This window comes from Kitasatospora sp. NPDC059160, from assembly GCF_042755465.1.
Taxonomy (GTDB): Bacteria; Actinomycetota; Actinomycetes; order Streptomycetales; family Streptomycetaceae; genus Kitasatospora.
This window is the reverse complement of record NZ_JBHZCN010000064.1, coordinates 1-55798: the sequence shown is the minus strand read 5'-3', so window position 1 is coordinate 55798 and position 55798 is coordinate 1. Positions and strand designations below refer to the sequence as shown.

The following is a 55798-nucleotide window of genomic DNA, read 5'->3' as shown; positions in this document are numbered from 1 at the left end:
GGTCCAGGGTGTCGTCGGCCAGCTCCGCCGGCATGGCCCGGGCCATGCCGGCCCTGGCCTCCTCCCGGCTCAGCTCGTGGAAGCGCACCGGCTCGCCCAGCGCGGCGGCCAGGGCCGCCGCCTGCCCGCGCGGGGTGATCACCTCCGGCCCGGTGAGCTCGTAGCGGCCGCCGCCGTGCCGCTCGTCCAGCAGGCAAGCCGCCGCCACCTCGGCGATGTCGGCCGGGTCGACGACCGGCACGCCGACGTCCCCGAAGGGCGCGGCGACCAGCCGGTCGGTGCGCACCGAGTCGGCCCACCAGAAGGCGTTGGAGGCGAAGCCGCCCGGCCGCAGGATGCTCCACTCCACGCCGGCGGCGCGCAGCTTGTCCTCCAGCGCGCGCAGCGCGATCCGGGTCCGGCCGAAGGGCCTGGTCACCACGCCCTGGCTGGACAGCAGGACGATCCGCCGGACGCCGGCGCCCACCGCGTCGGCGACCAGGTCGGCCGGGCCGGCCCCGGCGCCGTGCAGGTCTCCGGAGAGCAGCAGGAACAGCGCCTCCGCCCCGGCCAGTACCGGCTTGAGGGCACCCGGCTCGGCCAGGTCGGCCGTCACGTGGCGGACGCCGTCCGGCACCGCCGCCGCCCGCCGCGACACCGCCGTCACCTCCCGGCCCGCCTCGGCCAGCGCCTGGGTCAACGGCCGGCCGATGTTCCCGGTGGCTCCGGTCACCACGATCATGTTCTGCTCCCACTACTCGTCTGTTCGTCCTGCTCGGAGGTCGCTCCGATGCCCTCAACCTAGGAGCAGCGACTTACTTTTGGTAAGGACATACCTCGAAGTAAGCTCCACACATGAAGGAAGGCCCGCAGTACAGAGCGGCCGCACCGGGGGGCCGGTATGACGTGTTTCACACCGACTGCCCCGCGCGCACCGTCGTCGACCACGTGACCAGCCGATGGGGGATCTGGGTGCTGATCTCCCTGCGGAACAACGACCTGCGCTTCTACGAACTGCGCGAGAGCATCCAGGGCATCAGCGAGAAGATGCTCACCCAGACCCTGCGCGCCCTGGTCCAGGACGGCCTGGTCCGGCGGGAGGTCGCACCGACCACACCGCCCCAGGTCAGCTACGGGCTCACCGGGTTCGGCCGCGAACTGGGCGAGCCGCTCAAGGAACTGTTCGACCGGATCACCCGGCGACTCCCCCCGCTCGACGGCGGTTCGGCGCCCGACGGCGTATCAGTGCCCGACAGCGGCTCGTGGACGGCTCAGAGCCCGCTCGGCCAGTCGTAGCCGCTCGGCACCTTGACGGCGGCGTTCTCCGCGGCCGTGCCGTACACCAGGGCGATCTCGTCGTGGGCGTGCAGCACGATCGCCGCCGGGTCGCCGCCCACCGCCTTGCCGTCCACGTACGCGGTGAGCGCGTGGGTGGCGTCGGTGCGCAGCCCGCCCAGGTGGTCCGCGGAGGCGGAGACCTGCCACTCGGTCAGGAACTGGCCCAGGGTGAAGTCGGCGGCCACCGGCGACTCGATGTGGACGACCCCGCTGGTGTCGTGGGTGTGCAGCGGGCTGATCCGCTGGGCGCTCTCGTCGATGCCGACCAGCGCGGGGACGGTCACGGGCTGCCCGTCGGCGTAGACGTCCAGGTGGGTGTGGATGTGCAGGGCGGTACCCTCGGCGCCGAGCATCGGCAGGCCGGCCGCCTTGACGGCCGCCGCGGCGTCGGCGGGCGCGTCCCAGGGCGGCGGGGTGGTCCGGCCCTCGGCGGTGGTCCGGGGGTGCGCCGGGACGCCGGACGGCGCGGAGCTGCCCTGGTTGTCGGCGATCACGACGGCGATCACGCCGACCACCGCGAGCACCACCAGGACGACCAGACCGCTCACCAGCCACCGCCTGGTCCGCGCGTGCCGGACCTCCGCGGCCCGGAGCGCGGCCACCCGGCCCTTGCGCCCGGACGGCTCCGGGTTCTGCGCTGACATCGGTGCGGGCCTCCTCGATCGAGGCTGCTGTCCCTCTCAGCCTCGCAGAGTCCGCCCGGGCGGGCGCGCCGAGCCGGCCCCGGGCGCGGAGCCCGGCCTCGGAGCCCGCCGCGAAGGCCGCGGCCCCGGCTCCCCGCACGGGGGAACCGGGGCCGCGGTCGGCGCGGGCGCGCGGTCAGTGCTGGCCCGGGTAGCCCTGCTGGCCCGGGTACGGCACGTTCGGGACCTGCGGCGGGTACGGCTGGCCCTGCGGCGGCACCTGGGCGCCCGGCCGCGCCGGGTACGGCTGGGCCGGCGGGTAGGCCTGCGGCGGGTACGGCTGGCCCGGCTGCGCCGCCGGGTACGGCTGGTGCTGCGGCTGCTGCTGCGGCGGGTACGGCTGCGCCTGCGGCGCGCCGAAGCCCTGCTGCGGCTGCTGGTGCGGCGGCTGCTGCGGGATCATCTGCTGGCCGGGTGCGGCCTGGACGCCCATCGGGTACGCCGGCGGCGGGAAGCCCTGGTTCTGCGGCGTGTCGAAGGGCTGCGAGCTCGGGTCGATCGCCCCGGGCGGGAAGGCCGCGCTCAGCTGGTCCATCTCGGCCCGCCAGATGCGGTGGATGTTCAGGCGCACCGGGTTGGCGCTGCCCGGCATCTGGACGTACATCGAGCTCCAGATGCTCGCCCGCTTGACCCGGCTGACCGGGAAGGCCTGCCGCGGGAAGGCCGCGACCACGTCGCCGGGCCGGTTGTTCCAGCGGTTGGCCGAGTTGATCACCACGTGGCTGTTGGTGAGCGTCAGGAAGTAGTACCTGCGGGTCAGCACGATGATCAGGCCGACGAGCGGAATCTCACCGAGTGCGGCCGCGAGCCACGGGCTGGGCCCGCTCTCCGCGTGCACGCAGGCGATGAAGGTCTCGCCGGGCGGCGCCACCTGCGACAGCTTCTCGATGACCTGGGCCTTCTGCTTGGCCCGGAGGAATGCCATGGTCTTCTGTACCTCTTACCCCGTCTTGTCCGCCGACTCGGTGCGGCGGGAAATCGGCTGAGGTTAGCAGGTGGTGATGACACCTCGGACACCAGTGCCCCCGGGGCGGCCGGGGCCCCGCCGGGCAGATTCCCGGCGGGGCCGAGTCGGCACACGGAGCACCCGACGCCGGCCCGGGCGGCGGGCGTTCGGCGAGGTCGGGCGGCCGTCGGCGGGCTGACCGTCCGTCCGCCGGGCGACGCAGGACCTTCACAGGAAATCACGAAGCCCTCAGCCCGTGATGACGGTGAACCCCTCCGGGGCGCGCAGCCGGACGGCGCCGGTGTGGTCGGTCTCCACCTCGATCGGCAGCCCGGCCACCGTCAGCCCGCGGATCCGCAGCGACTCGTACCCGGCCGGGACGCTCCCGCGCACCCACAGCCGGCGCCCCGGAGCGTCCGCGGCGAGCCCGAGCAGCGCCTGCAGCACCAGGACGGCGGAGGCCGCGGCCCAGGCCTGCGGGCGGCAGGAGGCGGGGTACGGGACGGGGCGGTGGTAGCGCTCGCGCGGGTGGCCGCCGTACAGCTCGGGCAGCCGGTGGTCGAAGGCCGCGGCGGCGCGCAGCAGTCCGGCGGCCAGCGGCGCGGCGTCCTCGGGCCGGCCGGCCCGGGCCAGTCCGTGCACGGCGACGGCGGTGTCGTGCGGCCAGACCGAGCCGGTGTGGTAACCCAGCGGGTTGAAGCCGGCGGTGGCGGCGTCCAGGGTGCGCAGGCCGAAGCCGCTGTCCAGGCCGGGGGCGGTGAGGCGCTGCGCGACCAGCGCGCTCTCCTCGGCCGAGAGCAGGCCGGTGCCGAGCAGGTGGCCGAGGTTGGAGGCGACCGAGTCGACCGGCCGCTTGTCGCGGTCGAGGGCGACGACCGGGTGGCGGCCGTGCTCGTCCTCGGTCCAGAACCGGTCGCGGAAGCGCTCGCGCAGCCGCTCGGCCCACTGCCGCCAGCGCTCGGCGCCGGGACGGCCGAAGGCCTCCAGCAGGTCGGCGGACTTGACGGCGGCCTCGTGGGCGTAGGCCTGGACCTCGCTGAGGGCGATCGGGGCGGCGGCGATCCGGCCGTCACGGAACCGGATGCCGTCCGAGGAGTCCTTCCAGCCCTGGTTGGAGAGGCCGCGGCCGGTGCTGTCGACGTACTCCAGGAAGCCGTCGCCGTCCGCGTCGGCGTACCGCTCCAGCCAGTCGAGGGCGGCCTCGGCGTGCGGGAGCAGGTCCTCGACCTCCTCGGCGGGCAGGCCCCAGCGCCAGGCGTCGTGCAGCAGCAGGAGCCAGAGCGGGGTGGCGTCGGCGGTGCCGTAGTAGCTGGGCGGCAGGTGGGAGCCGGTGTCGAGGTGCTGCTCGGCGCGGCGGACCTCGTGCAGGATCTTGCCGGGCTGCTCCTCGGTGGCCGGGTCGACGGCCCGGCCCTGACGGCGGGCCAGGGTGCGCAGGGTGCCGGCGGCGAGGTCGGTGCCGAGCGGGAGCATCATCCGGGCCGCCCAGAGCGAGTCGCGGCCGAACAGGGTGAGGAACCAGGGCGCTCCGGCGCCGAGGAAGGTGTCGGCGGGGCGCAGCGGGTCGGTGAGCAGCAGGCCGCGCAGGTCGTGGTGGGAGCGGGTGAGCCAGTGGGCGAGGTGGTGGTCGCGGCCGGTGATCTCGGGGGTGCTCCAGGGGGTGGTGCGGGCGGCGGGGAAGAGGTCGCCGTCGCGGTGTTCGGCGGTGCACTCCAGGACGGCGTGCCAGCTCCGGCCGGGGGCGAGTTCGAGGTCGTAGCCGAGGGTGCCGGTGGCGGGGTCGAGGTGGTGGGGCGGAGGGGTGAGGGTGAGGGCGGCGGTGAGCGGGCCGTCCTGCCAGCGCAGGCCGTCGGCGCCGTGGGCGCGGGGCTCGACCGGGGTGCCGGGGCGGCCGGCCTTGACGGTGTCCATGGCGGCGAAGTCGCTCTCGGCGCGGATCTCCAGGCGCAGGCGGGCGGGGCGGGTGCCGGCGTTGTGGAGGGTGCAGTGCTCGACCAGGCGGCCGGGGTGGAGTTCGCGGCGGCGTTCCAGGGTGGTGGCGGGGTCGGCGGTCCCTTCGCCGAGGCCGCGCAGCACGGTGACGAAGACGGTCCGCCCGTCCGGGAGTTCGGCGGTGGCGATCGGGGCCTCGGGAACGCCGGGGGCACCGATCTCCAGGCGGGAGAGGATGCGGCGGTCGCCGTGGTAGAAGCCGTCGGCGCCCTCGCCGATGCGGCCGTCGGGGCGGGCGGCGCAGAAGCTGGGGGCGGCCACGGAGAGCCGGGCGTCGTGCAGGAACGGCTGGAGGTCGGTCGCGGGCATGGTCTCCTCGTTCTCGGTGCGGGGCTTGACAGTTGCTTCCACCCGGGCGCAACCTTTCTGTCATTGGAGCGTTCCAAGACATTAACTCCCCTGGTGGGGTTGATGGAACCCCCGCTTGGAACGCTCCAAGCCAAGCCCTGTGGCGACAGAACCTAGGATCACCGTCATGCATGCACACTCATCGCCCAGGAGCGGGCCCGGGTCCGCGGTGACCCTCGAAATGGTCGCCGCCCGGGCCGGCGTGGGCCGTCAGACGGTGTCCAACGCGATCAACTCGCCCGAGCTGCTGCGCCCGCAGACGCTGGAGCGGGTCCGGCGCGCCATCGACGAACTCGGCTACCGCCCGCACCGGGCCGCCCAGGCGCTCAAGACCAGGGCCAGCCGGCTGATCGGCTACGGCATCCGCTCCAGCAGTACCGGCGTCCCGACCCCGGTCCTGGACCAGTTCCTGCACTCGCTCTCCGAGGCCGCCGACCGGGCCGGCTACCGGGTGGTGCTGTTCGCCGTCGCCCCCGGGGACGACGAACTCACCAGCTACCAGCAGCTGCTGGACGAGCACGGCGCCGACGGCTTCGTGCTCAGCGGCACCGACCGCGGCGACCGCCGCCAGGGCTGGCTGCACGAACGCGGCGTCCCCTTCGTCGCCTTCGGCCGCACCTGGTCCGGCAAGGACGTCGGGGACTGGGTCGACGTGGACGGCGCCGCCGGCACCTCGGCGGCCGTCCGCCACCTGGCCGGGCTCGGCCACCGCCGGATCGGCTTCCTGGGCTGGCCCAAGGGCTCCGGGGTCGGCGACGACCGCGCCCGCGGCTGGCAGGGCGCGATGCGCGAACTGGGCCTGTCCACCCGGGGCCGCCGGGTGGAGAGCCCGGACGACCCGGAGCACGCGACCGAGGCCGCCGGGAAACTGCTGGCCGGCGGTGCGACCGCCGTCGTCGCCGCCAGCGACACCCTCGCGCTCGGCTGGTACCAGGCGTTGCGCCGGGCCGGCCGCACCCCCGGCCCGGAGGCCGCCGTGATCGGCTTCGACGACTCCCCGATCGCCCCACTGCTCTTCCCCTCGCTCTCCAGCCTCGCCCAGCCGCTCGACGCGGTCGGCCGGGTCTGCATGCAGTTGCTGCTGGAGCGCCTCGGCGACCGCGGGCGGCCCGTCGAACACGTGCTGCTGGAACCGGAGCTGGTGCTGCGCGACAGCGCGTAGCACCCGCGCCCTCCCCGCGCCCCTTCCCCGAAACCCCGCCACCGAGGCCCGCCGCCGAGGCCCGCCCGAAGCACCCGTCCCCCGAAGGCCGTCCACCACCCACCCCCCCCCCCGCAAGGAGACCCGCATGGCCACCTCCCGCACCCTCGCCGCGGCCGCCGTCTGCACGGCCGTCGCCCTCGGCGCCGTCACCGGCTGCTCCTCCTCGGGCGGATTCGGCGACACGTCGGCCAAGCAGTCCTCCGGCGCCGGCCAGAGCCTGACCGTCCTGATCGCCAGCTCCGGCGAGGCCGAGACCGCGGCGGTCAAGGCCGCCACCGCCGCCTGGGCGCAGCGGACCGGAAACACCGTCACCGTGCAGATCGCGAGCAACATCAACCAGCAGCTCGGCCAGGCCTTCGCCGGCGGCAACCCGCCGGACCTCTTCTACGTGAACTCCGACCAGTTCGCCAACTACGCCAAGGGCGGCTCGCTGTACGCCTACGGCGATCAGATAGCCGACGCCGCGGACTTCTCCGAGCAGCTGCGCAAGGCGTTCAGCCACGACGGCAGGCTCACCTGCCTGCCCAAGGACAGCTCCACGCTGGCCCTGGCCGTCAACACCACGCTGTGGCAGCAGGCCGGGCTCACCGAGGCCGACTACCCCACCACCTGGCAGCAACTCGCCGACGACGCCGCCAAGCTCACCAAGGACGGCGTGACCGGCCTGGTCACCGCCCCCGACTACCAGCGGCTGGGCGCCCTGTTCAAGCAGGCCGGCAGCTGGATCACCAACCCCGAGCAGACCGCGATGACCGCCGACGCCCCCGGCAACCGGCAGGCGCTGGAGTACGTCCAGGGCCTGTTGAAGGCCGGTTCGGCCAAGTACGTCGCCGAGGTGGACGCCGGCTGGGGCGGTGAGGCGCTCGGCAAGGGCAAGGCCGCGATGACGATCGAGGGCAACTGGCTCAAGGGCGCGATGGCCAAGGACTACCCGAACGTCCCGTACAAGGTGCTCCCGCTGCCCGCCGGGCCGGCCGGCCCCGGCACCCTGGCGTTCAGCAACTGCTGGGGCATCGCCGCCAAGAGCCGCCACCAGGCGGCGGGCGTCGACCTGGTCCGGCAGCTCACCTCCGGCGACCAGCAGCTGGAGTTCGCCAAGGCCTTCGGCGTGATGCCCTCGCGCACCAGCGCGCTCGCCGCCTACGCCGAGAAGTACCCGGAGTCCAAGGCCTGGGTGGACGGCGTCGCCCACGCCCAGCCGCCGGTCACCGTCCCCGGGTTCAACCAGGTGCTCACCCAGTTCAACACCGACCTCCAGTCGCTGCGCACGGCCGACCCGGCGGCAATCCTGGCCGCCCTCCAGCGCAACGGCGAGCAGGCCGTCAAGAATGCCCGCTGACCCCCGCCCCCGCGTCCGGCGCGGCGTGCGCGGCCTGCGCGAGGGGGCCTGGGGCTGGCTGTTCACCGCCCCCATGGTCCTGGTCCTCGGCCTCTTCATGGTGCTGCCGATCGCGATGGCGCTGTGGGTGAGCCTGCTGCACTGGGACGGCCAGTCCAACCCCTTCGACGGCACCGCGGACTTCGTGGGCCTGGACAACTACCGCCGGCTGTTCACCGTGGACGGCCTGGACCGCACCCTGTTCGCCACCTCGCTGCGCAACACCCTCTACTACGTGGTGCTGACGGTGCCGCTGCAGACCGTGCTGGCGCTGGCCCTGGCCCTCGCCGTCAACCAGCGGCTGCTGCGCGGCCGGGGCGCCCTGCGCACGGTGTTCTACTTCCCGTCCGTCACCAGCTCGATCGCCGTCTCGACGGTCTTCCTCTTCCTGTTCCAGGGCAGCGGCGCCGTCAACCGGATGCTGGGCTGGGTCGGCGTCGAGGGCCCCAACTGGTTCGCCGACCCGCGCGGGCTGGTCTGGCTGGTGCTGGGGTGGTTCGGCGTGGACCAGCCCGCGCCGACAACCGGCGGCCCGCTCGGGCTGGCCTGGTCGGAGTGGTTCGCCGGGCCCTCGGTCGCGATGTGCACCCTGATCCTGATGGCCGTCTGGACCACCTCCGGCACCTTCATGCTGATCTTCCTGGCCGCCCTCCAGGACGTCCCGCGCGAACTGGAGGAGGCCGCCGCCCTGGACGGCGCCGGCCGGCGCCAACTGCTGCGCCACGTCACCCTTCCCGCGCTGCGGCCGGTGCTGTTCCTGGTGCTGACGCTGGGGCTGATCTCCACCTGGCAGGTCTTCGACCAGGTGTACGTGATGGGCAAGGGCGCGCCCGGCAACACCACCCTCACCCCCGCCTACCTCTCCTACTCCTCCGGCTTCGACAACGCCGACTACGGGCAGGGCGCCGCCATCGCGTTCGTCCTGCTCGGCCTGGTCCTGCTGCTCACCGCCGTGCAGCGGTGGGCCCTGCGGGAGCGGGACGGCGCCCGGGGGCCCCGCCCGAAGGGAGTCCGCCGTGCGGCGCGCTGACCACCGGACGGGACCGGAACGTCCCGTGCTCGCCCGCTTCCCCCGGCCGCTGCGCCTGCTCGGGTACGCCGCGCTGCTCGCCTTCGCGCTGCTCTACCTGCTGCCGTTCCTCCTGCAGTTAGCGAACAGCTTCAAGACCGACCCGGACGCGGCCGCCCACCCGATGACGCTGCTCCCGGACGGCGGCACCCTCGACTCCTACCGCCGGCTGTTCGGGCTCGCGCACGGCGTGGAGAACGTGCCGTTCCTCGGCTGGCTGGGCAACAGCGTGCTGGTGACCGTCCTGGTCACGGCCGGGCGGGTGCTGTTCGACTCGATGGCGGGCTACGCCCTGGCCCGGATCGCCTTCCCCGGCCGCCGGCTGCTGTACGGCTTCGTGCTGGCGGTGATGGCGGTGCCCGGTGTGGTGCTGCTGATCCCGAAGTTCCTGGTGCTCAAGAGCTTCGGGATGTTCGACACCTACGGCGGGATGGTGCTGCCGCTGCTGGTCGACGCCGCCGGGATCTTCATCATGCGGCAGTTCTTCGTCTCGGTGCCGCGCGAGATCGAGGAGGCGGCGCGGATCGACGGCGCCGGGACGTTCCGGATCTTCTGGTCGGTGGTGCTGCCGATGTCCCGGCCCTCGCTGATCACCCTGACCGTGCTCTCCTTCCAGGGCTCCTGGAACGAGTTCACCCATTTCCTGGTCTCCACCCAGTCCAGTGGGCACGACACCCTGACGACGGGTCTGGCGCACTTCGTCTCCGGCGGCCTCGGTTCCGGGACGCAGTACCCGCTCAAGCTGGCGGCGGCACTGGTCTCCACCGTGCCGGTGGCGGTGCTGTTCTTCTGCTTCCAGCGCCATTTCGTCCGGGGTGCCAACTCCGGCTCGTCGAAGGGATGAAATCCGGCCAAAAGGTATCGATATCGGCCCGATCAGTTAAAGCCGGGGTCAAATAATCGCGTGCCTCCTTGCTGATAATGTGATCACCTGTGTATGCGCTGCGGCGTTCTTCACCGCAGGGGAGGGAATGGCCTGACCCGTTTCACTCAGGCCCCGTCAGACCAGGAGTTCCACCATCAACACCGCCATCCGCACGGCCGCCCGCGGTGCGCTGCCCGTCGCCGTCACCGCCTCCGTCCTCGCCGCCGGCCTCACCGCCTGCGGCACCGCCGAGCAGCTCTCGGCCGGCCAGAAGGTGTCGAAGGCCTTCGGCAAGGTCGGTGACGGCAAGTCCGCCGGTTTCACGCTCTCCGTGGACGCCACCCCCGAGCAGATCGTCGCCTTCACCAAGGCCACCGGCGACGAGGCGATCGACGAGCAGAGCGCGAAGGGCCTGTCCGGCCTCTCGGTCTCCGTCGCGGTCGCGGCCGACAAGCCGCTCAAGGAGGTCGACGCCTTCAAGAACACCGGGGCGGGCGACCAGAAGAACCAGCAGGACATCACGCTCGACAAGTCGGTGCGGATCTCCTACCTGATCGCGGACAAGAAGGGCACCCCGCTCCTGGAGTACCGCCAGGTCGACGCCAAGGGCTTCCTGCACCTCGACATGAAGAGCGTGCTCAAGCTCACCGGCCAGGACCCGGCCGAGGTCGACACCGTCGCCAAGGACCTCTCCCCCGACATGGCCCCCGCCAAGAGCCTGCTGACCGGCAAGTGGGTCTCGCTCGACCTCCAGCAGCTCGCGGACGAGGCCAAGAAGGAGGACGGCGCCAAGGGCGGCAAGCCGGAGGCCGTGCCCTCGGTCGACCCGGCCGCCGGCAAGGAGCTCCTCAACTCGCTCAAGGACGTGTTCAACCGGACCGTCACCTTCGAGGACAAGGGCAAGAAGGACGGCACCGAGCACATCTGGATGAGCGCCCCGGCCCGCCAGGCCGTGGACGAGCTGTACAAGGCCGTCAAGCCGCTCTCCGCCAAGTTCCCGCAGCAGTTCAAGAAGTTCCCGACCGAGGCCCCGACCGACGTCCCGGACCGCAAGGTCGGCGTCGACCTCTACCTCAAGGACGGCGCGCTCAACTCGGCCACCTTCGACCTCGCGCAGCTGGAGAAGAAGGTCGACCCGGGCGTCAACTTCCCGGTGAAGCTCGCCTTCAACCAGGACGCGCCGAAGGTCGAGGCCCCGGCCGATGCCACCAGGATGACCAGCGAGGACCTGGTGAAGACCTTCCTCGTGCTGGCCTCCGGCGGCGAGGACCCGAGCGCCGAGGGCGACGCCACCGGCGTCCCGCCGTTCACCACCGAGGCCGCGCCGCTGACCGACGCCCAGCTCAAGTCGCTGGCCGCGCTCGGCATCCCGGAGGCCCAGGCCAAGGCGTTCAACAAGATGGGCCTCGGCTTCGAGGACATCAAGGCCATGGCCGAGGAGAAGTGACCCGCTCCTGAGGGGCACCGTCCTGGCCGTCCCCACGGACGCCCCTGACACGCACTCCTGACCGGCGCCTCCGACGCACCGACCGGCCGGCCGCTCCCGCGGTCGGCCGGTCGCGTCCGTTCAGCCGCGCTTGCGCGGGCCCGTCCTGGCCCGAGGCCGAGCCGTCGCGGCCTCGGGCTCGCCCAGGCTCGCGGCCCGGACGGCCTCCATGGCGGCCACCTCGTTCGGCACCCGGGTACGGGCGCCCAGGCCGAGGATGCCGCCCTCCTCGTTGGCGTCCGCGACCACGGTCGCGATCTCCCACAGGAGCTCCCGGTACCCGGCGAGCTCGTCCGGCGCCCGCTCGGCCACGATCCGGGTGGCCGAGCGGATCGTCTCCAGCGCGGGCCCGCGGTACTCGGCGTAGCGGGTGTCGGGCCGCAGCCCGGTGTCGAAGGTCGAGGCCGCCGCCAACTCCCGGACGAAGCGCCGCGGATGGGTGCTGCTCGCCTCGCGCAGCAGCTTGACGATCGCTATCACCTCCTCCGGGTCCGCGACGCCCTCGGCGAGCGCGACCAGGACGCCGGAGGCCATCAGGGCCCGGCCGAGGGTGGCCCACTCCTCGGGGGTGAAGTCCAACTCCCCCGCGCCGTCGGCGACCCGGCCGATCCGGATCACCTGGAAGCCGACCTCGGCGAGCACGGCGGGGATCAGCCGCACCGACTCCACCGTCCGGCCCCGGGCCCGGTCCGACAGCTCCTCCCAGGGCAGGAACGCCGCCCGGCCGTCCCGCTGGCCGGGGAGCAGCGCCTCCGGTTCGGCGCCCGTGCCGTAGCGGTGCTCGTGCTCGTGCTCCAGCCGGGCCAGCACCTCGGCCTCCTCCTCGGTGAAGTCCTCGAAGCCGCCGACGGCGTCCGGGGCGACCCGCTCGGAGGTGGGCACCATCAGGCAGCCGACCGCGGCGAGGCGCTCGCCGAGCTGGCGGGCCTGGCGCCGGTTGGCCGTGCGCAGTTCCTCGGGCAGGTCCTCCCAGGGCAGCAGGGCCGGGCGGCTGCCCGCCTCCTCGCCGTCCTCGACCGCCGCCGCCACCCGGCTGCGGTGGATGGCCCGGGCCAGCTGCCGGGTGACCTGGGCGTCGGTGTAGTCGGCCAGGCTCTCGATCACCCTCCCCTGCGCCTCCAGCCGGGCCTTCATCCGGCCGCACTCGTGCAGCACGGCCTCGGCGTCCAGCAGGGTCTGCTCGGCGCGGCGGTCGCCGGCCTTGCCCAGCACGTCCTGCCCGACCATGATCACGATCATGAAGACCAGCTGGGCCAGGGTGGACAGGAAGCTCATGAAGGCGAACGGGTACGGGTCGAAGGTCTGCACCCCGAGCTGGGACAGGCCGATCCACAGCACCTGGGTCACGGCGGCGAGGTAGAACGCCCACATGCTGCCCAGCCGCCCGGTCAGCCAGGCGGCGATCCGCCCGTTGGTCCCGGCGGCCTGGTCCAGGGCCTGCGGCGGCGGCTGCACCCGGTGCCGCTGGATCCACGGGTGCCCGCTGGTCTCCAGCAGGCTCACCCCGCGCCCGAGCGCCCGGTCGTGCCGGTCCAGGTGCGCCTGGAGGTCGGCGACCTTGGCGAAGATCGCCTCGGCGTTCTCGTAGGTCTGCACCGCCCGGCGGTCGGCGGCCTGGCCCAGCACCCGCTGGCCGACCAGGATCGCCAGGCAGAGCACCAGTTGGACGACGTTGTCCAGGAACAGCAGGAAGCCGAAGGGGTAGGGGTCGATCGAGTGCAGCGGCCCCCAGGTCGCCAGCGCCATCCAGCCGGCGACCAGCACCAGGGTCACGTACAGGGCGGGCATCGAGCCCACGGCCCGGGTCAGCGCGGCCGCGATCGCGCCGTTCAGCCCGACCTGTTCGTCCGCCACCGTCACCGGCTGCTGCCGCGGCTGGTCGATCGCCGTACCGGCTTCCGTCACGCCCGCTCCTCACGGTCGAACTCCGGCGCCCGCCGCCGGTGTCGTGCCCATGATGGCAGCGGCCGGGGCGGCCGGAGGCTTTCCGGGGCAGGATCTTAACGCTCCGTCAACACCCTTCCGGTGCAGGCCGTGCAGCTCGACCCGGCCGTGCCGCAGGTGGTTGCGGTGGCCGTCGGCGAACTCCAGCCGCAGGCTGCGGTCCGCGGGGGTGTCCACCACGACGGCGCTCTCCACCGCGCCGTAGGAGGATTCCCGGTACACCCACACCCGGTCGCCGATGTGGAACTCCGGGGTCTCGGAGACGATCACCGCTCTCACCTGCCTTCGCCGACGTGCCCACCCGGCTGTACGGAGCGCGGTGGGTCGGGTACTCAGCGGGCGCGCAGCTGCTTCGGGGCGGTGGGGGTCGGCAGCCCGGTCGGCTGCCCGGCCCCGTCCACCGCGGTGCCGTCGGTGAAGCGGGAGCACTCGGCGCCCGCGCCGACGGTGAGGGTCCGGGCCACCGGGTCGTAGCGGAGCGAGGCGCCCTCGGCGAGGGCGCCCGGGCCGTCCGCGGGCGGTGCCAGGCTCAGGCTGGGGACGGGCGCGGACTCGTCCGCCGAGACGACCGTCCAGCCCTGGGCGGTCAGGGTCCGCCGGGCGCGCCCCAGGGCCTCCGTCCCCTGGGTGGCGCCGACCCCGGCGAGGGTGAAGCGGGCGGCGAGCACGGCCGTGCGGGGCTGGTCGGCGCCGCCGTCGTTCATGCTCTCCAGGAGGTGCTCCAGGCCGCGGGCGTGGCAGACGCCCTGGACCTTGGCGGAGATCCCGTCGTCGCCGACCGGCACCGGGGCCAGCGCCACACCGGGCGGCAGGGCGAGGGCGTCGTAGACGGCCTGGGTCCGGGCGTCCAGGTGCGCGGCGACGGCGGCCGGGTCGGCCACCGGGTACGGCTCCCCCGACCACACCCGCGGGACCTCCTCCGCGACCGTCACGGCGCCGCGGTAGCCGACCGTGCCGAGCACCGCCGCTCCCGCGACCGTCGTCACCAGTGCCACCCGCACCGCCCTGCGGCCGCCCCGGCCGTCCGTCCCCGCGCGCTTCGTCATGATCACCATCGTGCCCGCCGGGCCGGGCCGCCGCCTGAGTACCCGTACTCAGACGGCGGGCCGGAGGTGCTCAGACGTGGCCGGAGGTGCTCAGGCGTGGCCGGAGGTGCTCAGGCGTGGGCGGCGGCGCACTCCGGGTGGCCCCAGCTGCTGCCGACCTTGGTGATCTTGTCGCCCTTGGCGTACGGGCGGCTGCACGGGCAGGTGCCGGGGAAGCGAGCGTTCAGGGTGCGCGAGCCGCCGCCGGTGCGCTTGGCGGCACCGGCTCCGGTGCCGGAGCCACCGGAGGCGGAGGCGGTGCGCGGCTTCGCGGCCCGGGGCGCCTTGACCGCCGCGGCCGGGTCGGGCACCGGCAGGTCGGCGGCCGTTCCGGCGGCGGCCTGCTGGGTGCGGGCGGCGTCGCTGGCCGCCTTGTCGGCGATGGCGTTCAGCGGGTCGCCGTCCACCTGGTGGGCGGGGACGTAGACGAAGGTGACGTCCCGGCCCTCCAGCAACTCGTCGATCCGCTGGATCAGCTCGCGGTTGGCCACCGGCTTGCCCGCCGCCGTCTTCCAGCCGTTGCGCTTCCAGCCCTTGAGCCACTTGGTGACCGAGTCGCGGGTGTAGGTGCTGTCGAGCCGGACCTCCAGCGGCACGGCCGGGTCGGTGGCGGACAGCAGCTGTTGAAGCGCCGTCAGCTCGCCGATGTTGTTGGTGCTGTGCCCGAGCGGCCCCGCCTCCCAACGCTGGGGCGCCCCGGTGGCGTCCGCGACCACGTAGGCCCAGGCCGCCGGGCCGGGGTTGCCCTTGGCTGCTCCGTCACACGCTGCAATGACTCGTTCGACCATGCCCCGATCATGCCTGGTCAGGCGCCCCGGAGCCAAAGCGGGTCAGCTGCGCAGCAGGGGCAGCAGTAGCGCGGCGGACCAGCTGAAATTGGTGGAGTTGCGGCCGCGGCCGGTCAGCGGGTCGTAGTTCTCCCGGACCGGCCCGTCGCCGCTCAGCCCCTCGGCGGCGGTGAGCAGCCGCTCGACGGCCCGGCGGGCGTCCTGGTCCCAGCCGTACCGGCGCAGCCCCTCGATCGCGAAGTAGCTCTGGTCGAGCCAGGCCAGGCCGCGCCAGTAGCCGGCCGGGTCGAAGGACGGCGAGCTGCGGGCGACGGTCGGGAAGGGCATCGGGGTGCCGAACTCCGCCGGGTCGAGCAGCCGGGCCCGCACGGTGCGGGCCTGGGCCGGGTCGGCGGTGCCGGACCAGAGCGGGATCGCGCCCTCGATGCCGCGGCCGCGGGCGGTGAGCCGGGCGCCGGTGGCGAGGTCGGTGTCGTGGAACCAGCCGGTGGCCGGGTCGTACATGGTGGCGCGGATCGCGGCGTCGATCCGCTCGGCCCGGCCGCGCAGCCGCTCCGCCGTGGGGCGGTCGCCGAGTTCGGCGGCGATCAGGGCCAGGTGGCGGTGGTCGGCGGCCAGGTAGGCGTTGAGGTCGACGGAGCGCTGGGTGAGCGACCAGCCGACCGGCTCGCCCTTCGGACCGTGGTTGGCCACGACGGTGGCGGCGTCGAAGCGCGGGGCGTTGTCCATGCCGGACTCCCAGGCCGCGGCCTGGCGGCAGTCCTCGGGCGCGGCGTTGGCCGGGTCGAGGGTGGCGCCGTACTCGCACAGGCCCTCGCCGAGGTGGTCCCGGGTGCGGTACCACCAGTCCTGGTAGGCGGTGAGCTTGGGCAGCAGCTCGCGCAGGAAGGCCCGGTCGCCGGAGCGGCGGTAGACCTCCCAGACGGCCCAGGCGGCCAGCGGGGGCTTGGAGTTGCGTTCGTTCCAGTTGCCGCCGCCGGTGGACGGGTCGTTGTAGAAGACGCAGTCCGGGACCATCCCGGCGTCCTGCGGGCGGTCCGGCGCGCCGGGCCCGGTCTGGTGGTCGAAGACGGCGCGGATCTGGTCGGCGGCGAGGCCGGGGGCGAACAGCGCGGTGCCGACGGCCTGCTTCCAGGTGTCCCAGGCCCAGACCCCGCTGAACCACTTGTCGGACAGCGAGGGGGTGACGGCGTCGTGCCGGATCCGCCCGGCGGGGCTGCGCCAGTTGGTGACCAGCGTCTGCACGCACTTGACGGCGGTGCGGCGGCGGGCGGCCGGGACGCCGTCGGTGGCGCGGGCGAGGTAGCCGGCCCAGCGGGCCCGTCCGGTGGCGGCGGTCCGCTCGGGTGCGCGCAGCGCGGCCTCGGCCTCCCGGACGGCGCGGGCGCGGTCCTCGGCGGTGAAGGTGTAGCTCTCGGTCCAGTCCAGGGTGCGGCTCGCGCCGGGCGGCAGCCTTACCAGGTCGGCGAGTTCGGTGCGGTGGCGGTCGCCGTCCACGGTGACCCGGACGGGCTGGGCGTGGCGGACGGCGAAGCTCTCGGTGCCGTCGGTGAGGTACTCCCAGGTCCGGCGGACCCTGGCGAAGGCCACCTCGACGCCGCGCTCGGCGGCGAGCAGTCGCGGGGCGTCGTGCTGGGGGCCGTCGGCGGGACGCAGCAGGGTGCCCGTCCAGGCGACGGCCAGGGTGCGTGCGGTGCGTCCGGTGTTGGCCAGACGGGCGCGGAGCAGGGCGGTGCGGTTGCCGGCGAAGCGCAGTTCGAGGGTGAGGGCGAGGCCGTCGGCGAGGGCGTAGCGCTGGCGGAGCAGTCCGGGCAGGGCGGTGAGGGTCGGGGCGCCGCCCGCGGCGAGGTCCAGCGGCCTTCCCTGCTCGGCGAGTTGGAGTCGGGTGAGGCCGTCGCTGAGCCACCAGGGGTACTCCTGGGCGAGGTGCAGCGGGCCGGTGAAGCCGCCGAGCGGGTCGGTCGGGCGGGGCAGGGCGTAGGCGTGCCAGGCGCCGAGGTCGGCGAAGACGGTGATCGGGTTGTTGTCGCCGGGGTAGGCCTGGGCGGGTGTGCCGTGCAGGTCGAGGACGTCGGCGTAGCGCTCGGCGTCGAGCCCCTCGTCCGCGTGGGCGGCCGGGGCCGCCGGGGCGGCCAGGGTGCCGGCCGTGGCGAGCGCGGAGGCGGCCAGGAAGTGGCGGCGGGTCAGCGGGTTCACGGGCGCTCCTCGGGGGCGGGCAGGCGGAGGACGGCGGCGCCCAGCGGCGCGAGGGTGAGGGTGGTGCCGGTGGCGGAGCCGGTGTGCAGATCGGTGCCGGTGAGCAGGTCGGTGCCGGTGAGCAGGTCGGTGCCGGTCAGCAGGTCGGTACCGGGCCGGGCGAGCGGCACCCGGGCCTCGGCGGGGCCGTGGTTGAGCAGGAAGAGGTAGGCGGTGCCGTCGGCGGCGCGACGGCGGGTGACCTCCACGCCCTCGGGCAGGCCAGGTAGTTCGGGGCCCGCGCCGGACTCCGTCAGCGCCAGGTCGAGCACGGGGCCGGTGTCCGGGCCGAGGTGGCAGCTCAGGTACCAGGCGCTGCCGGTGCCGTGGCGGTGGCGGGTGACGGCGGGCCGGCCGGCGAGTTCGCCGGAGGTGTAGCGGGCGACGGTCTCGGCGCCCTCGGGTTCGATCCACTCGCTCCAGTGCTCGGCGCGCAGCTCGGGGTGCGGTTCGGCGTCCCGGTCCGTCCCGTCCAGCCGTACGGTGGTGGCCTCGCCGTCCGGGATCGGCCAGTGCTCGTCCACGACCAGGCCGAGCAGTGCGCGCAGCGGGCCGGGGTGGCCGCCGGGGTGGATGTGGTCGTGCCGGTCGGTGATGCCGCTGAACGGGCCGCAGACCAGGTGGCCGCCGCCGTGGACGTAGCCGGTGAGGCGTTCGGCGGTGGCGGTGTCGAGCAGGTACAGGTTGGGGGCGAGCAGCAGCCGGTAGCCCTCGTACCCGGCGGTGGGCGGGAGGAAGTCGACGGTGACACCGCGCTCGTACAGCGCCGCGTACCAGGGGCGGAGCAGGTCGGGCCAGCGCATCCGGGCGGAGGGGTGGTCGTCCAGTTCCAGGGCCCACCAGCTGTCCCAGTCGAGCAGCACGCCGACCTGCCCGCGGATCCGGCTGCCCGCGACCTCGCCGAGCCGGCGCAGTTCGGCGCCGAGGGCGACGGTCCGCTGCCAGCCGCGGCCGGCCGTGCCCCGGTGCGGGAGCATCGCGCTGTGGAACTTCTCGGCCCCGGCCACCGAGGCGCGCCACTGGAAGTGCAGCACCCCGTCGGCGCCGCGGGCCAGCGCCTGGAGCGACCAGAGGCGGTAGAGGTCGGGGCGTTTGGGGACGTTCACCGGGCGCCAGCTGACGGCGGAGGGGGCCTGTTCCATCAGCAGCCAGGGCCGGCCGGCCTTGAGGGAGCGCATCAGGTCGTAGTTCATGGCGGCGTTCACGTGGGCGCGCGGGTCGGCCGGGTCGGGGTAGGCGTCGTCGGAGACGAAGTCCTCGTACCGGCTCCACTCCCAGTAGTCGAGGGCCTTGAGCATCGACATGAAGTTGGTGGTGACCGGCACCCCGGGCGAGACTTCGTCGAGCACGGCCTTCTCGGCGCGGTGCAGGGCGAGCAGGGCGTCCGAGCAGAACCGGCGCCAGTCCAGCAGCTGGGTCGGGTTGACCGGACCGGGCGCGGTGCGCGGCGGCTCGACCTGGTCGAAGGAGTTGTACCGCTGGGACCAGAAGGCGGTGCCCCAGGAGCGGTTCAACTCCTCGACGGTGCCGTGCCGTTGGCGCAGCCAGCGGCGGAAGTCGGCGGCGGACCCGGCGCAGAAGCACTCCTGGACGTGGTCGCCGTACTCGTTGTGGACGTGCCACAGGGCGAGCGCCGGGTGGCCGTGGTAGCGCTCGGCGAGCTTCCGGGTGAGCCGGACGGCGGCCGCGCGGTAGGCCGGGGAGGACGGGCAGTAGTGCTGGCGCGAGCCGAACTCCAGCCGGACGCCGTCGGCGGTGACGGGCAGCAGGTCGGGGTGGGCGCGCACCAGCCAGGCGGGCGGGGAGGCGGTGGCGGTGGCCAGGTCGACGGCGATGCCGTGCCGGTGGACCAGGTCGAGCAGCCGGTCCAGCCAGCCGAAGTCCCAACGGTGGGCGTCGGGTTGGAGCCGGGCCCAGGAGAACACGCCGACGGTGACCAGGTTGACCCCGGCCTCGGCCATCAGCTCGACGTCCTGGGCCCACACCTCCTCGGGCCACTGCTCGGGGTTCCAGTCCCCGCCGTACAGCAGGCCGGGCACGCGGGTGAGTCGGTCCATCGGCGCGTCATCCTTTCAGGGCTCCGCCGAGCAGGCCGGCCACGAACTGCCGCTGAAAGAGCAGGAAGAGCACCATCAGCGGGAGGGTGGCCAGGAAGGAGCCCAGCATCAGGCCGGAGTAGTCGACGTGGGTCAGCCCGGTCAGGGTGTTGAGCGCGACCGGCACGGTGTACCTGTCCTGGGTGTTGAGCATCAGCAGCGGCCAGATGAAGCTGTTCCACTGGCCCATGAAGGTGAAGATGACGAGTGCCCCCAACTGCGGCCGCACGCACGGCAGGACGACCCGGTAGAAGGTGCGCAGCTCGCCGGAGCCGTCGATCCGGGCCGACTCCAGCAGTTCGTCGGGGAAGCCAAGGAAGCTCTGGCGCATCAGCAGGATGCCGAAGGAGTTGGCGAGGAAGGGCAGGACGACGGCCTGGTAGCTGTCGATCCAGCCGAGGCTGGCCATCATCTGGAACAGCGGGACCAGCAGCACCTGGAGCGGGATCATCATGGTGGCCAGCACCAGGCCGAGCAGCAGACCGCGGCCGCGGAAGCGGTACTTGGCCAGGCCGTAGCCGCACATCGCGGACAGCAGCGAGCTGAGCAGGGTGTGGACGACGGCGATGCCGAGGCTGTTGAGCAGCACCCGGCCGAAGCCGATGCTCTGCTGGAGGTGCACCAGGTTGTTCAGCAGCTCGCCGCCGGGCAGGAACGGCGGTGGGGAGTGGAAGAGTTCGGAGCTGCTGTGGGTGGCGGCGATCAGCATCCAGGCGAAGGGCAGCAGGCTGGCGACGGCGCCGAGGCCGAGCAGGGCGAGGACGGCGGCGCGGCCCAGGAGTCCGGCCCTCGTCGGTGTTCCGGCCTTCGACGGCGAGCCGGCTCTCATCGGCGGCGTTCCGGCCTCCATCGGCGATCTGGCCTTCATCGGCGGCGTTCCCTTCCGTAGAGCCGGAACTGGAGCAGCGAGACCGCCGCGATGATCAGCACGACCACCCAGGCGATGGCCGCCGCGTAGCCGAAGTCGAGCTGCTGGAAGCCGACCTTGTAGAGGTAGACCACCGGGGTGAGGGTCGCGTCGCCGGGGCCGCCGCGGGTCAGCACGTAGTTCTCGTCGAAGAGTTGGAGGGTGCCGATGGTGGAGGTGATGACGCAGAACAGCACCACCGGCCGCAGCTGCGGCAGCACCACCCCGGTGTAGGTGCGCACGGTGCCGGCGCCGTCGAGGGCGGCGGCCTCGTACTGGTCGCGGCCGATCGCCTGGAGTCCGGCCAGCAGGATGACGGCGTTGTAGCCGGTCCACCGCCAGGTGACCGAGCCGATCAGCGAGATCCGCGCCCAGGTGGGCGAGTTGAGCCAGTCGACCGGTCCGGCACCGAGCGCCTGGAGGGCCTGGTTGGCGAGGCCGCCGTCGGTGCGCAGCAGCACCTGGAAGACCACGGCGTAGGCGACCAGGGTGGTGATCGCGGGCAGGAAGAAGACCGCCCGCCAGCCGGAGCGGAAGCGCAGCCAGGACTGGTTGAGCAGGACGGCGAGCACCAGGGCGAGGCCGATCATCACCGGCACCTGGACGGCGAGGATGAGGCCGGTGTTGACCAGGGAGTGCAGGAAGGCCGGGTCGTCCAGCAGCCGGCGGTACTGGTCGAGCCCGACGAAGACGTCCACGCCGTCGCGGCGGGCGGTGAGGCTCTGGTAGAGGCTGGCGCCCAGCGGGTAGGCGAAGAAGAGGGCGAACAGGACGGCGGTGGGGCCGGCGAACAGCCAGGCGGCGGTGCGCGGGGAGCGTCGTCGGCGGGCCGGGGCGGTGCGGGCGGCGGGCTTGCGCAGGACGGCCGGGAGGCTGCTGGTCATCGCGCCCGCCTACGGGGTGACCGTGGCGCGGCCGGTCGCGGTGGCGATCTGGCGGGCGGCGGAGCGCAGCACGGTGCCCGGGTCGGCGCCGTTGTGCAGCACCTGGTTGACGGCGGTGGTGACGATGTCGCCGGCCTTGGAGTCGTCGGCGGTGCGCTCGACGGTGGGGATGGTGCGGGCCAGGTCGGCGAACAGCTTCATGGCGGGCTGGCCGCCGTAGTAGGGGGAGGGCTGCTGGAAGTACGGGTCGTCCAGGGCGGGGAGGAAGGCCGGGAAGAGGCCCTCGTGCTGCATCATCGAGGCCTGGTTGGCCTTGTCGGCGAGCAGGAAGGAGAGGAACGCCCAGGCCGTCTCGGGGTTCCCGCTCTGCGCGGGGATGCACAGGGTGGATCCGCCGCTGTTGGAGGTGCGGGGGCCGCCGGCGGTGAAGGCGGGCAGCGGGACGACGCCGAACTTGCCGGACAGGTCGGCCATGTCGGCGGTGAGGGTGCCGTCCCACCAGGCGGCGGTGGGGGTGGTGGCGGCCTTGCCGTCGTGGGTGCCGGAGACCAGGCCGTCCCAGCCGTTCTCGAAGTCGACCAGGTCGCGGTCGACCAGCTGCTTCAGCAGGGTGAGCGCCCGTTCGGCGGCGGGGGTGGCGACGGCGACCTTGCCGTCGACGAACCAGGACTGGCCCTGCTGCTGGAGGAGTTGGGCGAACAGGCTGTCCTGTTTGGAGTCCAGGATGAGCAGCTTCCTGCCCGTGGCGTTCTTGAGGGTCGTCCCGGCGGTGAGGTAGTCGTCCCAGGTGGCGAGGGTGGCGGGGTCGATCCCGGCCTGGTGGAAGTGGTCGCGGCGGTAGAAGAGGGCGCACGGTCCGCTGTCCCAGGGCAGCGCGAGGACCCGGCCCTTGGCGTCCGTCACGGTGCGCCATGCGGCCTCGGCGTACTGGGACTTGAGGCCTTCGGCCCGGCTACTGAGGTCGACCAGGGCGTTCGGGAAGTTGCCGATGTAGCTGGGGATCCGGCTGCCCTCGACGGTGAGGACGTCGGGCAGTCCGCTGCCGGCGCCGAGCCCGACCGTGATCTTGTCGTAGGCGTTGTCGTAGCCGATGTCGACCACCTCGACGGTGCTGCCGGGGTGGGCCTGTTCGAAGGCCTTGCCGAGCCGTTGCATGGCCTTGGCGGCGACGTCCCAGGACCAGATGGTGACCTTCCCGCCGACGGTGGCACCAGGGCCGCCGGTGAGCTTCCGGGCATCCGGGCCGCCCGCCCCGCCGGTGGCGCAGCCGGTGGCTCCGGCCGCCAGCAGGGCGCCGCCCGCGAGTCCGGCGCCGAGGAACCGGCGGCGGCCCAGGGCGGGGCCGGACTCCCGCTGCTCACAGGCGAGTTGGAGGGGTTTTCTGTGCCGGGTTTCTGCGGACATCTTGCCTCCCGACTGATGAATGCCGAATGCTGTATACAGAACTCAGCATGCACAGTGCCGTCAAGGCCTGTGACTGAAATCGCGGAAGGTACCAGGATGACCGCACGCGTTCCCCGGACCCACCCGTACGTCCCCAACTCCGCCCCCGAGGTGCGCGCCGCGATGCTCGCGGAGATCGGCGCCCGGGACGTCGAGGAGTTCTACGCCGACATCCCCGCCGAACTCCGGCTCGGCCGCCCGCTGCGGCTGCCGGCACCGTTCGACTCCGAGGCCCGGCTGGTCGCCCACCTGGAGGAGCTGCTCGCCCGCAACACCCCCGTGCCGCCCGGCCGTTCCTTCCTCGGGGCCGGCTGCTACCGGCACCACGTGCCCGCCGTGGTCGACGAGATCGTCAACCGCAGCGAGTTCCTCACCGCCTACGCCGGGGAGCCCTACGAGGACCACGGGCGCTTCCAGGCGCTCTGGGAGTACCAGTCCCTGATGGCCGAACTGCTGGCCGTCGAGGTGGTCAACGTGCCGACGTACGACGGCTTCCAGGCCGCCGCCACGGCCCTGCGGATGGCCGGCCGGGCCACCGGGCGGCGACGGCTGCTGCTGGTCGGCGACATCGACCCGGACCTGCTGTCCCGGATCCACGACTACGTCCGGGGCGTGCACCCGGTCGAGCCGGTGCCCGCCGAACCGAAGGCCGTCCGGGCCGCGCTCGCGACCGGCGACTGCGCCGCCGTGTTCGCGCAGCTGACCGACTTCTCCGGCCGGGTCGACCCCCGGCTCCCCGAGTACGTCGAACTCGCGCACACGGCAGGCGCGTTGGCGGTGGTGCAGGCCAACCCGATCAGCCTCGGCGTACTCGCCCCGCCCGCCGACCTCGGCGCCGACCTCACCTGCGGCGACCTCCAGCCGCTCGGCATCCACCCGAGCTTCGGCGGCGGCAACGCGGGCTTCATCGGCTCGGCCGACGACCAGCGCCTGGTGGCCGAGTACCCGAGCCGGCTGTTCGGCCTCGCCCCGACCGAGGTGCCCGGCGAGTACGGCTTCGGCGACGTCGCGTACGAGCGCACCTCCTTCGCGCTGCGCGAGGAGGGCAAGGAGTGGGTCGGCACCGCCGCCGCCCTGCACGGCATCGCCGCCGGGGCCTACCTCGCCCTGATGGGCCCGCACGGCATGCGCGAGCTCGGGGAGACCGTCCTCGCCAACACCGCCTACGCCCGGCAGCGCCTCGCCGGGGTGCCCGGGGTGGAGCTCGCCGAGCCGGAGGCGGTGCACTTCGCCGACTTCACCGTGCGCTACACCGGCGGGCCCGGCGCCGCCGCCGTCGCCGACGCGCTGCTCGCCCGCGGCCTGCACGGCGGCACCCCGGCCGGACCGCGCGAGGGCCGGTACTGCGTCACCGAGCTGCACACCCAGGCCGACATCGACCACCTCGCCGACGCGCTCGCGGAGATCACGAAGTGACGGGAGATCGTGAAGTGACCGACCATCGGACTGCCACGGCCGCCGAAGCGCGGATCGCCGCCAAACCCCCGCTGCGCCGCTTCCACCAGGCCCGCTGGGACGAGAAGCTGATCTTCGAGCTCGGCACCCCCGGCGAACGCGGCGTGCTCCCCCCGCTGCCCGAACCCGGCGTCACCGCCGCCGTCGGCGACCCGGCCGCCCGGCTGCCCGCCGCGCTGCGCCGCACCACCCCGGCCGCCCTGCCCGAACTCGGCCAGCAGCAGGTGCTCCGGCACTACCTGCGGCTCTCCCAGGAGAACCTGGGCGCCGACCTCAACGTGGACGTCGGCCAGGGCACCTGCACCATGAAGTACAGCCCCAAGGTCAACGACGGCTTCGTCCGCGACCCCCGGATCGCCGCCCTGCACCCCGCCCAGGACGCCTCCACCGTCCAGGGCGTCCTCGAACTCGCCCACCGCCTGGAGCAGTTGCTCAAGGAGATCTCCGGCATGGACCGGGTCAGCCTGCAACCGGGCGCCGGCAGCGCCGCGATCTGGACCAACGTCTCGGTGATCCGCGCCCACCACGCCGCCCGCGGCGAGGCGCAGCAGCGCGACGAGATCATCACCACCGCCTTCTCCCACCCCTCCAACGCCGCCTGCGCCAAGACCGCCGGCTACCGGGTGATCACCCTGCACCCGGACGCCGACGGCTACCCCGACATCGCGGCGCTGCGCGCCGCCGTCGGCCCGCGCACCGCCGCGCTGCTGATCACCAACCCCGAGGACACCGGCATCTACAACCCGCGGATCGCCGAGTTCGTCCGGATCGTGCACGCGGCCGGCGGCCTGTGCGCCTACGACCAGGCCAACGCCAACGGCATCCTGGGCATCACCCGCGCCCGCGAGGCCGGGTTCGACCTGTGCCACTTCAACCTGCACAAGACCTTCTCCACCCCGCACGCCTGCGGCGGACCGGCGGCCGGCGCCTGCGCGGTCACCGCCGAACTGGCGCCCTACCTGCCCTCCCCCACCGTGGAGTTCGACGGCGAGCGCTACCGGCTGGAGACCGACCGGCCGGAGTCGATCGGCAAGATCCGCCCCTACCTCGGCGTCGTCCCCAACCTGGTGCGCGCCTACGCCTGGATCATGTCGCTCGGCGCCGAGGGCCTGCGCACGGTCGCCGAGACCGCCGTGCTCAACAACAACTACCTGCTGCACCGGGTGAAGCGGATCCGCGGCGTCTCCGTCCCGTACGCCGAGGGCCGGCCGCGGGTCGAGCAGGTCCGGTACAGCTGGCAGCGGCTCAACGAGGACACCGGCCTGCACAGCGAGGACCTCGGCCACCGCGCCGCCGACTTCGGCACCCACTACTGGACCAGCCACCACCCGTACGTCGTCCCCGAGCCGATGACCCTGGAGCCCACCGAGTCCTACTCCCGCGCCGACCTGGACGAGTACGCGGCGATCCTGGCCGAGGTCGCCCGGGAGGCCTACGAGGACCCGGAGACGGTCCGGACCGCGCCACACCACTCCACCGTGCACCGGATCCGGCACGAGCCGCTGGACGACCCGGCGGTCTGGTCGGTCAGCTGGCGCGCCTACCGCCGCAAGGTCCTCGGCGAACAGCCTCCGGGCGAGCAACCGCGGGGCGAACAGCCGTGACGGCAACCCCGGTCGGGCTGGTGGTCAACCCGGTCGCCGGACTCGGCGGCCGGGTCGGCCTCAAGGGCAGCGACGGCCCCGAGGTCCAGCGGCGCGCGCTGGCGCTCGGGGCCCGCCCGGAGGCGCTGCGCCGAGCGGAGCTGACGGTCCGCCAACTCGCCGGCGTCCGCCTGCTCACCGTCGCGGGAGCGATGGGCGAGGACGCCGTCACCGGCCGGCCGGCCCGCGTGGTGCACCGGCCCGGTCCCGCGCCCACCACCGCCGCGGACACCCGGGCGGCCGTCCGCGCCCTGGTCGCGGCCGGCGCCGGGCTGCTGCTGTTCTGCGGCGGCGACGGCACCGCCCGGGACGTCCTGGACGCGCTCGGGCCGGACGCCGACGGGGTGCCCGTACTCGGCATCCCGGCCGGGGTGAAGATGCACTCCGCCGTCTTCGCCGTCCACCCGCACGCCGCCGCCGAGGTGGTCACCGCCTGGGCCCGCGGCGCCGTCCGCCTGGAAGCCGCCGAGGTGGTGGACCGGGATGAGGCGGCGCTGCGGGCGGGCCTGGTCCGCACCCGGCTGTACGGCCGGCTGACCGTCCCGGTGCTGCCCGCCCGCGTCCAGCAGCGCAAGACCGGCAGCGGCCTCCCCGCCCCGTCCACGATCGGCGGGATCGCCGCCGAGGTCGCCGAACGGGTCGGGCCCGGCGGCCTGCTGGTGCTCGGCCCCGGCACCACCACCCACGCCGTCGCCACCGCCCTCGGCGCCCCCGACACCAGCCTCACCGGCGTCGACCTGCTCCGCCTGCACGCCGACGCACCGCCTGCCGTCCTGCGTCGGGACGCCCGCGCCGACCAGCTGTGCGACCTGCCCGGCGCCCCCTGGATCGCCCTCTCCCCCATCGGCGGCCAGGGCTTCCTGCTCGGCCGCGGCAACCGGCAGCTCACCCCCGACCTGCTGCGCGCGGCCGGCCGGGACCGGCTGCTGGTCCTCGCCACCGAGGCCAAACTGGCGGCCCTGGCCGGCCGCCCGCTGCTGCTGGACACCGGTGAACCGGAGCTGGACCACGCCCTCGCCGGGCACGTCCGGGTGATCACCGGCCACCGCTCCGGCGCCGTCTACCGCCTGTCCGCCTGAACCCCGTCCGCCTGGCGCCCGTCCACCCGTCCACCTTTCCCCCCGCCCGCGAAGGAGTTCCCCATGATCGACCTGCACGGCAAGCGCGCCCTCGTCACCGGCGCCGCCTCCGGCATCGGCCTGGCCACCGCCGCCCTGCTCGCCGAACTCGGCGCGGCCGTCGTCCTCGCCGACCTCGACGCCGACCGCGGCGAGCGGGCGGCCAAGGAGACCGGCGGCACCTTCGTCCGCTGCGACGTCTCCCGGCGCGCGGACTGCGAGCGGGCCGTCCGCACCGCCGTCGACCACCACGGCGGCGTGGACGTGCTGTTCAACAACGCGGGCATCATCCGCCGGTCCACCGTCACCGAGATCACGGACGAGGACTGGGACCTGGTGATGGCCGTCAACGTCCGCTCGATCATGCTGCTCAGCGGACTCGTCGTCCCGCTGATGGCCGCGAACGGCGGCGGCAGCATCATCAACACCGGCTCCGGCTGGGGCATCAAGGGCGGCGGCCGGGCCGTCTCCTACTGCGCCTCCAAGGGCGCCGTGGTCAACATGACCCGGGCGATGGCCATCGACCACGGCCCGGACAACATCCGGGTCAACTGCGTCTGCCCCGGCGACACCAACACCGGCATGCTCGCCGAGGAGGCCCGCCAGCTCGGCGAGAGCGCCGCCGCGTTCTACGCCGACGCCGCCGACCGCCCGCTCGGCCGGATCGGCCAGCCCGGGGACATCGCCCGCACCGTCGCCTTCCTGGCCAGCGACGCCGCCGCCTTCGTCAGCGGCGCCGTCATCGCCGTGGACGGCGCCGGAACCGCCTGACCGGCCACGCCGTCCGGCCCGGCGGGGGCCGGACGGCGGCCGGTACTCTACGGGACGAACGAGGAAGGGAAGCCCGATGGCGATCGAGCGGCGTCCGCTGCGCGAGCAGGTGAAGGACGAACTGCTGGAACAGCTCGGCCGCGGCCGGTTCACCCCCGGCGAGTCGATCAACGAGGTCCAGCTCGCCGAGGAACTGGGCGTCAGCAGGACCCCCCTGCGCGAGGCGCTGATCAGCCTGGAGCGCGAGGGCATCATCACCAGCGAGCGCGGCAAGGGCTTCCGCTTCGCACCCACCGGCAAGCAGGAGTTCCTCGACCTCACGGCCATCGTGATCGCCCTGGAGTCGCTCGCCCTGCGCACCTCCGACCCGGCCCACCTGTCCGCGATCGCCCCCAGGCTCCTCGCCGAGGCCCGCGCCTTCTCCGCCCCCCAGGCCCCGCACGGCACCATAGAGCGCCACGACGACGCCTGGCACGCCCTGTTGCTCTCCGGCTGCGCCAACACCCGGCTGCGCGACATGATCGACTCGCTGAAACTGACCCTGCACCGCTACGAGCGGGTCGTGGTCGGCGACGACGAGATCCTCCGCCGCGCCGCCGAGGAGCACGAGCGCATCGCCCAGTGCCTCCTCGACGGCGACCTCGACCAGGCCGTCGTCGCCCTGGAGGCCAACTGGACCAGCGGCATGGCCCGCATCCTCGAACGCCTCCCCCCGGTCGGCGCCCGCTGAGGCATCCCCCCACCCCCCGCCGCAGAGCTCCCGCTCGACCAGCCCGGCGCCACGCCCTACGCCCCTGGCCGGAGCCCGCCCGCGACCTCCGGCCGATTGCCACTCGTCCCACCCGGCGCAGCATGATGGCGCCCATGTGGGGCAAGTGGATCAACTGCCGGGTCCGGCCCGGCGCACGCGCGGACTTCGCCGCCGGACAGCGCCGCTGGTCGGCGATCGCGGACCAGCCCGGGCTGCTCGGGCAACTGGGCGGCTGGGACGGCACCGGCCGCCGGGCCCTGCTGTACGCCCTCTGGGCGGACCGGGCCGGGTACGACCGCTTCCTGCGCGAGCGCCACGACGCGATCGCCACCGAGGCCGCCCAGCAGGGCAGTTGGGAATCGATCCGGGTCGCCGCCGGCCCCGTCGTCCAGGCCTTCCCCGGCACGGCCCCCACCCTCCCGGACGCCCTCCGGCACGCCACCGTGCTGCGCGCCGCCGACTGCCGCCTCCACCCGGGCCGCGCCGAGCACTTCCTCGCCGTCCAACGCGACGTCTGGGCCCCCGGCATGGCCGCGGCCGGCGGCCTCCTCGCGGGCACCGTCACCCGCCTCGCCGCCGACCGCTACCTGGTCACCACCCTCTGGACCTCCCCCGAGGCCCACACCGCCTACACCACCCACGCCTTCCCCGCCCTGCGCGCCCGCGCGGACGTCCCCGTCGATGTCGCCACCCTGACCGGCCACGTCGTACCGCTGGAACCCAGCTGGCACGTCGGGTGGGCGGGATCGTCCGTCGGCTCCCTCACCGGAGTTCGACGGTGACGCCGTACTCGCGCAGGAGGTTCACGGTCAGCTCGAAGTAGGACAGACCGCCGCAATGGTGCAGGACGTGTCCGGCGAGGGCGTCGCGGGCGATGTCGGCGTGGTGCCAGACGAGGGTGAACGGGGGCACGACGGAGAACCCGCCGGCCAGGCAGTCCGTCATCGCGTCCAGGTCCCTGCCGTAGTTGGCGCCGGGGCCGAGCAGGGCTTCGCCGAGCGCCAGGAGCAAGCCGGCCCGGTCGGTGACGTGCTGTCCGTCCAGGTGGTACGTCCCGCCGGAGAGGCCCTCCGGCCCGTACGGGCCTCCGTGGGTGAGGTCCAGCCACGCGGACCGGCCCTCGGCGTCGAACCGCGCCCACTGGCCGGGCCGCGTGGGAACACCGTCGGACCAGACCTCCCGGACCGCGCGGGCGGCCAGGGTGGGGCGGTCGTCGCCGGGGTCGGTGACGGTGACGTCGATCAGGGCTCCGCCGAGAACGGACGGGCGTGCCTCGACAATATCCAGGTCGAGGCGGTGCCTGGTCATCGTCCGGCCGTGGCGGTCGATGCACCGGAGCGTGATCGGGTCGCCCTGCTGCGGAAGGGGACGGCGCAGCAGGGCCAGGAGCGGTGCGGCGGGTTCGCAGCCGATCAGCTGCACGGGCCGGGTGGGTCGCCGCGGGCGCGGGGTGAGCAGGCCGTCGATGGAACGGCAACCGCCCGACGGGCTGTCCCCCCGGATCGAGGGGAACCACAGGTCGAACCGCGGACTCGAAGGCAGCCGCCTGCCGCCCCAGAAGTCGTCCTCCCTGACGCCAGTGCCCACGACGATGTCCACGCACCCGGGATCGCCCGGCGTGGGCCACTGGGCCAGGACGGCCGTGCCCTCCAGGTCCCAGAAGCGGGCCGGCCCGTCGTTCGAGGGGTCCTCAGGCTCGATCGAGAGCATTCCGTCCCCCAGCAGCCGCACCGGTTCGGCGCCGGCCGCCACGGCCTGGACCAGCAGGCTCCCGCGCGGGCAGCCGCGCAGCGTCAGGACCTCTCGCGGCAGCGGCAGCGGGTCCGTGAACAGGCCCTCGACCTCCGCGCACCGCCCCCACAGCACGCCCTCCCCCTCACCGTCGATGTCCTCCCGCACCAGGAGGTACCGGACCGGGAAGTCCCGCTCCCACCCCGCGTGTTCCTCGGACCGCACGCTTCTCCCCCGCTACCCGGCCGTCTCGGCGCGCCAACCCTACGGCTCGCCGACGCCGACGCCCGCCGAATATCGCGCGCCCGGAACAACCCTCCTCGCCGGTCCTGCCGTAACCGGCCCGACGACCCCATGGCTCAGCTCACCACCGGCACACCCTCCGGCCGGCCCGCGAGCAGCGCGGCGACGTGGTCGGCGCAGCGCAGTGCGGCCTCCGTCATGGCGCTCCTGGTCATCCCGGCGACGTGCGGGGTGAGCAGGGCGTTGGGCAGCCCGGAGAGCGGTGAGGCGAAGGCGGCGTGCTCGTGGGCGAAGGTGTCCACGGCGGCCGCCGCCAGTGGGTGGGCCGGGTCGCGGAGGGCGTCGGCGAGGGCCTGCTCGTCGACGATGCCGCCGCGGGCGGTGTTGAGCAGGATCGAACCGGGCCGCATGCGGGCCAGTTCGGCGCGGCCGATCAGCCCCCGGGTGTCCGGGGTGAGCGGCACGTGCAGGGAGACCACGTCGCTGGTGGCGAGCAGGGCGTCCAGGCCCGCTACCGACCGCACGGTGGCGAGGGCCGGGTGCCGGGTGAGGGCCTGGACGTTCAGGCCCAGCGCCGTGGCCCGCTCGGCCAGGACCCGTCCGATCCGGCCCAGCCCGACGATGCCCAGGGTCAGCTCCGACAGCCCGACCGCGGGCGCGCCGGGCGAGGTCCAACGGCCCTGCTGTGCGGCCTCGTTGTACGGCACCAGGTTCCTGGTCAGGGCGAGCAGCTGGGCCAGCGCGAACTCGGCGACGGCGTTCGCGTTCGAGCCGGGCGTATGGGTGACCGTGACCCCGAACCGGGCGGCGGCGGCCAGGTCGACGTGGTCCGTGCCCGCCCCCGCCCGTCCGACCACCCGCAGCCGGTGCGCCACCCCGGTCTGCGTCGCCGCCGCGAGGAGCGCGGAGCCCAGCGGCACGCCCGCCCGGGACTTGAGCGCGTGGAAGCCCAGCCCACCGCGCGTCAGCTCGGCGCGCAGCGCCGCCTCGTCGAACAGGTCGACGTCGGTGAACTCCACCCGCCCCGCCCACCGGGCCGTGACCCCCGCAGGATCCGCCACCCGCCGCAGGTTCAACGTGACGGCCAGACCGTGCCCGACCAGGCGCTCCAGCTCCCGGTCGAGCAACTCCCCCGGCGCCGCGTCCAGCACCAGCAGCCGCTTCGGCCCCACGGCCACCACCCCCTCACGCCCCTGTCTGCCAGCAGTGTGCGGGCGCCCCCGATCGTGCCAGGTGCCACTGACACCCCCGCGCCTCCCCGAGTTCCACAGCTCTCCCGCCACCGACCTCCACATGCGGCCCGCCCCGGTAAAGGGCTCTCCCCCGGCACCGCCCGCCCGCTGTCTGACCTGGCAGGATCTGCCGCCATGACGCACCACGAGACGCCCGCGCCGGCCGCCGGCCACTCGCACCGGCGGGGTGGCCGGGCCGGCGGTCGCCGGACTCCGCGCGGGAAGAACGACGTGCCGTGGCCCCGGCGGCCGGTGCTGACGGCGTTGTGGATCCCGGCCGCCGCCGCGCTGCTCCCCGTCGGCGGGGCGCTCGGCGCGTTCGGGCCGTGGTTCATCCTGCCCTCGCTGGCCCTGGCCCTGACCGGTGGGGCGGGCCTGGTCTACGCCGTGCTGTCCCTGGGGCAGTCCGCGGTGGTGCGGGGCCCGGCGCTGGCGCTGCTGCTCGCCCCGCTGATCGCCGTCCCGCTGATGAGCCTGAACACCACCCAGGCCACCGTGCTCTCCCTGCGGGGCACCGCGCACCCGGGCACCGTCACGGGCGTCACGGTGCACCACGGCAAGGGCACCAGCTACTCCTGCACCGTGCGCTACGACGACGCCCCGGCGCGCAGCCGGTCCGTGTCCTGCGGGTCGTTCGACGCGGCGGGCGAGCGGGTGAGCGTCACCGAGGATCCGGACGGCCTGGTGGACCCGGAGTTCACCGCAGCCGCCGAGAACCCCCGGTTCGACTTCGCCATGGTGGGCCTCGCCGACCTGTCCCTGCTGCTCATCGCCGGTGTCGCAGCCGGCGTGGGTGCGCTGGTCCACCTGCTGCGGGGGCGGCGAAATCCCGTTGCGCCGGCGGCGGGGTGACGACCATGATCCGTGAATGGAGCTGACGGAGCTGACGGAGACGGCCGAGCCGGAGATCGACCTGGGCGAGGTGCTGCTGCGCCGTTTCCGCGGCGAGGCGGACTTCCCCGAGCTCTTCCGGGTCATCGAGGAGTCGGTGGAGCACCTGCGGCCCTGGATGCCGTGGGTCGCGGAGCACAGCGAGGCCAAGACCGCCGAGTTCCTGGCCGAGCGGCCGGGGAAGTGGGAGAGCGGCCAGGACTTCACCTACGCGATCCTGCTGGACGGCGCGATCGTCGGCGCCTGCGGGCTCTTCCGGCGCGCGGACACCGCCGACCACGGCCGGGAGATCGGCTACTGGCTGCACCCGTCCGCCACCGGCCGCGGCATCGCCACCCGTACCGCCCGGGCGCTGGCCGACCAGGCCTTCCGGCTCCCCGGCGTGGACTTCGTCGAGATCGTGCACGACCCGGCCAACCTCGCCAGCGGCGCCGTCCCGGCCCGCCTCGGCTTCACCGAGCACGCCCGCCGCCCGGCGAAGGCGATCGCCCCCGCCGAGACCGGCGAGGAGCAGATCTGGCGGCTCCACCGCAGCTGACCGACCGGCCCTGCGGCCGGCGAGGGCCCGGCGGCCCGCAGCCGTGGGGGAATGCGTGCGGACCGCCGGGCGGCGCCGGTCGGACGGGACGATCCGGCCCGGCGCCGTGGGAACGAACGCGACCGGAGACTCACGCCTCCGTGCGGAGCGCCCCATTTCGAACCCCGCAGACCGGCCGCATACCCTCTGCTGCGACCTTGCGCGTTCGTTCCCACGCCCAGGAGACTCGGCGTCGGCGCGACGGATAACACTTTTCTCCCCGGCCCCTCCGGCGCCCTTGATCGTCTACCCTCGGCTCCGACCCCCGACCCCCGACCGCCGGGCCCCGCACCCCCGCCCCCGTACCCCCGCCCCCGTACCCCCGCCCCTCGGCGGCGACGACGAGAAAGCCGAGCCCCACCGTGCCGAACGCCCCCGTGATCCGCAGCGACGCCCCCGGCTCCTTCGCCTGGGGCGTCTTCCACGAGCGCCACCCCGAGCTGGTCCGCCGGGTCCTCGGCGCCCTGCCGTACGGCCCGGACCAGCGGGCGGCCGTGGAACGGCTGCTCACCGAGAGCACCAGCGGCGTCCTGGAGCCGCCGGCCGCGGACGGCCCGGACGCCGCCCGCTGGCTGGCGTGGGGCGAGGGGCTGTGGGGCAGGCCGTGGGGCGAGGCGCCGTTCCTGTGGGCGGAGAGCTGGTTCTACCACCGGCTGCTCGACGCCACCGGGTACTTCGGGCCCGGCGCCTGGCAGGGCGTCGACCCGTTCGCCCCGTTCAAGGACGCCGAACTGGCCGGACCGGCCGTCGACGAGGAACTGGCCGCGCTCGACGGGCTCGACGCCCTGCCGGAGCCGCGCCGGACGGACGCGCTGCTGCGGTCCGCGCTGTGGGGCAACCGCGCCGACCTCAGTTTCCAGCTCACCGCCGAGCCGGGCAGCGGCCCGGCCGACGCCGACCTGCTCGCCGACGACAGCGCGCTGCTGCGGGCCGAGTTGCAGCGGGCCGGCGGCCGGCGGGTCTGCGTCATCGCGGACAACGCGGGCCGGGAACTGCTGCCGGACCTCGTCCTGATCGACCACCTGCTGAGCACCGGCCCGGTCGCCGAGGTCGTCCTCCACGTGAAGCCGCAGCCGTACTTCGTCTCGGACGCGACCACGGCCGACGCCCTCGCCGCGGTCGAGCGCCTGCGCACCGCGCCGTCACCGGCGGCCGGGGCCGTCGGCCGCCGCCTGTGGCGGGCGTTGGAGAGCGGCGCGCTCACGATCCGCACCCACCCGTTCTTCTGCGCCCCGCTCCCGTACCACGACCTGCCGGACGACCTGCGGTCCGAACTCGCGGGCGCCGCGCTGACGATCCTCAAGGGCGACCTCAACTACCGCCGCCTGGTGGGCGACCGCGACTGGCCGCCGACCACCCCGTTCCGCACGGCGGCCGAGCACTTCCCCTCGCCCGTCGCCGCCCTGCGCACCTTGAAGTCGGACGTGGTCGTCGGCCTCGCCCCCACCACCGTCGCCCAGCTCGACGCCACCGGCGCCCCGTGGCGCACCACCGGCCGCCACGCCGTCATCCAGGTCCGCACGCACCGGTAGCCGGGGCTCCCACGCCGGCGCGGCACCGGTTCCGGGCCCGGGTCTTCGCCCCGGTACGGTGTGACCGACCGTCACCCGAGCCCGTCAGCACGTCAGCCCGTCCGTACGCCAACACATCAGTACGTCAGTACGTCCGTACGTCAGCACCGAAGGAGCCGACCCCCATGGCCGAGCAGCACACCACCGCCGGCCGGGGCCGCGCCCATGACCTGGTGTCGGCCGCGCTGGAGCGCGCCGCCGCCGTCGGGCACCTCAACGCCTTCATCACGCTCGACGCCGAGGGGGCGCTCGCGCAGGCCGCCCGCAGCGACGAACGCCGTGCCGCCCGGGTCGGCGGCCCGGCTCCGTGGTCCCTGGTCGTCAAGGACAACACCCACGTCGCCGGCCTGCCCAACACCGCGGGCACCCCGGCGCTCACCGGCTTTGTGCCCGCCGCCGACGCGCCCGTGGTGGCGGCGCTGCGGTCGGCCGGGGCGATTGTGCTGGGCAAGACGAACATGCACGAGCTCTCCCTGGGCGCCACCTCGTGCAACCACACCTTCGGCGCGGTCGGCAACGCCACCGACCCGGCCCTGTTCGCGGGCGGCAGCAGCGGCGGTACGGCCGTCGCGGTGGCGGCGGGCGTGGCGGAGGCCGGGCTCGGCACCGACACCGGCGGGTCGGTCACCATCCCGGCCGCGCTCAACGGCGTCTACGGCCTGCGGCCCAGCGCCGGGCGCTACTCCTCGGCGGGGGTCACCCCGCTGTCCACCACCCGGGACACCCCCGGCCTGATGGCCCGTACCCTGGAGCGCCTCACCACGCTCGACGCCCTGGTCACCGGAGCCCCCGCCAGTCCGCCCGCCCCGCCCGCCCTCGCCGACCCGGTGCGCCCGCTGCGGCTCGGCCTGCCGAGGCAGGTGTTCACCGAGGACCTGGAGGACCCGGTCCGTACGGCCTGGGAGCAGGCCGTCGACCGCCTCACCTCCGCGCGGACCGAGTGGGTGCCGGTGGACACGGCGCACCTGGTCGAGTACGACGACCGGATCGGATTCCCGCTGGTCTTCGGCGAGTTCGCCACCGCCCTGGGCCGCTATCTGGCGGAGCACGGCGCGGGGCTCGGCCCGGCCGAACTGATCGCCGCGGTCGGCGACCCGGACATGGCGGCGCTGCTCGGGGCCGCCGCCCTGCCCGGCTCTCCCGGGTACCCGGGAGAGGCCGGTCTGCGCGGTGCGCTCGCCACCCGCAGCACCCTCCAGGAGGCCTACGCCGAGCTGTTCACCGCGCACGGCCTGGACGCGCTGCTGAGCCCGACCGTCCCGGTGTGCGCCCGGCCGCTGCGCCGGTACGAGGACAGCCTCCCGCTCAACGGCCGGGACGTGCCCACCTTCCAGACCCTGATCCGCAACACCTCCCCGGCGGCCACCTCGGGCCTGCCCTCGGTGACGATCCCGCTCCCGGTCAGCGGCTCCGCCCCGGTCGGCGTCCAGCTCATCGGGCCCCGGCTGGCCGACCGTGAGCTGCTCGCCACGGCCGCCCGGGTCGACGCCGTCCTCCGGTGCCGGTGAGCACGGCGCGCTGAGCCGAACCGCGTCGCACGGCGGGGTTCGCACGCCGGGTCCGTACCTCCGACGCCGTCTCAGGACGTCTGTACCGGAACCGTCCGCGGTCCGCATACTTCCGGTCAGCGCCCGTCAGGAGCAGCTCGTCCCGTGCCGCTCCCGGAGGCGCCACCCCCAGGGCCCGCCCCCAGGAGGAAGACCATGCGCAGGACCGCCGCCCGCATCCCCGGGACCACCGCACTGCTCGCCCTGCTGACCGCCACCGCCCTCACCGCCCCCTCCCCCGGCGCCGCCGCCGCGACCGCGACCGCGACAGCGCTCACTCGCACCGCCGCCGGGGCCGAGCGGCTCGCCGCGGTCAGCGAGGCCGTCCTGAACGCCGAGGTGGACGGGACGGCCTGGTACGTCGACCGGGCCGGCGGCCGGGTCGTGGTGACCGCCGACAGCACCGTCTCCCCGGCCGCGCTCACCGAACTCGTGCGCGCCGTCGGCCCCGACGCGCCCGCCCTGACCGTCCAGCGCGTCCCCGGACGGTTCACCCCGCTGCTGGCCGCCGGCGACGCCGTCTACGGCGGCCGCTACCGCTGCTCGCTCGGCTTCAACGTGGCCGACGGCGGCGCCCACTACTTCCTCACCGCCGGGCACTGCGGGAACGTCGCCGCCACCTGGTACGCGGACGGCGCCCACCGCACCGCGATCGGCCCGACCCTCGCCTCCACCTTCCCCGGCCACGACTACGCGCTGGTCCGCTACGACAACGAAGCGCTCGACCACCCCGGCGGGTTCACCTCCGCCCCCGACGCGTACGTGGGCGAGGCGGTCACCCGCACCGGGTCGACCTCCGGCACCCACACCGGCACGGTCACCGGCCTCGACGCCACCGTCCGCTACACCGGCGGCGGGACGGTCCGCGGCCTGATCCAGACCGACGTCTGCGCCGAGCCGGGTGACTCCGGCGGCCCGCTGTACGAGGGCGACAAGGCGCTCGGTCTGACCTCCGGCGGCAGCGGGGACTGCACCACCGGCGGGACGACCTTCTTCCAGCCGGTGAACGCGGCCCTCGCCGCGTACGACGTCAGCGTCTACTGACGCCGGTGCACTGAGCCTCCCACTGACGCGTTCCACCGACGCACCGGCCGGACGGCCGTCCCGCGCCGAACGGGCCCTCAGCCCGCGTACACGTCCTCGACGAAGCGGCCTGCCTCGACCAGGCCCTGCAGCCAGTCCTGCGCCTGCCGCTCGTCCGCCCCCGGCGTGCGCTCCCGGTAGAGCGCCCGGAAGGCCTCCCGCACGCCGGGCGCCATCCGGGCGCCGTCGCCGCACACGTACACCTCGGCCCCGGCGGCGAGCAGCTCCCAGACCTCCGACGCCTCGGCCGCGATGCGGTCCTGGACGAAGCGCCGCCCGTCCTGCGGCCGCTCGCTGAACGCGGGCCGCATCGAGACGGCGCCGGCCCGCTCGGCCTCCTCCAGCTCGGCCCGGTGCAGGTAGTCCGCGTCCGGGGCGTCGCAGCCGAAGTACAGCAGCGCCGGGGCCAGTTCGGCCCCCGTCCCGAGCAGCGCGCGGCGGTCGGCGACGGCGCCGCGGAAGGGCGCCAGGCCGGTGCCGGCCGCGATCATGACCACGGGGGTGCGGTGGCCGATCCGGAACGCCTCCCGGCAGGGCCGGACCCGGGCCAGCACGGTGTCGCCGACGGCCAGCCGGGCGAGGTGGCCGGAGCCGGTGCCCCGGAAGGTGCCCCGGCCCGAGCGGGCGGGCGCGTCGAGCACCGAGACCATCAGGTCGACCTCGTCCCCGTCGACCGACGGCGAGGAGGAGATCGAGTAGTGCCGCGGCCGGATCGCCGGCAGCAGGTCCAGCAGCACCGGCCAGCTCAGCGCCTCCCGCAGGGCCGGGTGGTCCTCGACCAGGTCGAGCAGCGTGCGCGGGTCGTCCGCGGGCAGCGCCCGCAGCGCGGCCTGCTCGGGCGGGCAGGGGTTGAGCCCGGCCAGCACCGCGCGCTGTTCGGCGGTGGGGCGGTCCTGGAGCTCGACGTGGTGGGTGAGCAGTTCCCGTACGGTCAGCGGGCGGTCGACGGCGGGGCCGGTGCGCCGGTGGGCGACGATCCCGAGCACGGTGTCGAGCTCGGCGCCGAACAGCGCGGCGGCGCGTTCGACCAGGGCGGGGTCGTTGGCCGGGAGCACGGTCAGGTGGTCGGCGGTCCGGTAGTCGGTGCCGTCCGGCAGGGCGAGCCGGACCAGTCGCTTGACCCGGTGGTAGCCGGGGTCGGTCAGGCTGTCGACGGCGGTGACGGTCAGCTCGCTCATGCCGTGCCGGGTGGCGAGCGCGTGCAGCGGGCCACCGACCAGCTCGGTCACGGTGAACCCGGCCTCCTCCCGGGGCGGGGCCACCGCCTCGGCGTCGCCGTGGCGGGCCAGCAGCAGCTCGACGAGTGCCTCGGTGAACTCCCCGACCGTCCCGGCCAGGTCACCGGAGGCGTCGGCCTCGGCACGGGCGAGCAGCCGGGTGCCGCCGAGGGCGCCGAGGCGCTCGTCGATCAGGGTGGGGACGCGCTGGTAGGTGGCGGCGTAGGTCCGGTCGCCGATGCCGAGCACCGCGTACTCGACGCCCTCGGCCGCGCCGTCCGGGGCCTCGCCCAGTCGGCGGACGAACTCGGCGGCGTCGTCGGTGGGTTGGCCGTTGTAGGAGGCGGCGGTGATCACCACCGGCCGGTCGGTGGGCAGCCCGTCGGCGTAGGCGTCGAGCGGCGCGACCACGGTGTCGCAGCCGAGTTCGGCCGCCGTGTCGGCGAGTTGGCGGCTGAACTCGCGACTGGCACCGTAGTTGGAGCCGTGCAGGAACAGCAGGCCGGTGCCCTGGCGGACCCGCGCGGCGCGTTCCGCCGCGGGCGCGGCGCCGACCGGCCTGGCCGCCTGCGCGGTGGCGGCGGCACCGGCGAGCGGCGCGGGGGTGCGCGGGGCGAGGGCGAGGGTGAAGTCGTCGGGCTTGATGGTGAGCGTCTGCTTGAGGGTCAGCCGGTAGTCGGCGTGGTCGATCAGCCGGTAGCGGTGGACCAGCATGCCCAGCAGCATGGTCGCCTCGTGCAGCGCGAACTGCCGCCCGATGCAGGCGCGTTCGCCGGTGCCGAAGGGCTTGAAGGCGTGCGGCGAGCGGGCCGCCTCGCGCTCGGGGTCGAAGCGGGAGGGGTCGAACAGCTCCGGGTTGTCGCCCCAGGCCGGGTCGCGGTGCAGCATCGGGGTCAGCACGAAGATCGGCGTCCCCGGGCGGACCGGGATCCGCCCGCCGAGCCGGGTCTCCGCGCGCGCCTCCCGGCTGAACTGGGGCGCCGTGGGCCACAGTCGGAGCGCCTCGTTGAGCACCTGCCGGGTGTACCGCAGCCGGCCGACGTCCTCGTAGGAGGGCTCCGGGTCGGCCAGGTCGCCCCAGAGCGCGTCCACCTCCTCCTGGACCAGCCGGAGTTCGGACGGGTGCTTGGCCAGGTAGTGCAGCGCGAAGGAGAGCGCTCCCGAGGTGGTCTCGTGCCCGGCGATCAGGAAGGTGATCACCTGGTTGCGGATGTTCTCCATGTCCAGCTTGGTGCCGTCGGCGGGGTGGACGGCCCCGAGCATCAGACCGAGCAGGTCCTGCGCCGGACCGGCCTCGGCACCGCTCCCGGCCCGGGCGGCGATCACCTCGTCCACCACGCCGGCCAGGTAGTCGGCGTCCCGCCGGAACGCGGCGTCGCGCTCGCGGTGGTCGAGATCCGGGTCCCGGGTGAGCTTGGTCATCGCCCACTCCAGGCAGCGCACCATCGCCTCCACGAACGGGTGGGGCTCGTCCCGCTCGAAGGAGCCGAAGTCGAAGCCGAACCCGGCCAGTCCGATGGTGTCCAGGGTCATCCGGGTCATGTCGCCGGGCACGTCCACGGTCAGCCCGGCGGCCGCGCGGCGGTCCCAGGCCCCGATCACCCGGCGGGCCACCTCCAGCATCACCGGGTGGTAGGTGCGCATCGAGCCCAGGGCGAAGGCGGGCATCAGGATGTCGTGCGCCCTGGCCCAGTTCGGCTCGTCGTTGTAGGCGGTGAACAGGCCGTCCCCGGTGAACTCCCGGACGTTCTCCAGCGCCGGGCCGACGGCCTTGGTGAAGCGCTCCTCGTCGGCCAGTTCCTCCACCAGCTCCAGGCTGCTGACGACCAGGATCTCCCGGCCGTGCAGGCGCTGGAAGAACGCGGGACCGTGGGTTCTGGCGAGTTCCATGGTGCGCAGCACGGGGACGCTGACCGGCGGCAGGTCGGAGATGTCCACCAACGGGACGCCCGGGGCGCCGGCGCCGGCGCCGGTGTGCCCGTAGGCGTCGGCGCCGGCCCGGAAGGCGGGCATGGCCTCGGCGGTCGGTGTCGCCGGCACGGCCTCGGTCGTGGTGTCGGTCATCGGTAGGTCCCTCCCACGGCAGGAAAGTTCTCGGTATCTCCACTCTCCGCCCTCGTCAGGAGCGCCGGACCTCGATCACTACATGATTGTGTAGTACCGACGGCTGCACGAGACTTGCCCACGGCCTGTCAGATCTGGCGTGGGCGGCGGCCGCGGGGAGGAGAAACGATGATCCGACCGACCGACGGCTGCGGTCCGGCGCCGGGCACCCGCCTGGACGCCGCAGTGGTCTGGCGCAACCGGGCGCTGCGTCTGCTGGACCACAACCCGGTGCCCATCGCGGTCTGCGAGTGGGGCGGCCGGATCATGATCGTCAACCGCGCGATGGCCGCCGAGTTCGGCGGGCTGCCCGGGCAGTTGCGCAACCGCCGGATCCTGGAGTACTTCACCCTGCGGGACGACACCTCGCTGCAGACCCTCGCCGAGGCGATCCGGCTGCACCGCCGCTCGCAGTACTCCGTCGGGGTGTCCTGGACGCCCGCCGGCGGCACCGAGCGGCAGGGCGAGATGACGGTCGACCTGGTCAGCGACACCCCGGAACAGACCCCGAACATGCTGCTCTCGCTCCGCGCCCTGGCCGAACCGGCCGCCCGCCCGGAGCTCCCGGCGCCGCCCCCGCACCCGGAGGCCAGCCCGATCGAGGCCCGCATCCTGGCCGCCGCCGCCCGGGGCGCCACCACCGCCCGGATCGCCAAGGAGATCGGCCTCACCGCGGACGGCGTCAACTACCACCTCACCCGCCTCGCCCGCCGCTGGCAGCTCCCCAACCGCACGGCCCTGGTCGCCCGCGCCTACGGCCTCGGCGTCCTCGACCCGGACTCCTGGCCCCCGGAACCGGCGCGGCCGCACTGACGGGGCCGGGGCCCGCGAACGGGCGTACCTGACTGGCCGTCACCCCCGGCGCGTGCTCTCGTGAGGCACATGTCCACTTCATCCCCGGCCCGCCTGGCCGCCCCGCTCCTCGCCGTCCCGCTCCTCGCCGCTGTGCTCGCCCTCGCGGGCGCGGCGCCCGCCACCGCCGCCGTGCTCCCCGCCGACGTCACCGCCGAGCAGTGCCAGGACGCCGGCGGCACCGTGCAGGGCGGGGGCTACTGCGTGGGCGCCGTCGGCGAGGACCAGTGGGGGGCGGACATCGACGGGCAGGGCATCGCCTGACCCCCAACGCCCGTCACCGCCGCCCGGCGCCGACGCCCGCCACACGCCCGCCGCCCCCATCCGCCGACGCCCGTCGCACGGCCCGGTGTCACCGCCGGGTCACCGCGGTGTCGGCGGATCGTCGCAGCCCGGTAGCGGACCGGTAAAGCCTCCACCCCCCGCCCCTCCCCCGCGCTGACCAGGCGCTACGCTCTGGGCCGCGCCGCGCCACGGGGGCCGGCGGCACCACCACGGGGGGACCCACAGTGCGCTACCTGGTCCGCGACCGCATGTTCGCCTTCCACGAAGAGGCCTGGATAGAGACCGAGCACCGGGAGAAGCTCTACCGGGTGAACCGGAAGTTCTTCCGGCTGCGCCGCACCTTCGCCCTGGAGGACACCCGCGGCGAGCACGTCGCGAGCATCGTCCGCAAGGCCTTCACCATCCACCACACCCTGCTGATCAAGCAGAACGGCGAGCTGACCGCCAAGATCAGCAAGAAGATGTTCACGCTCTTCGGCGACCGGTTCAAGGTCCGCCTCGGCGACGGCCGCCGGCTGCGGATCAACGGCAACCTGTGGGACCGCGAGTTCGACATCCAGCACGAGGGCACCACCCTGGCGCACGTCTCCCGGCGCTGGTTCACCATCCGCGACGCCTACGCCGTCGACGTCCTGGAGCAGCAGGACGCCCTGCTGCTGGTCGTCCTCGCGGTCTGCGTCGACCACGTGCTCCAGGACGCCAAGGGCGACCGGCTGACCAACCTCTGACGACCGGCCGCCCGCCCCGGCCTGCCGGTCGTCAGGAGGCGCCCAGGACCACCGGGTCCTCGGCGAGCTCGGCGAGCAGGGCGTCCAGCTTGGCCCGGTCCACCGAGGGCATCACGAAGACGTGCACGTAGCTGCGCCGGGTGGTCTCGTCGCCCGGGACCATCACCACGTCCTGGGAGGACAGCGACCACTTGGCCACCAGCTCCGGGCTCGGCTTGCGGAACCGCACGGTGACCGCGCCCGGGGTGCGGGCCGGCCAGAGCTCGACGCCGAGCTCCCGCTCCATCGCGGTCAGGCGCCGCTCCAGGTAGGCGGCGAGCTCCTGGGCCTCGCGGATCCGGCCGACCTGGTCGCGGTAGGAGTACCGGGACAGGTGGTCCCAGAGGATCAGCGGGGAGAACCCGTTGCGGGAGCCGGCGAAGGTGGTGTCCGGCGCGCCGATGTAGTCGGGCTGGGACGGCGGCGAGATCTGGTACTTCACCTTGGTCATGTAGATGCCGCACGGCCACGGCGCGCCGGCCCACTTGTGGCCGCTCATCGCGATCGAGGAGACCATGTCGACCTCGCCGTGCCCGGCGGTGGGCAGCCGCAGCCCGAAGTCGAACTCGGGCAGCTCCGCCTCGGGCGTCCAGCCGTACGCCTCCGGATCCTGGGCGGCCAGCCGCAGGAACGGCGCGTAGCCTGCGCCGAGTGCGCCGTCCACGTGGATCCAGAAGCCGCGGCGCACGTCGACCAGTGGACGGCCGGTCCGCGGGCAGCTGCCGTAGACGACCTCGCGGCGCACCAGCCCGTGCCGCTCGAAGATCGGCAGCAGCCGCTCGCAGACCGCGCGGACGTCGTCGTGGGCGCCCTTGAAGGTGCTGCCGAGGTTGAGGTTGACGAAGACCGGGTGGCCCTTGGCGGCGAAGAACTCGACCAGGACGGCGAGCGCGTCGACGTCTATCTCCCCGGTGCCGTCCCAGGACAGGCCGGACGGGCCCGGGCGGGACGGCACCTCGGTGGGCCAGTCGCGGCGGCCGGTCACCGGGTCGACCAGCGGGCACTCGTCCGGGTACTTCTCCAGGCCGACGGCGTGGAAGGTCTCCACGCCCAGCACGGCGACGGCCTTGGCGAAGGAGTAGTGGGTGTCCTCGGAGTAGAACGCCACCGGGTGGTGGGCGTTCGGGTTCCGCCGGTCGGGGTCGGCCTTGACGTAGCGCACCGCGTCCAGGGGCTCGGTCGGCGGCTGGATCAGCGCCTTGCCGCTCAGGTAGTCCCGGGCGTTCCACAGGGCGTACATGTTGCCCTCGGTGGAACCCATGGACAGCATGTAGCCCCAGTAGGACTCCGGGTCGGCCGGGTCGTGCGGGCGCTCGGCGTGCCAGAGCTTGGCGTAGTAGTCGAGCACGGCCCGCTCGACGACCTTGGTGTTGGGCTTGTAGCCGCCGCTCTGGAACGGGTCCCCGAGGTTGTTGATGTTGTTCGGCAGGAACCGGGCGAGGTCCAGCGCGGTGCCCTGCATGTCCTGGGTGGCCTGGTAGCCGACCAGGTGCTTGCGCTTGCGGGTCAGGTACTCGTCCACCGCGTCGAGCGCGCGCAGCCGCCCGGCCTCGTCCAGACCGCCCTCGGGGAGGGCGAAGTCGCCGCCGTCCAGCTCCGGACCGGGGTCGACGGCGGTCGCGGCGGAGGGGAAGGCGGTCGGGCTCATGGGCGGGGCGCTCCGGAGGTGCGGGGACGACGGCGGGAGGTCGCCACCGTCACCCTGGGTGCCGGGGAGGACCGTCGGTAAGGATGGAACTTTCGGGCGCCCGGGGGAAGCCCTTCCGAAGAACATTCGGTTCCGGGTCGATCAGGTTTGCGAATCTGCGGAACGGGCTGGGATCCTGGCAGGCATGCCGAACAATCCGCAGGTCAGGCGCTCACCCCTCGACGACGTCGACCGGGCGATCGTCCGCGCCCTGGCCGACGACGCCCGCCTCCCGAACAACGCCCTCGCGGCCGCCGTCGGCATCGCCCCCTCCACCTGCCTGGCCCGGGTCCGCGCCCTCCGGGACCGCGGCATCATCCGCGGCTTCCGCGCCGAACTCGACCCGGCCGCGATCGGCCTGCCGCTCCAGGCGATGATCTCGGTGCGGCTGCGCGCCCACACCCGGGAGCAGAACGAGAGCTTCCGCAGCACCGCCCCCGACCTGCCCGGCGTCCTCGCCGTCTTCCACATGGCCGGCTCGGACGACTACCTGCTGCACGTCGGCGTCGCGGGCCCCGAGTCGCTGCGCGACTTCGTCGTCGACCACCTCACCACCCACCCCGCGGTGGCCCAGACCCGCACCAACCTGATCTTCGAACAGATACCGGGCCGCCGCTACCTCGCCCCCGGCCCCTGACGGCCGGCCCGCCCGCCACTCCGACGAACCGTCAGGTCCGGTCGACCGCAACCGATCCCGCCCCCGCTGCGTGGTACGACCCGACGTCCCGATGACCAGTCACCCAGGAAGGCGGAGCATGCCCATCTCGCTGAACCACACCATCGTCCCGGCCGTCGACAACGAGGCGGCGGCGCGCTTCTTCGCCTCCGTCATGGGCCTGGACTACCCCGGCCCCGACCGGCACTTCGCGCCGGTGCGGGTGAACGACTCGCTGACGCTGGACTTCCTGACGACGGCGGACCCGTCCGGCCACCACCTGGCCTTCGACGTGGACCCGGACACCTTCGACGGGATCCTCGACCGGCTGCGGGCCGCCGGGGTGCCCTACGGCGACGACCCCCGTGAGCCCGGCAACGGGCGGACCCACCACCCGCTGTGCGCCCGCGGGCTGTACTTCACCGATGACGCCGGGAATCTGTACGAGGTCATGTCGCCTGCCTAGTGGTGCGTTCCGGAGCGAGGGGGCGCCGGGTCCGGGGGCGGCTCAGGCGGCGGTGTCCGCCAACTCCCGGCTGCGGCCCGCCCACCGGACCACGTGGGGCATGGCGAGGCCGGCCGCGACGAACACGCCGCCCATCATGAGCCAGCCGGGCGCCCCCCAGGTCACGCAGAGCAGGCCCAGCAGGCTCGGTGCGACGGTGTAGCACAGGCCCATGCCCATGCCGAACACTCCGGAGTACTGGCCCTGGGCGTGTGCGGGAGCCAGCCGGAACCGCAGTTCCAGCGACCCGGCCGCATGCCACAGCGAGCCCACCGTGTGAACGGCGACGCCCACCGTCATGACGGCCACGGCGGCCCAGCCGGGTACTCCGGAGGCCGTCGCGATGACCGCCATGCCGACCATGAACGCCAGCCCGGCGCGGCGGACGGCCCGGCCGGCGACCGTGCCGCCCCTGACCCCGCGACCGGTCCGGATCTGCAGCAACACCACCATCACGGTGTTGACGGCGATCGCCGGACCGACGAACCACCGCGGTGCGTCGGTGTGCAGGACCACCCACAGCGGCAGCGCGAACGACAGCACCTCGCTCTGGATCCACAGGATGCCGTCGAGCACGACGAACGCCAGGTACGGCTTGTCCTTGAGCGCGATCCACCGGCCCTCCTCGCGCGGGGGCGCCAAGGGGGCGAGCCTGGGCAGCCCGACCAGGACGGCGGCACTGCCGATGAACGTCAGCGCGTTGCCGAGGATGAGGACGCGGTAGGCGAGGTCGCTGTCGATCTGCACCACCGCTCCGGCCGCCATCGCGCCGAAGGTCCCGGCGAGCATGGCCACCGAGCGCAGGTAGGAGCGGAACCTCGGCACCTCGTCACCGCCGAAGCGGCGGATCAACGGGCCGCGGGCCGCACCGCCGGACGCGCCGGCGAGGTCCGTCACGGCCACGGCCAGCGTGAACGCCAGGAACGAGTGGGCGAACAGCAGCGACAGCATGGACAGCGCCTGGATCAGCAGAGTGACCACGAAGATGTCCCGCGGGCCGCGGCGGTCGGCCAGCTGTCCCACCGGGATCCCGGCGACCAGACCGACCACTCCCGCGAGGCCGAGAGCGAGTCCGACCTGCCCGACGGACAGCTGGATCACCTGATGGGCGTACAGCGGCACGGTCGCCAGGAAGGCCGCGGTGCCGAGCTGGTTGACGAAGCCGGCCAGGGCCAGCTTCCGCTGGGGACCGGACTCCGGCAGCAGCCCGCGCCGCACCGGCCAGGACGGGCGTGCGTCGCCGACTCCCCCGGGAACGCCGGCGGTTGACGTGGTGGGGGCTTGACTCACCCGGTACTCCGTTGTCTGTCGATCGTGTCGTGCCGGGATCACGGGTGTGCGGGTGAAGGCGGCGTGCCCCCACGCCGCAGGTCAACCGGTCGCGGGCCGCAGGTTGTTCATGAGCTGGCCGAGGGCGAACTCGAAGCGGTCGGGTCCGGTGCCGGAGATCAGCTCCGCGGCATGGCGTCGGGTCTGCGGGAACCGCTCGGCGGGCAGTGCGGTGAAGCGGTCCAGCAACTCCTCCCGGCTGAGCACCCATTCCTGATCCGGGTGCCCGCGCCGTCGCCGGACCAGCGACTGCTCCAGCGCGTAGGCGCTGACGTAGAGGGACATCGCGTCACGGGCCCAGCCGGCCGCCCTCGGCTCGATGCCGCCCGCGAGCAGGATCGCCAGGATTCCTTCGCCGACCCGCAGCGTCTCCAGGTTGGTCGACACCGTGGCCAGCGCGGCGCGCGAGACTCCGGGGTACTCCAGGTACAGATCGCGGATCTGCGTGTACACCCCGAGCAGTTGATCGCGCCAGGCGGCCGGATCCGGCTCCGGGAGTACGACCTCGGCGTAGAGCCGGCCGATCAGCAGGTCGTCGATGTCGTCCTTGTTGACGATGTGCGCGTACAGCGACGACGGACCGGTGCCGAGCACGGCGGCGACCCGGCGGATGGTCAGCGCGTCGTACCCCTCAGCGGCGACGACCTCCAGGGCGGCGTCGGTGATCCGTTCGACGGTGATCGGCTTCTTGCGTGGCGTCGGTGCGGCGGCCTCCGCCGCGGGTTGGGCGTGGCGGGCCGCGCGTCGCTGGCGGGGATCGGCGGGCATGTCGACCACTCTACCTTGACACGATCAATGTTCGTTGCGTAGAACTTAGATCGTCAGGACGAACAAAGTTCGTCCCGCTCTCCTGGAGGTGTGTGATGCGCGTTTCCGTCGTCGGAGCCGGCCTCGGAGGTCTGGCCCTCGCGCAGGGTCTGCGCGGAGCCGGGATCGAGGCCGAGGTGTTCGAGCGCGATCCGGGGATCGCCGCCCGGTTCCAGGGCTACCGGCTCGTGCTCGACCCGGTCGGATTCCAGGCGGTGCGCGACTGCCTGCCGACGCGCTGGCACCCGCTGCTGGACGAGATCGTCATGGACGCCTCCGCCGAACAGCTGTTCCTGGACCCGCAGTTGAACGAGATCGGCAGGCTCGGCGCGAGCCGGACCGGCATCGTGGTCGACCGGCAGGTGCTGCGACAGCTGTTGCTGACCGGCCTCACCGTGCACACCGATGCCGCCCTGACCGGCTACGACGTGCTGGCCGACGGCCAGGTCCGGGCCCGGTTCGCCCGCCGCGACCCGGCCACCGCCGACCTGCTCGTCGGCGCGGACGGCGTCACCTCCGCGGTCCGCGGGGTGCTCTCACCGCGGACCGCCCCGACCGACACCGGCGTCCGGTTCGTCATCGGCCGCACCCCGCTGACCGACGAGTTCGCCGACCTGTCCAAGGCCTACGGCTCGAAGATCACCGGCGACGGCGTCAGCCTGCTGCTCGGCGCGATGCGCTTCCGCACCCCGCCGCGGCAGGCCGCCGAGCGACTGGCCCCCGAGGTCACGCTGCCCGACATCGGCGACTACGTGCGCTGGGCCATGATCCTGCCGCCGAACGGGTCGCTGGAGGACCTGACCGCGCAGGACGCCGTGCTGTCCAGGATGGCAGGCTGGCACCCCCAGCTGCGCGCGCTGATCGAGCAGGCCGACCCCGACAACAGCACGCTGCTCTCCATCCGGGTGGTCGAGCCCGGCGAGCGCTGGGCCTGCGGCCCGGTCACGCTGCTCGGCGACGCGATCCACGCCACCTCCCCGACCGGCGGCAACGGCGCGAACACCGCGCTGCGCGACGCCGACCTCCTGCGCCGCCGCCTGGTCGAGGCCGACGAAGGCCGCCGTGACCTGCTCGGCGCGGTCGACGCCTACGAGCGGCAGATGTTCGAGTACGGCGCCGAGGCCGTGCGCAGCAGTCTCCAGAAACTGCCCGCCTTCGCCCCCGGAGCGAAGCTCTCCTGAGGCCGAAGCCACCGGACCGCTCCGCCCCGGACCGCTCCGCCCCGGACCGCTCCGCCCCGGGCCGGACGGGCTCCGCCCCGGGCCGGACGGACTCCGGCCCGAGGGCGCCCGCCGTCAGTGCAGGACGTCGAGGACGTTGTCCGCGTCGTTGACGAAGTAGACCGCGTCGTGGTCGAGGTCCAGCGCGAGGCCGAAGAGCGCGCCCGCTCCGGGCGGGCTGCCCTCGCTGTTGATCGTCTTGACCGCGACCTGGCGCCCGGCCCGGTCGGTCTCGACGATGTTGCCGTCCCCGCCGTTGACGGTGAGGATGTCGCCCCTGGGCGTGACCGCCATGCCCAGCGGGGCGTTGAGGTTGCCGCCCGAGGTGACGACCCGGCCGGTGCCGGCGCTGTCCTTGCGGGTGAACGCGTCCGGGATCGCGGTGATCCGGCTGAGCACCGTGTCGGCGACGTAGAGCGTGCCGTCGTGGAGGCCGACCCCGGTCGGGCCGACCACCAGGGCCGCCGGGTCCGCCCGCTGGCGAAGGTCGTCCGGGGTGCCGTCCGGGGTGATCTGGACCAGTGTGGTGCCGGTGCCCTGCAAGCCGGTCGGCGGGTTCGCCGCGTTGTTGAAGTTGCCGACCAGGACGTTGGCCCGGCCAGGAGGTCACGCTAGGCATCGGGCCGGTCACCCCGCGCGACATCCTCGGCCGAATGCCTCAGGCCCCCGGGGCTTCGATCCCGCCGACCAGGGCCCGGACCGTCGCCGCCGCGAATTCCTCCGGATCCGCGGGCACCAGCGCCTCGGTCGGGGCCTCCCCGGCGTAGAAGACCTCCAGGAAGGCCCGGTGGAAGCAGGCGCCGATCAGCAGCATCGCGGCGGCGTGCGGGTCGACGTCGGCGGCGATCCGGCCGAGCCGCTGTTCGGCGCGCAGGTACTCGGCCAGGTGGGAGCTGACGTGGTGCGGACCGGCGTCGTCGAGCTTGCGGCGGTGGGCGGCGAGCAGCTCGGGGCTGGCGAGCAGGCCGCCGGCCATCGGGAAGGACTGCCGGTAGAACGGCACGGCGATCAGCACGACCGCCTCCAGGTGCTCGCGCACCGAGCCCCGCCCGGCCCGGTCGGGGAGTTCGGCGACGGCCGCGGCCAGGCGCGGGGCGCGTTCGCGCAGGACGCGGACGAAGATGTCCTCCTTGTCCCGGAAGTGCTTGTACAGCGCCGCCTCCGAGCAGCCGGCCTCCCGCGCGATCTGCTTCGTGGTGGCGCGGACCAGTCCGACCGTGCCGATCAGCCGGGCGGCGGCATCCAGCACCCGGGCCCTGGTCAGCGCCCCGCCGGTGAGCGGCCGGCCGTCCTCGCGGTTCCCCTCGTTCGTCATGGGCACCAGCCTACCTTGACAGGTGGGTGAGCACTCACCCACCATGAGGAGGACAGCAGAAGTGAGCACTCACCCACCCCACGGGAGGGGCCATGAAACTCACCGTCCTGGGCGCCACCGGCGGCATCGGCCGCCAGCTGGTCACCCTCGCCCTCGCCGACGGACACCTGGTCACGGCCGCCGTCCGCGACCCGGCCCGACTCCCCCTCCGGCACGACCGGCTGACCGTGGTCAAGGCCGACGCCCTCGACGCCGCCTCGCTGGAGCCGGTGGTCGCGGGCGCCGACGCCGTCCTCTCGGCCATCGGCCAGGCCGGCCGGCGCGATCCACTCAAACCCGCCTCCAACTCCGCCCGCGCGGCGGCCGCCGCCATGACGGCCACCGGGGTGCGCCGCCTCCTGGTGGTCAGCGCCGCCCCGCTCAACCGCTCCGGGGCCGGGCAGCCGCTGCTCGCCGCGAAGGCCTTCGGCCCGCTGCTCTGGGCGGTGCTCCGGGACGTGTACACCGACCTGGAGGCGATGGAAGGCATGCTGCGCGCGAGCGACCTGGACTGGACGGCCGTCCGGCCGCCGCGACTGACCGACCGGCCGGGCCGGGGCCGCTACCGGCACGCCGTCGAGTCCGGGCCCGCCGGGTCCACCGTGCCGCGCGCCGACGTCGCCCGGGCCATGCTGGACCTGGTCACCGACCCGACGAGCTTCCGGCACGCGGTCGGCGTCAGCTCCTGAGCATCGCGAGCGGTGTTTACCGTTCCTCCACGGATGTGTCCGGGAAGTGGAGTTGGTGCGTCCTGACCCCTTGTCAGGCGGAACGTTCCTCCCTACCTTCGTGCTTCGGGATCCCGGCCCGCTCGGTCAGCCGCAGGGGCCGCGGCCCGCACCATCATCGGAGGCACGACAAGATCTGGAGGTTTCCCATGCCCGGAACCATGATCGAGGAGATCCGCGACGCGGGCCCGCTGCTGGTCGATGACGAGACCATCGCGTTCGAGGACGACGACCGCGGCGACCGCGAGGCCACAGCATGTCTCGCCGACCCGTGGGTGACCGCCACCACCCGCTTCGCCTGCGACTTCAACTCCTGACGGTGACCGGTTCCACCGCCGGACGCGGCGACCGGTCCGACGAGACCTGGTCGTACCTGAACGACCCGCGGATGCCGGCGGTGGAGCACGGTTGGAAGCTGCACGTCTCGGCCCGCCCCGGCGGGCTCGACACCCTGCTCGCCCTCGCCCTGCCCGTGCGCGCCCGGCACGTCTGCCACGCCAAGTGGGCGCGCGGCCCCGAGGTGCTGCGGGAGCTCAACTCCGGTGCGCGGAGCGCCGCTTCGGTCGGCAAGGCGCTCACCGTCTACCCGGCGCCGGGCACCGCCGTCGCACTGGCCGCGGAACTGGTCGCGGCGCTGCGCGGGCAGCAGGGACCGCAGGTCGTGAGCGACCGGCGGGTCGACCCCGACGCCCCCGTCTACTACCGGTACGGGCCCTTCACCGGCGACTACCGCACCGGGCCCGGCGGCCGCCTGGAGTCCGTCATGGTCGGCCCCGACGGCCGGGCCTTCGACGGGCTGGCGGCCGGCTCCTACCGGTGCCCGCCCTGGGCCGAGGACCCGTTCCCGCACAAGGCGGTGCCCACCCAGGACTCCCGCGGACTCGGCGGCGGCCGCTACCGGATCACCGGCGGCATCGCCCGCAAACCCCAGGGCAACGTCTACCGGGCGGTGGACCTGACCACCGGACGGCCCGTGGTCGTCAAGCAGGCCCGGGCCTTCGTCGCCGAGGACGAGTCCGGCGCCGACGCCCGCGACCGGCTGCGCAACGAACGGGCGGTGCTCACCGCCCTCGACGGCCTCCCCGGCGTGCCCCGGGCCCTCGACGCGTTCCGGCACCGCTCGGACGAGTACCTGGTGATGACCAGCTGCGGCGACCGGGACCTGCGCCGGGACGTCCAGGAGCACGGACCGTACGGGGCCGCCCGGCTCGCCGACCTGGCCCGCCGACTGCTGCGCCTGCTGGACGGCATCCACCGCCGGGGCGTGGTCGTCCGCGACCTCAAACCCGACAACGTCGCACTGGACGCCGAAGGCCGCTGCCACCTGGTCGACTTCGGCATCAGCGCGCTGGACGGCACCGGCCCGGACGGCTCGACCCCCGGCTACAGCGACCCGGTACGCCGCCCGCCCGGGCAACCCGCGCGGCCCGCCGACGACTTCCACGCCCTGGGCGCGACCCTCGGCTTCGCCGCCACCGGGCTGGATCCGGTGATCGTCGACGGCGACGCCGCCGTCAACCGGGAGCGCACCCTGGCCGGGCTGGCCTGGGCCCTGCCCGGCGAGGAGCACCGTCAACTCCGCTCACTGATCGCCGAGTTGACCAGCCCCGACCCGGCTGTCCGCACCACCGGCGCGGACCGGCTCCGCAGTGGTACGGCTGTCCGGACACCACCCCCGCCGCTGCCGCGCCGCTACCGGCTCGACCCCGACCGGCTCCGCGAGGTCGTCGAACACACCACCGCGTACTGCGTCGCCGAGGCGCACCGGATCGCCGACCCGGTGCTCGCCGCCCGAGCGGCCGTCCCGACGCCGATCGACGTCTACGGCGGCAGCGCGGGACTCGGCCTGGAACTCCTCCACCACCTCCACCGGCCCGGCGTGCCGGAGGCCGTGGCGGCGCTGGCCGAGTGGACGGCGGGGCAGTCCCGGCGGCTGTCCCCGGGGTTCTACTCGGGCCGCACCGGGGTCGACCTGTTCCTCGCCCGGGCCGGGTCGCCCATCGGCGGAGGCGAGGACCTGCCCGCCCACGGCCCGGACGGCGGACCGCCCGAGGCCGACCTGATCGAGGGCGTCGCCGGAATCGGCATCGGCCGGCTGCTGCTCGCCCGGGCCCATCCCGCCGGGCGGGACCGGCACCTCGCCGTCGCCGCCGAGTGCGCCCGGCTGCTGGCCACCGGCCGGGCCCGTCTGTCACCCGCCGGGGCGGACACGCCGGGCAGTGCCGCACTGCGCGAGGGCCTGGCACACGGCACCGCGGGCGTCGCCTACTTCCTGCTGGAGTACGGGAGCACCGGCGGCGACCGGGCCGACCGGCACCGGGCCGAGCAGGCCTGCGCCCGACTCGCCGCCGACATCCCGGCGCTGATCGCCCGGGCCACCGCGCCGGGGGCGACCCGCCGCTACGGCTCCTGGTGCCGGGGCCTGGCCGGGGTCGGATCGGTGCTGGTCCGGGCCGCCGACCGGCTGGCCGAACCCGGGTACCTGGACCTCGCGCGGAAGACCGCCCGCACCTGCGCCGCGCTCGCGCCCCGGATGCCGCTGGTCACCCAGTGCTGCGGGCTGGCCGGGGTCGGTGAGCTGCTGGTGGACGTCGCCGTCGCGTCCGGCCCGGGCACCGGCCCGGGTGGCGGTACCGGAGCCGAGGAGTTCTGGGACGCCGCCGACACCGTCGCGGCGATCCTCCTGAGCCGCAGCGGCGGCCCGCCGTCCCGTCCGGTGTTCCCGGACACCGGCCTCGCCCGGCCGAGCGCCACCTGGGCCGGCGGCTCCGCCGGGGTGCTCGGCTTCCTCCGCCGGCTGCACGCGCGGGGCGGGCCGCGCCTCGGCCTCCTCGACTGACGCCACACTTCGCCTCGGGCCTGTATCGGGGCCCGGTCAGCCCCGGAAGACCTGCCACTGCGTCGACGAGGCGTCCGTACGGGTCGCCCAGTGGCCGAGCGGCAGGGCCGGCAGCTCGGCCAGGGACGCATCACCGTCCAGCAGGTGCGCGGCATGGACCAGCTTCGGGCCGCCCTTCCACCACCGCGGCTCGGTGGCCGAGAACGCCTGCCAGTCCCCGTCCCGGTCGAGGAACACGCTCACCACGGGCTCCCCGCGGTGCACGCGCTTCGACACGAACACCGGCGCGTCCGGGTCAAGGGGATGCACCGGACCGCAGTCCGCATGCGACTCCGCGGTCACAACACCCTCCTCAGCTGGTCAGGACCCCATCCCAGCACAGCCCCCGCCACCCCGTCGCACCGGGTCCGAGCGGTCATGGGGTCCAGAGGGTCAGGGGTCCAGGGGGTCAGGGCACGATCTCGCCCTCGACCGCCGGCCCGGCCGCCGCCCAGTACCCGCGGTCCGTCGGCGGACGCGACCGCAGGTCGTCGCGGACCTGCCCGGCCAGCCGTCGGGTGTCCCGCCGGTTGACCGTCGCGCCGATGCCCGCGCCCAGCAGCAGCGGGGTCACGGACGGCAGCCGGCGCATCCAGCTGCGGGTGAGCCGGCGCCGCACCTGCTGGCGCACCTCCGCCCCCAGGGCCAGCGCCGCGAAGCCCGCCGGGCGGGTCAGCAGCATGGCGTCGATCCCCCGGCGGTTCGCCCAGGCCCCCAGGTAGGCCCCGGCCCGCTGGGTGGCACTGCCCTGCGCCGGGACGCCGTAGACCTCGTGCAGCTCGGCGATCAGCTTCACCTCCACGGCCGCGACCGCCAGCGTCTCGGCCGCGATCTCCAGCGGCATCGCGGGCGGCACCGGCAGCATGGCCGCCGCCCCGACGCCCGCGCCGAGGGCGGCGGAGGCCCGGGTGGCACCGGCCACCAGAAGGTCGGCCAGCCGCTCGGGGTCGGCCGCGTCCGGGTGCTGGGAGCGCAGGGTCGCGAGGTCGCGGACCGGGATCCGCGGCGCCGTACGCACCAGCTGCTCGGTCAGCGCCTTGCCGCCGAGCGCCGCGCCCCGGGCCGCTGCCCGCCCCCCGCTGCCCAGCCGCCCGGCCACGCCCGCCACCAGCGCCCGCCCCCGCCCGCGCTCCGCGTGGTACTCGGCGACCTGCCAGGCCCCGGTGGGCTGCTCGGCCCCCTCCACCAGCTCGGCGAGGCCCTCGGCCAGACCCCCCTCCGGACCGGACTCCCCCCGGGGAACGGGCCCGGGACGCACCGGACCGGAACGGTCCGGCCGCTTGAAGCGCCCCGGCTTTCGGAAGACTGCCATGCACTTCCGGTACCCCGTCCGCCCGCCCGACACGCCCTGCTCACCCATCTCCACACCACCCGGCACCTCTCGGTGACGAAGAGCAGCGGGCACCTGGCGGTGTTCATCGCCGCGTCGTTCCTCGGCCACCTCGCCTCCGGGTGGCTCTCCGACCGGACCGGCCGGCGTCCCCGGCGGACCGGGCGCGCAGTTCGCCGCGGCCCCAGGCGGCGCTCCGGCCCGCCTCGCCCGCACGGCGGGACCCGGCCGCGGCTGAGCGCCCCGCCCGGGACGGCAGCGCGCGCCGGGGGCGAGCTCGCCGGTGATCGTGACGGCGGTAGGGTCGGTGCCGAGAAGCGCGGCGGGACGCACCGGGGGAGAAGTCCGTTGAAGACCTTTTCGTGGGGCCGGCGGAGACCCCGCCAGGAGCCCGCGGAGCGACCGGTGGCCCGGCGCGACTACCTGCCCGGCGAGCAGGAGGCCCTGCTCATCGGCATCCTGCTCGGCACGGCGGCCGGTGTCAGGACGGACGAACGGTACGACGCGGCCTCGCAGTTGGAGGACTTCCCGTCCGACCAGGTGGTCGCGGCGCTAGCCGGGGTCGCCGGTGATCCGGCCCAGCCGGACGAGACCCTGGTGGACCTGTGCGCCGAGTCGCTCGCCGGGATCTGGATCCACCGCGGCGCCGTCGACCACCACCTGCTCGCCCGGCTGGGCCCGCGCGGCCGGCGCGAGGCGGAGCGCACGGTGGCCCACCGCGCGCCGGAGCTGCTCGCCCGCTGAGCGCGAACCGGACGACCGTGGGCCCGCCAGCACCGGCCGCCCGGCCCCCCACAC

Annotated in this window: 50 protein-coding genes; 27 read left to right on the top strand and 23 right to left on the bottom strand. The window is 74.3% G+C overall.

All coding sequences use genetic code 11. The annotated features are described in order from the left end of the window. The coding region (locus tag ACFXOZ_RS25855; RefSeq protein WP_380592918.1) for an SDR family oxidoreductase at positions 1 to 721 on the bottom strand (721 nt) is incomplete at its 3' end. 113 nt (positions 722 to 834) lie between these two features. Between ACFXOZ_RS25855 and ACFXOZ_RS25850 the strand changes: the two genes are divergently transcribed. Further along, positions 835 to 1275, top strand: a complete 441-nt coding sequence (locus ACFXOZ_RS25850) for a winged helix-turn-helix transcriptional regulator (protein ID WP_380592916.1) — start codon at positions 835 to 837, stop codon at positions 1273 to 1275. Here ACFXOZ_RS25850 and ACFXOZ_RS25845 read toward each other — a convergent pair. The 3 genes from ACFXOZ_RS25845 to ACFXOZ_RS25835 all read right to left on the bottom strand — a co-directional run bounded on the left by ACFXOZ_RS25845 (position 1251) and on the right by ACFXOZ_RS25835 (position 5289). Continuing rightward, positions 1251 to 1961 (bottom strand): hypothetical protein, encoded by a 711-nt coding sequence (locus ACFXOZ_RS25845; RefSeq protein WP_380592914.1) that lies wholly within the window; start codon positions 1959 to 1961, stop codon positions 1251 to 1253. The two genes, ACFXOZ_RS25850 and ACFXOZ_RS25845, sit on opposite strands and share 25 nt — an antisense overlap. Positions 1962 to 2136: 175 nt before the next feature. Then, complete coding sequence (locus ACFXOZ_RS25840; protein WP_380592912.1) at positions 2137 to 2925, bottom strand: hypothetical protein; 789 nt, start codon at positions 2923 to 2925, stop codon at positions 2137 to 2139. Between the two features lie 270 nt (positions 2926 to 3195). Then, on the bottom strand, positions 3196 to 5289 hold the full coding sequence (locus ACFXOZ_RS25835; RefSeq protein WP_380592910.1) for a glycogen debranching N-terminal domain-containing protein: 2094 nt from the start codon (positions 5287 to 5289) through the stop codon (positions 3196 to 3198). Between the two features lie 124 nt (positions 5290 to 5413). Here ACFXOZ_RS25835 and ACFXOZ_RS25830 point away from each other — a divergent pair, with 124 nt between their 5' ends. The 5 genes from ACFXOZ_RS25830 (at position 5414) to ACFXOZ_RS25810 (ending at position 11249) form a co-directional block, all read left to right on the top strand. Continuing rightward, positions 5414 to 6448 carry a LacI family DNA-binding transcriptional regulator gene (locus ACFXOZ_RS25830; RefSeq protein WP_380527631.1) on the top strand — a complete coding sequence of 345 codons (1035 nt, stop codon included), beginning with the start codon at positions 5414 to 5416 and terminating at the stop codon, positions 6446 to 6448. Between the two features lie 127 nt (positions 6449 to 6575). Continuing rightward, on the top strand, positions 6576 to 7829 hold the full coding sequence (locus ACFXOZ_RS25825; protein WP_380527633.1) for an extracellular solute-binding protein: 1254 nt from the start codon (positions 6576 to 6578) through the stop codon (positions 7827 to 7829). After that, positions 7819 to 8898, top strand: coding sequence for a carbohydrate ABC transporter permease (locus ACFXOZ_RS25820; RefSeq protein WP_380527635.1), 1080 nt, complete (start codon positions 7819 to 7821; stop codon positions 8896 to 8898). Before ACFXOZ_RS25825 ends, ACFXOZ_RS25820 begins: the two co-directional genes overlap by 11 nt. Then, on the top strand, positions 8885 to 9781 hold the full coding sequence (locus tag ACFXOZ_RS25815; RefSeq protein ID WP_380527637.1) for a carbohydrate ABC transporter permease: 897 nt from the start codon (positions 8885 to 8887) through the stop codon (positions 9779 to 9781). Before ACFXOZ_RS25820 ends, ACFXOZ_RS25815 begins: the two co-directional genes overlap by 14 nt. A 295-nt stretch (positions 9782 to 10076) precedes the next feature. After that, entirely contained in the window at positions 10077 to 11249 is a 1173-nt protein-coding gene (locus ACFXOZ_RS25810; RefSeq protein ID WP_380527638.1) for a hypothetical protein, read from the top strand. A 120-nt stretch (positions 11250 to 11369) separates the two neighbouring features. On the opposite strand, the gene ACFXOZ_RS25805 is transcribed toward ACFXOZ_RS25810, so the two are convergent. The 9 genes from ACFXOZ_RS25805 to ACFXOZ_RS25765 form a co-directional block, all read right to left on the bottom strand. Further along, on the bottom strand, positions 11370 to 13193 hold the full coding sequence (locus ACFXOZ_RS25805) for a DUF1003 domain-containing protein (RefSeq protein ID WP_380592908.1): 1824 nt from the start codon (positions 13191 to 13193) through the stop codon (positions 11370 to 11372). Positions 13194 to 13202: 9 nt separating this feature from the next. Beyond that, positions 13203 to 13502 (bottom strand): hypothetical protein, encoded by a 300-nt coding sequence (locus tag ACFXOZ_RS25800; protein WP_380533047.1) that lies wholly within the window; start codon positions 13500 to 13502, stop codon positions 13203 to 13205. A 62-nt stretch (positions 13503 to 13564) separates the two neighbouring features. Next, positions 13565 to 14278 (bottom strand): hypothetical protein, encoded by a 714-nt coding sequence (locus ACFXOZ_RS25795; protein WP_380592906.1) that lies wholly within the window; start codon positions 14276 to 14278, stop codon positions 13565 to 13567. A 110-nt stretch (positions 14279 to 14388) separates the two neighbouring features. Next, entirely contained in the window at positions 14389 to 15105 is a 717-nt protein-coding gene (locus ACFXOZ_RS25790; protein WP_380592904.1) for a ribonuclease H, read from the bottom strand. A gap of 42 nt (positions 15106 to 15147) precedes the next feature. Next, positions 15148 to 17301 carry a trehalase family glycosidase gene (locus tag ACFXOZ_RS25785; RefSeq protein WP_380592902.1) on the bottom strand — a complete coding sequence of 718 codons (2154 nt, stop codon included), beginning with the start codon at positions 17299 to 17301 and terminating at the stop codon, positions 15148 to 15150. Continuing rightward, positions 17298 to 19397 (bottom strand): beta-galactosidase, encoded by a 2100-nt coding sequence (locus ACFXOZ_RS25780; RefSeq protein ID WP_380592899.1) that lies wholly within the window; start codon positions 19395 to 19397, stop codon positions 17298 to 17300. The genes ACFXOZ_RS25785 and ACFXOZ_RS25780 overlap by 4 nt, the downstream gene beginning before the upstream one ends. A 7-nt stretch (positions 19398 to 19404) precedes the next feature. After that, entirely contained in the window at positions 19405 to 20304 is a 900-nt protein-coding gene (locus ACFXOZ_RS25775) for a carbohydrate ABC transporter permease (RefSeq protein ID WP_380592897.1), read from the bottom strand. Next, a complete protein-coding gene (locus tag ACFXOZ_RS25770) occupies positions 20301 to 21227 on the bottom strand; it encodes a carbohydrate ABC transporter permease (protein ID WP_380592895.1) in 927 nt (308 codons plus the stop codon). The genes ACFXOZ_RS25775 and ACFXOZ_RS25770 overlap by 4 nt, the downstream gene beginning before the upstream one ends. A 9-nt stretch (positions 21228 to 21236) precedes the next feature. Continuing rightward, a complete protein-coding gene (locus tag ACFXOZ_RS25765; RefSeq protein WP_380592893.1) occupies positions 21237 to 22631 on the bottom strand; it encodes an ABC transporter substrate-binding protein in 1395 nt (464 codons plus the stop codon). Positions 22632 to 22727: 96 nt separating this feature from the next. Here ACFXOZ_RS25765 and gcvPA point away from each other — a divergent pair, with 96 nt between their 5' ends. The 6 genes from gcvPA (at position 22728) to ACFXOZ_RS25735 (ending at position 29190) form a co-directional block, all read left to right on the top strand. After that, positions 22728 to 24086 carry an aminomethyl-transferring glycine dehydrogenase subunit GcvPA gene (gene gcvPA / locus ACFXOZ_RS25760; RefSeq protein WP_380527235.1) on the top strand — a complete coding sequence of 453 codons (1359 nt, stop codon included), beginning with the start codon at positions 22728 to 22730 and terminating at the stop codon, positions 24084 to 24086. 14 nt (positions 24087 to 24100) lie between these two features. Next, positions 24101 to 25729, top strand: coding sequence for an aminomethyl-transferring glycine dehydrogenase subunit GcvPB (gene gcvPB / locus ACFXOZ_RS25755; protein ID WP_380592891.1), 1629 nt, complete (start codon positions 24101 to 24103; stop codon positions 25727 to 25729). Further along, a complete protein-coding gene (locus ACFXOZ_RS25750) occupies positions 25726 to 26847 on the top strand; it encodes an ATP-NAD kinase family protein (RefSeq protein WP_380592889.1) in 1122 nt (373 codons plus the stop codon). The genes gcvPB and ACFXOZ_RS25750 overlap by 4 nt, the downstream gene beginning before the upstream one ends. Positions 26848 to 26910: 63 nt before the next feature. Beyond that, entirely contained in the window at positions 26911 to 27657 is a 747-nt protein-coding gene (locus tag ACFXOZ_RS25745; RefSeq protein ID WP_380592887.1) for an SDR family NAD(P)-dependent oxidoreductase, read from the top strand. 76 nt (positions 27658 to 27733) lie between these two features. Next, the gene (locus tag ACFXOZ_RS25740) at positions 27734 to 28387 is read left to right on the top strand and encodes a GntR family transcriptional regulator (RefSeq protein ID WP_380527241.1); all 654 of its coding nucleotides are present in this window, start codon (positions 27734 to 27736) and stop codon (positions 28385 to 28387) included. A 122-nt stretch (positions 28388 to 28509) separates the two neighbouring features. Further along, positions 28510 to 29190, top strand: a complete 681-nt coding sequence (locus tag ACFXOZ_RS25735; RefSeq protein ID WP_380592885.1) for a DUF4937 domain-containing protein — start codon at positions 28510 to 28512, stop codon at positions 29188 to 29190. On the opposite strand, the gene ACFXOZ_RS25730 is transcribed toward ACFXOZ_RS25735, so the two are convergent. Both ACFXOZ_RS25730 and ACFXOZ_RS25725 read right to left on the bottom strand, forming a co-directional pair. Further along, positions 29171 to 30364, bottom strand: coding sequence for a barstar family protein (locus ACFXOZ_RS25730; protein WP_380592883.1), 1194 nt, complete (start codon positions 30362 to 30364; stop codon positions 29171 to 29173). The two genes, ACFXOZ_RS25735 and ACFXOZ_RS25730, sit on opposite strands and share 20 nt — an antisense overlap. 134 nt (positions 30365 to 30498) lie before the next feature. After that, the gene (locus ACFXOZ_RS25725) at positions 30499 to 31554 is read right to left on the bottom strand and encodes an NAD(P)-dependent oxidoreductase (RefSeq protein WP_380592881.1); all 1056 of its coding nucleotides are present in this window, start codon (positions 31552 to 31554) and stop codon (positions 30499 to 30501) included. Between the two features lie 195 nt (positions 31555 to 31749). Between ACFXOZ_RS25725 and ACFXOZ_RS25720 the strand changes: the two genes are divergently transcribed. The 5 genes from ACFXOZ_RS25720 (at position 31750) to ACFXOZ_RS25700 (ending at position 37244) form a co-directional block, all read left to right on the top strand. Further along, positions 31750 to 32466 carry a hypothetical protein gene (locus tag ACFXOZ_RS25720; RefSeq protein ID WP_380592879.1) on the top strand — a complete coding sequence of 239 codons (717 nt, stop codon included), beginning with the start codon at positions 31750 to 31752 and terminating at the stop codon, positions 32464 to 32466. A gap of 16 nt (positions 32467 to 32482) precedes the next feature. After that, a complete protein-coding gene (locus ACFXOZ_RS25715) occupies positions 32483 to 33043 on the top strand; it encodes a GNAT family N-acetyltransferase (protein ID WP_380592877.1) in 561 nt (186 codons plus the stop codon). Positions 33044 to 33444: 401 nt separating this feature from the next. Then, positions 33445 to 34614: a damage-control phosphatase ARMT1 family protein gene (locus ACFXOZ_RS25710; RefSeq protein WP_380592875.1), complete on the top strand. Its 1170-nt coding sequence runs from the start codon at positions 33445 to 33447 to the stop codon at positions 34612 to 34614. A 164-nt stretch (positions 34615 to 34778) separates the two neighbouring features. Beyond that, complete coding sequence (locus ACFXOZ_RS25705) at positions 34779 to 36161, top strand: amidase family protein (RefSeq protein WP_380592873.1); 1383 nt, start codon at positions 34779 to 34781, stop codon at positions 36159 to 36161. Between the two features lie 195 nt (positions 36162 to 36356). Then, entirely contained in the window at positions 36357 to 37244 is an 888-nt protein-coding gene (locus ACFXOZ_RS25700) for a S1 family peptidase (RefSeq protein WP_380592871.1), read from the top strand. 77 nt (positions 37245 to 37321) lie between these two features. On the opposite strand, the gene ACFXOZ_RS25695 is transcribed toward ACFXOZ_RS25700, so the two are convergent. Further along, positions 37322 to 40513 carry a bifunctional cytochrome P450/NADPH--P450 reductase gene (locus ACFXOZ_RS25695; protein WP_380592920.1) on the bottom strand — a complete coding sequence of 1064 codons (3192 nt, stop codon included), beginning with the start codon at positions 40511 to 40513 and terminating at the stop codon, positions 37322 to 37324. 219 nt (positions 40514 to 40732) lie between these two features. On the opposite strand from ACFXOZ_RS25695, the gene ACFXOZ_RS25690 reads away from it, so the two are divergent. The 3 genes from ACFXOZ_RS25690 (at position 40733) to ACFXOZ_RS25680 (ending at position 42468) form a co-directional block, all read left to right on the top strand. Then, positions 40733 to 41416 (top strand): LuxR C-terminal-related transcriptional regulator, encoded by a 684-nt coding sequence (locus tag ACFXOZ_RS25690; RefSeq protein WP_380527261.1) that lies wholly within the window; start codon positions 40733 to 40735, stop codon positions 41414 to 41416. 69 nt (positions 41417 to 41485) lie between these two features. Next, positions 41486 to 41719, top strand: coding sequence for a hypothetical protein (locus ACFXOZ_RS25685; RefSeq protein ID WP_380527263.1), 234 nt, complete (start codon positions 41486 to 41488; stop codon positions 41717 to 41719). 245 nt (positions 41720 to 41964) lie between these two features. After that, entirely contained in the window at positions 41965 to 42468 is a 504-nt protein-coding gene (locus tag ACFXOZ_RS25680) for an LURP-one-related/scramblase family protein (protein ID WP_380397811.1), read from the top strand. A gap of 31 nt (positions 42469 to 42499) precedes the next feature. Here the strand turns inward: ACFXOZ_RS25680 and ACFXOZ_RS25675 are convergent, their stop codons facing one another. Beyond that, positions 42500 to 44155, bottom strand: coding sequence for a histidine decarboxylase (locus ACFXOZ_RS25675; RefSeq protein WP_380527265.1), 1656 nt, complete (start codon positions 44153 to 44155; stop codon positions 42500 to 42502). A gap of 184 nt (positions 44156 to 44339) precedes the next feature. Here ACFXOZ_RS25675 and ACFXOZ_RS25670 point away from each other — a divergent pair, with 184 nt between their 5' ends. Beyond that, positions 44340 to 44831, top strand: coding sequence for an Lrp/AsnC family transcriptional regulator (locus ACFXOZ_RS25670; protein WP_380527266.1), 492 nt, complete (start codon positions 44340 to 44342; stop codon positions 44829 to 44831). Positions 44832 to 44949: 118 nt separating this feature from the next. Beyond that, positions 44950 to 45315 carry a VOC family protein gene (locus ACFXOZ_RS25665; RefSeq protein ID WP_380527268.1) on the top strand — a complete coding sequence of 122 codons (366 nt, stop codon included), beginning with the start codon at positions 44950 to 44952 and terminating at the stop codon, positions 45313 to 45315. 42 nt (positions 45316 to 45357) lie between these two features. On the opposite strand, the gene ACFXOZ_RS25660 is transcribed toward ACFXOZ_RS25665, so the two are convergent. Next, positions 45358 to 46644: an MFS transporter gene (locus tag ACFXOZ_RS25660; protein WP_380592869.1), complete on the bottom strand. Its 1287-nt coding sequence runs from the start codon at positions 46642 to 46644 to the stop codon at positions 45358 to 45360. 81 nt (positions 46645 to 46725) lie between these two features. Continuing rightward, positions 46726 to 47451, bottom strand: a complete 726-nt coding sequence (locus tag ACFXOZ_RS25655; RefSeq protein WP_380527273.1) for a TetR/AcrR family transcriptional regulator — start codon at positions 47449 to 47451, stop codon at positions 46726 to 46728. A gap of 95 nt (positions 47452 to 47546) precedes the next feature. Here ACFXOZ_RS25655 and ACFXOZ_RS25650 point away from each other — a divergent pair, with 95 nt between their 5' ends. After that, positions 47547 to 48671, top strand: a complete 1125-nt coding sequence (locus tag ACFXOZ_RS25650; protein WP_380592867.1) for an FAD-dependent oxidoreductase — start codon at positions 47547 to 47549, stop codon at positions 48669 to 48671. Positions 48672 to 48785: 114 nt separating this feature from the next. On the opposite strand, the gene ACFXOZ_RS25645 is transcribed toward ACFXOZ_RS25650, so the two are convergent. Both ACFXOZ_RS25645 and ACFXOZ_RS25640 read right to left on the bottom strand, forming a co-directional pair. Then, entirely contained in the window at positions 48786 to 49253 is a 468-nt protein-coding gene (locus tag ACFXOZ_RS25645) for a hypothetical protein (RefSeq protein ID WP_380592865.1), read from the bottom strand. Positions 49254 to 49368: 115 nt separating this feature from the next. Continuing rightward, positions 49369 to 50025: a TetR/AcrR family transcriptional regulator gene (locus tag ACFXOZ_RS25640; RefSeq protein ID WP_380592863.1), complete on the bottom strand. Its 657-nt coding sequence runs from the start codon at positions 50023 to 50025 to the stop codon at positions 49369 to 49371. 92 nt (positions 50026 to 50117) lie between these two features. Between ACFXOZ_RS25640 and ACFXOZ_RS25635 the strand changes: the two genes are divergently transcribed. The 3 genes from ACFXOZ_RS25635 to lanL all read left to right on the top strand — a co-directional run bounded on the left by ACFXOZ_RS25635 (position 50118) and on the right by lanL (position 53631). Further along, positions 50118 to 50753 (top strand): NAD(P)-dependent oxidoreductase, encoded by a 636-nt coding sequence (locus ACFXOZ_RS25635; RefSeq protein WP_380592861.1) that lies wholly within the window; start codon positions 50118 to 50120, stop codon positions 50751 to 50753. Positions 50754 to 50941: 188 nt separating this feature from the next. Then, the gene (locus tag ACFXOZ_RS25630; RefSeq protein WP_380397793.1) at positions 50942 to 51109 is read left to right on the top strand and encodes an SflA family class IV lanthipeptide; all 168 of its coding nucleotides are present in this window, start codon (positions 50942 to 50944) and stop codon (positions 51107 to 51109) included. Between the two features lie 2 nt (positions 51110 to 51111). Continuing rightward, positions 51112 to 53631, top strand: coding sequence for a class IV lanthionine synthetase LanL (lanL, locus tag ACFXOZ_RS25625; protein WP_380592859.1), 2520 nt, complete (start codon positions 51112 to 51114; stop codon positions 53629 to 53631). A gap of 36 nt (positions 53632 to 53667) precedes the next feature. Here lanL and ACFXOZ_RS25620 read toward each other — a convergent pair whose 3' ends face one another. Next, the gene (locus ACFXOZ_RS25620; RefSeq protein WP_380527284.1) at positions 53668 to 53874 is read right to left on the bottom strand and encodes a hypothetical protein; all 207 of its coding nucleotides are present in this window, start codon (positions 53872 to 53874) and stop codon (positions 53668 to 53670) included. A 205-nt stretch (positions 53875 to 54079) separates the two neighbouring features. Next, complete coding sequence (locus ACFXOZ_RS25615) at positions 54080 to 54982, bottom strand: hypothetical protein (protein ID WP_380592857.1); 903 nt, start codon at positions 54980 to 54982, stop codon at positions 54080 to 54082. A 423-nt stretch (positions 54983 to 55405) separates the two neighbouring features. Here ACFXOZ_RS25615 and ACFXOZ_RS25610 point away from each other — a divergent pair, with 423 nt between their 5' ends. Further along, positions 55406 to 55744, top strand: a complete 339-nt coding sequence (locus tag ACFXOZ_RS25610; protein ID WP_380592855.1) for a hypothetical protein — start codon at positions 55406 to 55408, stop codon at positions 55742 to 55744. Positions 55745 to 55798: the final 54 nt, after the last annotated feature.

What these genes read in the sequence shown, in the direction of transcription:
- ACFXOZ_RS25665 (WP_380527268.1), top strand. Translation starts at nt 44,950, where the DNA reads ATGCCCATCTCGCTGAACCACACCATCGTCCCGGCCGTCGACAACGAG.
- ACFXOZ_RS25795 (WP_380592906.1), bottom strand. Translation starts at nt 14,278, where the DNA reads ATGACGAAGCGCGCGGGGACGGACGGCCGGGGCGGCCGCAGGGCGGTG.
- ACFXOZ_RS25650 (WP_380592867.1), top strand. Translation starts at nt 47,547, where the DNA reads ATGCGCGTTTCCGTCGTCGGAGCCGGCCTCGGAGGTCTGGCCCTCGCG.
- ACFXOZ_RS25690 (WP_380527261.1), top strand. Translation starts at nt 40,733, where the DNA reads ATGATCCGACCGACCGACGGCTGCGGTCCGGCGCCGGGCACCCGCCTG.
- ACFXOZ_RS25715 (WP_380592877.1), top strand. Translation starts at nt 32,483, where the DNA reads ATGGAGCTGACGGAGCTGACGGAGACGGCCGAGCCGGAGATCGACCTG.
- ACFXOZ_RS25825 (WP_380527633.1), top strand. Translation starts at nt 6,576, where the DNA reads ATGGCCACCTCCCGCACCCTCGCCGCGGCCGCCGTCTGCACGGCCGTC.
- ACFXOZ_RS25840 (WP_380592912.1), bottom strand. Translation starts at nt 2,925, where the DNA reads ATGGCATTCCTCCGGGCCAAGCAGAAGGCCCAGGTCATCGAGAAGCTG.
- ACFXOZ_RS25695 (WP_380592920.1), bottom strand. Translation starts at nt 40,513, where the DNA reads ATGCCCGCCTTCCGGGCCGGCGCCGACGCCTACGGGCACACCGGCGCC.
- ACFXOZ_RS25675 (WP_380527265.1), bottom strand. Translation starts at nt 44,155, where the DNA reads ATGAGCCCGACCGCCTTCCCCTCCGCCGCGACCGCCGTCGACCCCGGT.
- ACFXOZ_RS25630 (WP_380397793.1), top strand. Translation starts at nt 50,942, where the DNA reads ATGCCCGGAACCATGATCGAGGAGATCCGCGACGCGGGCCCGCTGCTG.
- ACFXOZ_RS25770 (WP_380592895.1), bottom strand. Translation starts at nt 21,227, where the DNA reads ATGACCAGCAGCCTCCCGGCCGTCCTGCGCAAGCCCGCCGCCCGCACC.
- ACFXOZ_RS25765 (WP_380592893.1), bottom strand. Translation starts at nt 22,631, where the DNA reads ATGTCCGCAGAAACCCGGCACAGAAAACCCCTCCAACTCGCCTGTGAG.
- gcvPA (WP_380527235.1), top strand. Translation starts at nt 22,728, where the DNA reads ATGACCGCACGCGTTCCCCGGACCCACCCGTACGTCCCCAACTCCGCC.
- ACFXOZ_RS25640 (WP_380592863.1), bottom strand. Translation starts at nt 50,025, where the DNA reads ATGACGAACGAGGGGAACCGCGAGGACGGCCGGCCGCTCACCGGCGGG.
- ACFXOZ_RS25830 (WP_380527631.1), top strand. Translation starts at nt 5,414, where the DNA reads ATGCATGCACACTCATCGCCCAGGAGCGGGCCCGGGTCCGCGGTGACC.
- ACFXOZ_RS25700 (WP_380592871.1), top strand. Translation starts at nt 36,357, where the DNA reads ATGCGCAGGACCGCCGCCCGCATCCCCGGGACCACCGCACTGCTCGCC.
- ACFXOZ_RS25740 (WP_380527241.1), top strand. Translation starts at nt 27,734, where the DNA reads ATGGCGATCGAGCGGCGTCCGCTGCGCGAGCAGGTGAAGGACGAACTG.
- ACFXOZ_RS25705 (WP_380592873.1), top strand. Translation starts at nt 34,779, where the DNA reads ATGGCCGAGCAGCACACCACCGCCGGCCGGGGCCGCGCCCATGACCTG.
- ACFXOZ_RS25685 (WP_380527263.1), top strand. Translation starts at nt 41,486, where the DNA reads ATGTCCACTTCATCCCCGGCCCGCCTGGCCGCCCCGCTCCTCGCCGTC.
- ACFXOZ_RS25845 (WP_380592914.1), bottom strand. Translation starts at nt 1,961, where the DNA reads ATGTCAGCGCAGAACCCGGAGCCGTCCGGGCGCAAGGGCCGGGTGGCC.
- ACFXOZ_RS25615 (WP_380592857.1), bottom strand. Translation starts at nt 54,982, where the DNA reads ATGGCAGTCTTCCGAAAGCCGGGGCGCTTCAAGCGGCCGGACCGTTCC.
- ACFXOZ_RS25775 (WP_380592897.1), bottom strand. Translation starts at nt 20,304, where the DNA reads ATGAAGGCCAGATCGCCGATGGAGGCCGGAACGCCGCCGATGAGAGCC.
- ACFXOZ_RS25635 (WP_380592861.1), top strand. Translation starts at nt 50,118, where the DNA reads ATGAAACTCACCGTCCTGGGCGCCACCGGCGGCATCGGCCGCCAGCTG.
- ACFXOZ_RS25735 (WP_380592885.1), top strand. Translation starts at nt 28,510, where the DNA reads ATGATGGCGCCCATGTGGGGCAAGTGGATCAACTGCCGGGTCCGGCCC.
- ACFXOZ_RS25745 (WP_380592887.1), top strand. Translation starts at nt 26,911, where the DNA reads ATGATCGACCTGCACGGCAAGCGCGCCCTCGTCACCGGCGCCGCCTCC.
- ACFXOZ_RS25655 (WP_380527273.1), bottom strand. Translation starts at nt 47,451, where the DNA reads ATGCCCGCCGATCCCCGCCAGCGACGCGCGGCCCGCCACGCCCAACCC.
- ACFXOZ_RS25670 (WP_380527266.1), top strand. Translation starts at nt 44,340, where the DNA reads ATGCCGAACAATCCGCAGGTCAGGCGCTCACCCCTCGACGACGTCGAC.
- ACFXOZ_RS25850 (WP_380592916.1), top strand. Translation starts at nt 835, where the DNA reads ATGAAGGAAGGCCCGCAGTACAGAGCGGCCGCACCGGGGGGCCGGTAT.
- ACFXOZ_RS25780 (WP_380592899.1), bottom strand. Translation starts at nt 19,397, where the DNA reads ATGGACCGACTCACCCGCGTGCCCGGCCTGCTGTACGGCGGGGACTGG.
- ACFXOZ_RS25820 (WP_380527635.1), top strand. Translation starts at nt 7,819, where the DNA reads ATGCCCGCTGACCCCCGCCCCCGCGTCCGGCGCGGCGTGCGCGGCCTG.
- ACFXOZ_RS25790 (WP_380592904.1), bottom strand. Translation starts at nt 15,105, where the DNA reads ATGGTCGAACGAGTCATTGCAGCGTGTGACGGAGCAGCCAAGGGCAAC.
- ACFXOZ_RS25720 (WP_380592879.1), top strand. Translation starts at nt 31,750, where the DNA reads ATGACGCACCACGAGACGCCCGCGCCGGCCGCCGGCCACTCGCACCGG.